Genomic DNA, 56859 nt, shown 5'->3' on the forward strand with positions numbered 1-56859 from the left:
GTGCGAGATGGCCTCCACCGGTACCGGTGCCCTTTGTACGACGGCGGCGTAGTCGACACGAGCGATCCCCTCCCAGCATGACCAACCCCAAGATCATCCCACCCCCGTCAGCCAACGTGACAGCGCCCGTGAGACTGCCCGGGCCGACGTCTTCCGCTACATCGAAGTCGAGTACAACCGCAGTCGGCTCCGTCGACACCCCGACTACGGGTACGTCACCCCGCTCGAAACGAGATCCCTGCTCAGGCAGGACCTCGCCCGGCAGCGTAAGCACCCGCTGTTCAGCTCGCGGGGGGAACTTCAGGCGCGCCGGGCCTCCAGGATGCGCAGGTCGTCACTGACCGGGATGGTGCGCACCACGCGCAGGCCCGCCCGTTCGGCCAGTGTCTGGTAGTCCGACTCCGGCCGGTCCTGGCCGCCCACCAGCACGGTCAACAGCAGACCGCGGAACAGGGCCTCCAGGTCGGACTCCTCGTCCACCACACCCTCGATGACCAGCAGGACAGAATCCGGCCGCATCGCCTCCTTGATCTGCTCCAGGATGCGCACGATCGTGTCATCGTCCCAGTCGTGGAGGGCACGCTTGATGCTGTAGAGGTCCGCCCCGGCCGGCACCCCCTCGAAGAAGTCCCCGGGGACGACCTCGTACCGCCCGGCCAGGTCTGCCTTCGCCAGGCGTGCCTCGGCGAGCGGCACGACCTCGGGTCGTTCGAGGATCGTGCCGTACACCTCGGTGTGCGTGGTGAGGACTGCGGCCAGGAGGCTGCCGAGTCCCCCGGCGACATCGACCACGGTCCGGATCCCCGAGAAGTCGTACGCCCTGGCGACCCCGGCGCTCTCCTCCTGCGACACGGCGTTCATCGCCGCGTTGAACCGCTGTTTGGCGTCCGCGTCGTTCTTGGTCAGTTCCCAGAACGACACCCCGCTGTTGGCGACTTCGAAGGAGGACTCACCGGTCCGCACCGAGTGGAGGAGGTCGCCCCATGCGGCCCAGTGCCAGTTCGCCGCCATGAACCGCGCGTCGGTGGACTCGGCGTTGCCGGGCTCGGTGACGAGCACGGCGGAGAGCGGCGACTGGGAGTAGGTGTGACCGTCCGCTTGCCGCTGGAACACTCCGAAGGTGGACAACGCACGCAATAGACGGCCGAGTGTCTCGGCGTGCGTGCCGGTGAGCTCGGCCAGTTCGGCCACCGTGTGCTCACCCCGGGTCAGCAGGTCGGGTATGCCCAACTCGGAGGCGACATGGATGGCGCGGGCCCGCCACGCTCCCTGGAGCAGCTCCACCATTTCCTTGTTGGCACCCTTGTCCGCTGTGCCGACATGCTCGGTCATCTGTGTCTCCGTAATCGCTCGGCTGGCTGGGTCGGCTGGTGAGTACGGGAGGAGCGTGCCCGAGGGCGGGGCGGTTACCGGGTGCGCCGGGAACCGCCCCGGCCGGGAGGGAGCTACACCTCTGTGGAAACCGGCGGGATGTTGTGGTTGATGCGGAACATGTTGCCCGGGTCCCAGGTGGTCTTCAGGGCGACGAGCCTGGCGTACGCCTCCGGCGTGTACGCCTCGCTCACATAGGCGGCGTCGGTGTGGGCGATGCCCGCCATGAAGTTGAGCATCCGGGTGCCACTGCTCCACCGCTCGAAGATCTCCACGACCCGGTCCTGGTCCGCCAGCACGGCATCGTCCTCACCGATGCCCAGCACTCCGGCGGAATACACTTGGAAGGGCGCCTCGACATGGGCGACCGCGTTGGGCACCTTCGGCGGCCGGGCGAGCGCTCCGCCGAGCTGGCGGATCTCCAGGGCGACCGCGCTCTGCGCGCCGGGCCCGACCTGGGCGAGGACGGCGTCGACCACATCGTGGTCGAGCCGGGTGATCTGGAAGGTGTTGATGTGGTAACGGCCTGGCGTGGGCGGGTCGTTGTGGATGGTGCCGACCTCGGTGTACGGCATGTCGGCGACCGTGTCGAGCAGTGTGGGCGTGAGGTCCCGCAGCGGCTTGACGAGCCGCTCGCCGGCCTCCGGCGACCCGAGGTAGCACAGCCGCAGGTGCAGAGCGAAACGCCCGCGCAGCTCCTCTGGCACACCGTCGACGTCGGGCCAGTTCAGCATGAAGAACGAAGAGCTCATCTCCTCCGGCATCTCCGCGGCCCACTCGCTGTAGAAGTGCAGCACCTCACGGGCCGACTCGGCCGGGAAGAAGAGCCCTCCGCCGTAGAGCCGGGTCACCTCGACCAGACCGACCTCGATCGCGGTCACCACACCGAAGTTGCCCTTGCCGCCACGCAGCGCCCAGAAGAGATCGGAGTTCTCCTCCTGGGTGGCGACACGCAGTTCACCGTCTGCGGTGACGACCTCGATGCGGTGTACGTGGTCCGCGGCGTACCCGTGGCGCCGCGACAGGACGCCGATACCGCCGCCCAGCGTGTAGGAGACGGCGCCGACGAACGGCGCCGATCCGTTGAGCGGCGCGAGACCGTACCGCGCCGCGACCGGGATGACGTCCTGCCACAGCACCCCGGCCTCCAGCCGCGCTACACGCCGCTCGGGGTCCACCTGGCACCCGTCCATCCCGCGGGTGGCGAGGAACAGGGAGTTCCCGTCCGCGGGCAGCGCCACTCCGTGGCCGGTGGCCTGGACCGCGACCGCCAGCCCGTGGTCACGGGCGAAGCGGACCGCTGTCACCACGTCCTCGGCGTTCGCTACGGCAACAACCAGAGCCGGGTGATGCTCGACGGCACGGTCGAAGCCGTCCACGTGCTCGGTGTACCCGGGCTCATCCGGCAGGAAGACGGGACCAGTCACGCTGTCGGCGAGTTTGCGGACCTCTTCGGGGGGCAGGGCCGCCTTGTCCGACCTGCTCCTGTGCTCGCTCACTTGTCGCCCTTCTGTTCCGTGGTGCTGTCGTGTGTTCCTCGCCCTGTCCCCACCTGGTCCGGTGGAGTGGACCGATGATTTCTGCGTCTCGGCGCGAGAGTACTGAAGACGCCGGGACCGACCGGCCGGAATGAGCCAGTGGGCGCGTGCTGGCCCGTGTCCGCGGGACGGACGGTGCCGCTCATGCGAGCTCGCGCTCCTTGAGCAGGTTCAGCAGCGCCGTCACCGACTCCTCGGCGCTCTGCCGGTGCGCCGGGAGGGTGAGGTCGAGTCGGGCGGGCGCCTCGTACGGGTCGTCAGCACCGGTGAGCCCGGTGGAGACGTGAACCTCCAGACAAGTGGTGGCCGACTGCCCGTGCCGCTCGCGGACGGCCGCCGTGGCCCGGGCGTCGGTGGCGATCACCGGTACCAGGGCGAGGACGCCGTTGCGGGCCAGCACCTCGGCGATCAGACCGACGCGCTGGACGTCGGCGATGCGCTGCTCGCGGCTGGGTCCGGGGTCCACGCCGAGCAGGACGCGCACCTCGTCCCCGTCGAGGACGTGCACGCGTCGGCCCGCCGCCTCCAGGCGGCGGGCCAGCCCTCTGGCGATGGTCGTCTTGCCCGCGCCCGGCAGCCCGGTGAGCCATACGGTGGCGCCGGGCCAGCAGGTGCAGAAAGGGCGGTGGGATGTCATCGACCACTCCGAAGGGTCAGTGGTGGGTCCCGGGGCGGTCCGGGAGCGGGGCGACAATGCCGCGTACCGCCGAGGCCAGCCGCTGGTGGCGCAGCACGCCGCGGGGAGCCGCCGCGGACTCCGAGCGCCAGGCCACGAAGCCGTCCGGCCGCACCAGCAGGGCGCCGCCCCGCCCCGTGCCGCAGGACCGGGCGAACGTCGTGGGCCACGCCTCCCGGTCGGCCACGACGGTATGGGCGGTGACCGGGACCGCGAGCTCCCTGGCGACATCCGCCGCCGTGTGCCTCCACCGGTCGTCGGTGGCGAGCAGGGTGAGGTGGGGGCCTTCCGGGGTCGGCCCGCACAGGTCGAGGGTAGAGCTCAACGACGTCCGGGCGCCGTGCACAAGCCGTACCGGCAGGTGCGGCAGCCGGGTGCCGGGGGCGCCTGACAGGTCGAATGTGGCGGGAAAGGCTCCGTCAGGTTTGACCGCGGAACCGGGGACGGCCGACGAGTGGTAGCAGTACCCCGTGATGATGATGCGGGGGTCGCACAGGGTGACGCCACCGAGCCGTTCGGACGGCACGCCGTCGAGCAGGAGGGTCTGCTGGGCGGTGGCGAACCCGACCGGTCGCCGTTCCGTGTCGTACGTGTCGAGGAGCCCGGGGCCGGCCCAGCCGCCCAGGACGGCCGCGATCTTCCAGGCCAGGTTGTGCGCGTCCTGCATCCCCATGTTGGAGCCGTAGCCGCCGGCCGGCGGGTGTAGGTGGGCGGCGTCCCCCACGAGGAAGACGGGCCCCCGGCCGTAGCGTTCGGCGATCCGGTGCCGGGCCTGCCAACGCAGGGTCCCGGACAGTTCGACGGCCACTCCCGGATCCCCGATCGCGGCGCGTACGAGATCCAGGCAGCGGTCCGGGTCGGGAGTGCCGTCGCCGGCGCCGACGGCCTGGCTCTCCACGGCCGCCGCCCAGGCGTGTTCCCCGTTGAGCTGCATCACCGCCCCGGAGAAACCCGGGTTCTCGATCATGCTCATGAAGAACCGGCGGCCCTTTACCAACCGGGTGAGGTCCGCCCGGAAGTGGACGCTGGTCCGGGACGCGACCGTGCCCAGGCCCGCCCTGGCGATGCCGACCCGCTCCGGGATCCAGCCGTGCGCGCCGTCGGCGGCGACCAGGTAGCGGGCGGTGAGGGTGTCCGTCCCCCCGTCCGGGCGGTGGACCTGGGCCAGCACGCCGTCCTCACGTACCGTCAGATCGGTCAGTTCGTGGCCGAACCGGACGTCCGCGCCCGCCCGCACGGCGGCGTCGCGCAGCAGCGGCTCCATCCGGTCCTGTCCGCACCAGTAGGGCGGGCACGGGCCGGGTACCGCGAGCTCCTCCTCCCCGGTCTCCAGGACCTCGGCGCCGTCGAGTTCGGCGAGTGAGCGGACACCGACCACCGAGCGGGGCAGGACGCGGTCGGGCTCGGTGTCGACCCGCGGGTCGTCGCCCGCGACGACCTCGAAACCGACCGCGGCGACCGCATCCTCCAGGCCGGCCTCACGCAGCAGCTCCATGGTCCGCCGGGTGACGTGGGTGGCGCGGGGCAGCGAGGACGTGCCGACCCTGCGGTCCAGGAGCACGACCGCGACACCGGCGCGGGCCAGGAACAGCGCGGCCGCCAGCCCCGTCGGCCCTCCGCCGACGACCAGTACGGACATGCGCGCAGCCTCTCCGCTCAGCCCTTGCTCACCAGTTGGTCGCCGACCACGAGGTGGTCGAGGTTCATGGACGTGAAGGCCGACACCGCCTCTTCCGGGGTCTCCACGATGGGCTGACCCGCCACGTTGAAGGAGGTGTTGAGAATCACCGGGCAACCGGTGATCCGCTCGAACTCGCCCAGCAGGCGGTACACTGCGGGGTTCTGGTATTCCTCCAGCGTCTGGTGCCGGGCCGTGCCGTCCACGTGGGTGGCGGAAGGAATGGCGTCGGGCCGGGTCACCTTGGTGACGATCAGCATGTACGGGGACAGCTGGCCGAGGTCGAAGAACTCGGCGCTGCGCTCGGCCCGGATGACGGGGGCGTACGGCCGGAACCACTCGCGGAACTTGACGTTGTCGTTGAGGTGGTCGCGCACGGAGGCCGGGAACGGGGCGGCGAAGATGCTGCGGTGGCCGAGCGCGCGCGGTCCGAACTCGCTGCGGCCGTCCCACCATCCGACGACCTTGCCGTCCGCCAGCAGCGAGGCGACCTCGCCCGGCAGGTCGTCGGGGGTGCGTGCGGGCAGCCCGGAGTCGACGACGGCCCGCTCGGCGCGGGAGCGCGGGTACTCGGGCCCCAGATAGGCGTCGCGCAGGACCGGCAGCCGGTCCATCGGCACGCCCTGGAGTTCGTGCAGCCCGTAGTAGGCGCAGCCGAGGCTGATGCCGTTGTCGCCGGCTGCGGGTACCACGAAGATCCGCTCGAAGGGCGTCTCCTGAAGGATGCGGCCGTTGGCGACGCTGTTGAGGCCGACTCCCCCGGCGAGGCACAAGTCGGTCAGCCCCGTCCGCTCGTGCAAAGCCTGGGCACAGTGCACCAGGGAGCGCTCCAGCACCTCCTGGGCGGCTCGGGCGATCGCCGCCCTCGTGTCGAAGTCGGCGCCCTTGGCGAGCCGGGAGAGAACGTGACTGGTCTTGCTCGCGGAGATGCTGACGCCGCCTCCGGGCAGCAGGGTGACCAGTTCCGACAGGTCGTCGACGAAGCGCTCGTCGCCGTAGGGGGCGAGCCCCATGGTCTTGCCGTCCTCGCTGACGGGGAAGTGGGTCTTGGGTCCCGTGTAGGCGAGGCCGATGGCGATGCTCGCGGAACGGTAGAAGTGGCCGAGCGAGTTGTCGGTCTCGCCGGGCTGGTAGTAGTCGCTCTCCGACTCGGCGTCCACGAGGTGGGTCCCGCTGACGCGGTCGACCAGCCGGATGCCGTGCTCGTCGGCCACGTACGAACTGATGGTCTCGGCCTCGCGGCTCGCGGATCCCGCCTTGTCGCCGGTGGTGAGGCTGCCGGAGTTGTCGCAGACCAGCACGGCGGCCCGGGACATGCCCGAGGCGCCGAACGCGCTGTAGGCGTGGGCCAGATGGTGGTTGATCACCCGCACCCGGTGGCGGAACGAGTGGTAGAAGGGGCGCGGCACCAGCTCGCAGGCGACCACATGCTCCACGTCGGCCGCGGTGGTGCCCAGCTGTTCCAGGCATGCCCGACGGCTGACGCCGGCCAACAAGTCGGTACCCAGCCCGTATTTGCTGCGCATCAGGCGTTCCTCGTCGACCGCGACGAGACGGTTGCCGTCGGTGGCGCACGACGCCCAGTCGTGCCCCGATCCGCCGAGGCCCAGCACGGTCATATCGTGTCCTTTCCCTTGATGGACATCGATTCCACTGGTGGACATCGATCGAGACGTGCCAGAGCCCGAGCCCGATGGAGGAGAAGCAGCCGTGGGCCCCCGTCCCGCGTGGCCTGTGTGCCCTGCTCACCAGTGGGCGAGGGGGAACGTGAACGGGTGGGGAGAGCGCTCGGAGAACGGCGACGAACGTCGTGAGGGGCTTCTGAGGTGGGGGAGTTCAGGAAACCGGAGCGGTGCGCAACTCTAATCAACCGGTGTCGCACACTGTCAAGAACAGGTGACCCCCGCACTTGCAGTTGTCTGAAATGCCATCACCAGCGGTCGGCAGTCCGCGTCCGCCGGCCGGGGTCCGGCGGCCCGACGACCGGCAAGTAGGCCGAAACGAGGGGCGGCGGAGCGGGGCCGCTCCGCCCGGCGATCGCCGCTCGACTCCCGTTTTCCGCACCACTTTCGGTCATCATCATCCAGGAGTGGACACGGCAAATGCGTGAGCATGTACGGTCGCACCGTGCTATCGGCGTGGCCCCCGCGTCCTGCGGACGCCCCCTGCCGCACTGCCCGAAACGCTACGCACCACCGACATCCCGTACATGGCATGCCTGATCCCTGGACAGCCGGACGAGGGAGTGCTGGGTGACAAAGCAGCAACGGACGATCGTCATCATCACGGAGGGCGCGGCGCCCGCGCTGCTGGACCGCTGGTGTGCCGCGGGCCTCCTGCCGGGATACGCCCGCCTCCGCCGCGAGGGCGCCCACGGGGCGCTGTCGGCGGAGGGCACGCCTTACGAACCTCCGGGCCTGTTGAGTGTCCTCACCGGCCAACGGGCCGCCGACCACGGCTTCTTCTCCTACTGGACCTGTCACGACCCCGAATACGCGCCGCAGGTACTCGGCTCCGGTGACCGCCGCCATCCGCTGCTGTGGCAGCAGGGGTCCTTCTCCGGTCTCCGCTTCGCCTCCGTCGGACTGTTCGGCACGCACCCCGTCGAACCGATGGACGGCGCGCTGATCAGCTATCCGATGCAAGCGACCCTGCACGCCTGCCACCCGCGCGACCTGCAGCGCCGGCTGGCCAAGGACGGCATCCGTCCGGTGCACGACGTCTCGATCTTCTGGACCGGCCAGCCGCGTGAGCAGCTGCTGCCACAGCTGCTCGAGGCGGACCGCCAGCGCGGAAAGGCCGCCCTGGCGCTGCTCCCCGAGTCGAACGTGGTGATCGTGAACCTCACCAGCATCGACCGCACCTCTCACATTTACTGGCAGGAGCTGGAACACGGGCCCGAACAGGAGCAGGAGAGCGCGGTGTTCGCCGCGTACCGCACCTGCGACCAGGTCATCCAGGACGCCCTCGCGCTGGCCGACGACCACACCGACGTGCTGGCCTTCTCCGAGATCGGCTTCGGCCCGCTCCGCAACTACTGCTCCATCAACGACGACCTCGAACGGGCCGGCCTGCTGGCGAAGACCCCGGACGGCGGCATCGACTGGGCGAGCACGACGGCCTTCGAGGCGGTGCAGGGCACGCACGGGATGAACATCAACGTCCGGGACCGCTACAAGAACGGCACGGTCCGCGACCAGGACTACGAGCGGGTGCGCGCCGAGGTCGGCTCGGTGCTCCTGGAGACCCTCAACCCCCGTACGGGGCTGCCCTTCTTCTCCTCCGTGCACACCCGCGAGGAGGTGTACCCGGGCACAGCCACGGCCGGCGCCCCAGATCTGATCATGGAACCGGCCGACTGGCGGTACCTCCCCCTCGGCGATCCACGATGGGCCTCCCACGTGCACCGGACCTGGCAGAGCGGCTGGCACCGCCGGGAGTCGTTCTGGGCCGGGCTCGGTCCGGGCTTCGCACCGGGCCACGCCGACGACGCCGTGGCTTCCCCGATTGACATCCCGGTCACCCTGAGCCGGCTGCACGGACGTCAGGTGCCCGAAAGATGGCAGGGGCGCCCGCTCGGAACGCCCGCCTGACAGCGGCCGACCAGCGCCGTACTCCACTCACTTCCCATCCGTTCACTCCCCTTCCGTTTCCGCACTCTCTCTTCTTGTGGAGGTCTGCCGTGCCCGACGTACGAGCGCCCGACCGACGGCGTGAACAGCGCAGGACCGTGACCGAGCCGGGCGCGGAGACGAACCGGGAGGAGCTGGCCGGCACGGCACGGTTCACCGAGTGGCGTCCCGCGACCTCGGACGCGCTCGCCTGGGAAGGACCCGACGACCGCCACCCGGCCGACCTGCTGCGCGAGGCCCTGGCCGAAGGACCCCTCGGGCACCCCTGGGACCATCGCTTCCCCCGGTACGCCTGGCACCGGACCGGTGACGTGGTCCACGAGTTCCGGCTGACCGGGGAATCGCCCGGCCACTACACCGGCTACACCCTGCACCCGAGCGAATGGCCGGAGGGCATAGCGTGACCACACTTCCAAACCTGTCCCTCAGCTGGAAATGGCAGGAGCCGCCCACCACCGCGCCTGGTGAGCTCGCCGCCACCTGGGCCGACCTGGAGATGTCCATCGGGTCGCTGCCGCCACTGACGACGGTGGAGGACCCGGCGGCCGGCACGGTCAGGCCGTACACGACGGGCTCGCTGTACCCGCTCGCCGAGTGGATCGCCTTCAACTGGTGGTCGTTGCTGGACGATGCCCGGCCGGGCACGCAGATCTCGCAGCTCCGCTTCGCCTATCGCAACGGTGTCGGTGACGCCCGTGGCTCCTGGTGGGTACGGTCGCGGCGACACGTCCTGCGGGCGGCCTGTGACGGGTTCCGCTGGCCGGACGTCCTGTTCGTGCCCGAGGGGTCCCAGACCCGGGTCGTGTGGATGCCGGACGGCGGCCCCGACCCCCGCCGGGGCACCCGCTTCCTCGCCCGGGGGAACGCCGTCGTCGGCGCCGCCTCCCTCGCCGAATCACTGCGGGGCTTCGTCGACGCGGTCGTCGGCCGACTGACCGAACGCGATGTCAGCGGCACCCCACTCCAGGAGGAGTGGGCCGCGATCCGGGCGACCGGCGAGGCGGAGGCCGAGTTCTGCCGCTCCGCCGCCCGCCTCGGGCTCGACCCGTACACGGAGTCCGCACCCTATGCGGAGGCCATCGTGCGGGCCGCCGGGGAACTGCCCGACGTCATGGGTCTCGACTTCTTCAACTCGGTCGCCCCGGAGCGGATCACCGACCAGCTCCAGTGGATCGAACGTGCTCGAGAGGTCGCCGGAACCGCGCCGTCCGGCCGTCCCGTCGACGCGGCGGTCGCGGAACTGCGGGACGCCTGTGCGGACGTCCGGCAGGCCTTCTACGACCCGGACCGGCTGGAGAACCCCTGGCAGCTGGGCTACGAACTCGCCCACCGGGTCCGCGCCTGGGCCGGAGTGGCGGACACCGAGCGGTTCGAGACCGACACCCTGCTCACGTACTACACGGAGCAGACGCCCTACATCGACCGCGGGCTGGTGGCGTACGGCAGCCGGAACGCCGGGCCCGGTCCTGTCCTGGTGTCGAGCCGCCGCTACACCGAGCGCCCCCGCCGCTTCCTCCAGGCCCGCGCCCTGTGCCACTTCATCTTCGACAACGACGACGACTTCCTGATCGTGGCCTCGCACACCCGCCGCCAGCACCTGGCGCGCGGCTTCGCCCTGGAGATCCTGGCCCCCGCCCAGGGCATCGCCACCCTGCTGGGGCAGCCGTCCGGCCTGGTGACCGCCGAGGACGTGGAACAGATCGCCGAGGACTACGGCGCCGGCACCATCGTGGTCGAACACCAGCTGGACAACCGGGTACTGGCCCAGGACTTCCCGTTCGAGCCGGTGACCCCGTCCGTGCGCCGGCCCACCGTCTATCCCCGCCGGGCAGCCGGATGAGCGCCGCACAGAGCGACCTCTTTCCCTACCCGGCCGGTCCCGGCGGCACCGTCCCACCCCGGTACAGCCGGCTGCTCGCCGAGGAACCCGTGTCCCGGGTACGGCTCGCCGACGGCAGCGAGATGTTCCTCGTCACCCGGGACAGCGACGTACGGACCGTGCTGACCGATCCGGCTTTCAGCCGGTACGCGGCGGCGGTCCTGCCCGGCAGCGGCTTCGGCCGGGGGCAGGGCACCGGGATCGTCGATGTCGACCCGCCGCGGCACACCGTCCTGCGGAACCCGGTCGTCTCGGCGTTCTCCCCCGGCCGGGTGGCTCGCTGGCGGCCGCGAATCGAGGCGATCGCCGACGAATTGCTGCTCCAACTCGCCTACGAGCGGGAGCCGGTGGACCTGGTGCGGTCCTACACCGCACCGTTCGCGGGCCGCGTCGTCACCGAGCTTCTGGGCTTCGAGGGCACCCGGTGGCGTGACATCACCGGTGACGTCGAGACGCTGCTGATGTCGGGGGGCGCGGAAGGCCCGGAGACCGATGCCTGCCGGGCACGGCTGCACGACGCCTTCACCACTCTGCTGAAGGAACGCGGCCGGGAGCCGGCCGACGACGTCGTCACCGTGCTGCTCGGTCTCGACGAGCCGGAGGCCGGCGGCGGGTCCCTCACCGACACTCAGCGGATCACGCTGCTCCACGGACTCGTCATCTCCGGCTACATCGGCATACGGGACCTGCTGGCCCGCCATCTGTACGGAGTGCTTACCGCGCCGGAGGCCAGGGACCGGCTGGTGGCGCGCCCCGAGCTGGTTCCGGGCGCCGTGGCGGAGTTGCTGCGGTTCTACCCGTCGAGCAACGACGGCCTGCTGCGCCTGGCCACCCGCGACGTGGAGCTCTCCGGCCGCACCGTACCGGCGGGCAGCCCGGTGCTCCCGCTGGTGTCGGCGGCCTGCCGTGACCCCCGGGTCGTCGACCGGCCCGACGAACTGGTCGTGGACCGGGCAGAGGTGCCCACCCTCGCCTTCGGCGCCGGACCGCACCAGTGCCCGGCGGCCGACCTCGCCCGCGTCCAGCTCTCCACCGGGATCGGCCGGCTGCTCGCCGCCTACCCCTCGGCCGGGCTCGCCGTGGCGGCCGAGGACGTGGTGCACACCTCCGAACTGTTGCCGCTCGGTGTCGCCGAGCTGCTCGTCCGGCTGCGCGCACCGGCATGAACCCCTCGCGCGCCCGCGTCCTCCTGTGGTGCGTGTCCACCGGGGCCACAGCCCGGGTGACGGCGGTCGCGCGGGAACTGCTGCCCGCTCAGGACCGAGAGCGGATGGCCCAGCTGCGGTCGGCCGCGGACCGGGACGCCTTCGCCCTCAGCCACGCCGTGCTCGCCCGGTGCCTGGGCGCCCTCACCGGGGTCGCCCCGACCGCCCTGCGCTTCGCGCTGCAGACCGAGGGCAAACCCGAGCTGGTCGCCCAGGGACCCGGTGACCGGCTGGCGTTCAGCCTGTCGCACACCGCGGGTCTGACCCTGCTGGCCGTGACGCGGGGCAGCCCGGTGGGGACGGATGTGGAGCGGGTGCGGCCGGTCGCCGCCGCGCGGATCGCGCAGCGGTACTTCCCCGCCGATGAGGCAGCGGCGGTGGCGGCCCGCACCGAACGCACCGCCCCGGAGCTGTTCTTCCGGCTGTGGGTACGCAAGGAGGCAGGCGTCAAGGCGTGGGGCGGGCGCCTCGTCCAGGGGCTGGGCACCCGGGCGTGCACGGCGGCGGACGACCGGCCCGGCGCCGTCACCACCCGGGGCCCTGACGGCAGGGCGTGGCGAGTGCGGGACCTGGCCTGCGTGCCTGCGCCCTACCTCGCGGCCGTCGCGGTGCCCCGGGACGAGGGAGAGGGGCCGATCGAGGTCCGCGCCTTGTCCGTCGACCAGTTGCTCGACCGGGGGCCCGCGGCCGGGCACGCCTTCCGGGACGACCCGCAGGCCGACCGGCGAGGGCCGCCCGCTGCCGCACGGTGTGAGCCGGGCCCCCGACGACCATGACCGAGCTGGACAAGGAGGACCCCGAATGGGCGAGCACTTCCCGAGGTACGTGGACGGCCGGCCGGCGCAGGCGTCCGACGGGGCGACCTTCCGGTCGTTCGAACCGGCCACCCGGCGCCATCTGGCCGATGTGCCGCGCTGCGGCGAGGCCGATGTGCGAGAGGCTGTTGCGGCGGCGCGCCGGGCGTTCGACGAAGGCCCCTGGCCCAGGATGGAGCCGCGGGAACGGGCCGCGGTGCTGCGGCGGGTCGCCGACCGGCTGGCCGAGGAGTCCGGGCGGCTGGCCGAGCTGGAAGCCCGCGACAACGGCACCACCCTGCGCAAAGCTCTGGGCTCGGACGTGCCGGGGGCACGCGCGGCGTTCGTCTGGAGTGCCTGGTGGGCCGAGCAGCTGTCCGAGCGGCTGGCCCGGGGGCAGGCCGGGGCCGGTGCGGCGGCGGCACCGCACTATCTGCGCTGGCACCCGCTGGGCGTGGTGGCCGCGATCGTCCCGTGGAACCTGCCGCTGCTGCTCTCCGCCTGGCGCATCGCGCCGGCCATCGCCGCGGGCAACACCTGTGTGATCAAGCCGGCTTCGTTCACCTCGCTCACCGCGATGGAACTGGTCCGGCTGATGCACGAGTGCGGGCTGCCCCCGGGGGTGGTGAACGTCGTCACCGGACCCGGCGGCACGACCGGGGACAGCCTGGTACGGGCTCCGGGCGTGGACCTGGTGGCGTTCACCGGCTCGGACGCGGTCGGCGAGAGCGTCCGTCTCGGCGCCTCGGGGGCCGGGGCGGCGCCCCGGCTGGACCTGGGCGGCAAGTCGCCGAACGTGGTGCTCCACGACGCGGACCTCGACCTGGCGGCCACCGGCGTGGCCTGGAGCATCTTCCTGCACAACGGGCAGGTGTGCATGGCCGGTTCACGCGCCGTGGTGCACACCGACGTGTACGACGAGTTCGTGGAGCGCGTACGGGAGCTGGCCGGGAGGCTGCGCGTCGGCGACCCGCTGAGCCCCGAGACAGATCTCGGCCCGCTGGTCTCGCGCAACCAGGCCCGCACGGCGCAGCATTTCGTCCGGCTCGGCGTGTCGGAGGGGGCGCGGCTCGTGTGCGGGGGCAGGGCACCGGACGCCGGAGAGTTGCCCGAGGGCCTGGACCCGGGTGCCTACTTCCTGCCGACCGTGCTGAGTGGGGTCGCCCCCGACAGCACCGTGGCCCAGGAGGAGATCTTCGGGCCCGTCCTCTCGGTCATCAGAGCCGACGACGACGAGGAGGCCGTCCGCATCGCCAACGGGACGCGGTACGGGCTGAGTGCCGGGGTCTGGTCGGCCGACCCCGGGCACGCGCGGGCGATCGCGGAATCACTGCACGCCGAACGGGTGTGGGTGAACGACTACCGGCTGGTCGACCTGGAACTGCCGCCGGACGGTGCGGTCCCTGACGATGCCGTCTGGGAGCGGCTGACCAACGAACTCGACGGCTACCGCCGCCGTCAGTCCGTCACCGACTCGTCGAACGGGTCCGCGGGGGTCACCGCGACCCCCTACGGACTGCTGGGGTTCTGACCGCGCTGCCCCGCTCCCGCTCCCCCACTCCCTCGCTGCGGAGCCCGCCCATGAAGATCGGCATCGCGTTCCCCAACACCATCCCCGGGGCCCCCGGGAGGCTCCAGTCCGACTGGGCCGTCCGGGCCGAGCAGCGGGGCTTCTCCACCGTCGCCGCGACCCAGCGCCTGCGGTACCCCGGTCACGAACCGCTGTCGGTACTGGCCGCGGCCGCGGCGGTGACCTCGCGGATAGGGCTGGCGACCAACATCCTGGTCGCCCCCCTCACCACCGCGGCGGTGCTCGCCAAGGAGGCGGCGACGGTGTCCTCCCTGTCCGGCGGCCGGCTCCTGCTCGGGCTCGGTCCTGGGGTGCGCTCCGACGACTTCGACGCGGCGGAACGGGAGTTCGGCCCCCGAGGCGCGGTCTTCGACAGCCAGTTGGCGGAGCTGGCGCGGCTGCGGGAGCAGCACGACCCTAAGTGCCTGCCCGCCCCCGTACCGCCGCTGCTCGTCGGCGGACTCAGTGCCGCCGCGGTCCGGCGCAGCGTGCGTTGGGCGGCCGGCTGGACCGCGCCGGGGCTGGCGCCCGAGCGGGTCGCGCCCACGGCCGCCAAGGTGCGCGCGGCGTGGTCGGCCGCGGGCAGGGAGGGTCGGCCCCGCCTGATCGCGCTGTCCCGGTTCTGGCTAGGTGAGGACGTGGCGCAGGAGGCCTCGGGATTCGTACGGGAGTATTTCGGCGTGCTCGGGGACGAGGCGGACGCCTTCGTGGCCACAACACCGCGCACGCCGGAGCAGGTGAGCGAGCAGGTGAAGGCGCTCGCCGACGCGGGCTTCGACGAGGTGATATTCCACCCGACGGCGGCCCGCCTGTCGCAGGTGGACCGGCTGGCCGACATCCTGATTGCCTGACCGCTTCTCCGACTGCTTCTCCGGATGGTTCTCCTCCTTCCGCCGCATAGCCTCCGCTGATAAATTCGCCATATGTATGCGACCGTGACGGGAAGCAAGCTCAAGGCCGTGGAGAACCTTCGGGAATTCGGTTACTGCATTCTCGAATGTCCCCTGCCGAAACACGAGTTCAAGCAGCTCGGTGCTCGCCTTGTGGAGGTGGCGCAACAGGAACGAGAAGACGGATCGGCCTTTCTCTACGACGGTGGAAACCAGCGGGTCTTCAGCCTTCTGAACAAGGGCGAGGAGTTCGAGCGCTGTGTGCAGGAGCCTTCGACACTTGAACTGATGGAGGAGGTGCTGGGCTTCAATTTCCTGCTGTCCAGCACCCACGCGAATATCGCGGGCCCCGGCGGCTCCTCGATGAACGTGCACGCCGACCAGACGTTCGCCCGGCCGCCCTGGCCCCCGTACGCACTCGTGGCCAACAGCATGTGGATGCTGGACGACTTCACGGAGGACAACGGCGCCACCCGGGTGGTGCCGGGCAGTCATCTCCTGGACCGCCAGCCGGACTACGACCGGGGCGAGGGAGACGTGGAGACGGTCCCCGTGTGCGGGCCGGCCGGCAGCGTCATGGTCTTCGACGGCAGGTTGTGGCACCAGACAGGGGCCAACGTCACTGGCCGGCCACGGCACGGAATCCTCAACTACTACTGCCGCGGCTTCGTGCGCCAGCAGCAGAACTTCTTCGCTGGGCTGAAGCCGGAGGTCGCCGAGCGCAGCGGGCCCATGATGCGGCGGCTGCTGGGCTTCGAGAACTACTTCTCGCTCGGGCTTTCGGACGGACTCTCATGAGCACGGCGGCCTTCGACGCGCGTCAGTTCCTCCAGGCCCCCGGGCCGCGCCAGGTGCTGCGGCTGGTGGTGGCGGATCCGGCGGGCGCCATCGGCGGTCTGCTGCTCCGGGAGCTCGGGCCTGAGCTGGCCGTGGCGCGGGCCGGCCCCGGCGACCCGTCCACCGCCGGGGCCGATGAGGCTCCCGGTCTGCCCTGGGCGCTGCTCGCGGTGACGGGCGGGACACGGGACGGCGCGGCCGTCCTGGCCGCCGCCATCCACGCGGCGCGGACCGGGCCTCCACCGGCCCATCTCCTGCTCTGCCCCGGCCCCTTCATCGACGGTGTCACGGGGGACACGGACGCCGCCCCACTGCCCTGCCCGGTCACTGTGCTGCTCACCGAGGATCTTCCCCCGGCCGGCACGGGGAATCCCGGCGGGGCCGTGGCCTCCTGGCTGCGGCTCTCACCGGACGCGTTCACCGTTCGGCTGCTGGAGCCGGATGCCTGGAGTCCCGGCGGGAGCACCGCCGTCACCGCACGTGTCATCAAGGAGGAGCTGCGGGTCTGGCCCGCGTGACCGTGACCGTGACCGGAATCCGGCGACCCGGCACGGCTGCGATGGCCTCGGCGGAAGGCCCCGCACACCGCGCGGGGCGGGTTGGCGTCCGGCGGTTCAGCCGGCGAACGCGCCGTACAGCTCCAGGGGGCTGGAGCGGCGCAGGTCGACGTCGGACGGCAGGTCCAGTCCCAGTTCCTCCTCCAGCACGATGGCCAGCTCGATCATGCGGGCGGAGTCGACGGACAGCTGGATGCCCAGGGGTACGTCAGGGTCGAGTTCCGTGCCTTGTGCTCCGAGTCCCGCGACGATGGCGGACAGGAACTCCGCCAGGCTCAGCAGTTCCTTCGGCGCTTCGCTGATGGCTCGCGCCTCCTCTCGTTCACGGACCGGACGCACCGAGCGCACCGGGGCTCCCGGTGCGCGCAGTGGCAGGTCCTGGTCGTAGGTCAGCCCCAGACGCAGGGCGGTCTCGGCCTTGGTCAGTTCACCGCCGAGGTAACCGGCGTGCGAGGCCTCGGTGATCACCCCGGCATCCAGCAGACCGAGCAGCATGGATTCGGCCCGGGCACCGGTCATCTCGTGCCGGGGCGTCAGATCACTGTCGTAGTGGCGCAGGACGATGCGCCGGGCCCGGCGGTCGAGGCTGATCACCACGAACCCGTCCAGCGCGCCGCTGATACCGGTCCGTCTCCCGCCGGCCCTCAGCCGTCGGAACCCGGGCCCGGCGCCGTCCACCGGGCCCCGCGGGGACGCCAGCTCGGGGAGGACCGGGTCGGGGCGGGCGCGCGGCTGCACTTTCGCCACCAGGTCGCGCAGCACCAGCGGGTCGCACTCGCCCAGTGCGTCCACCAGCTCGACCCGTGACCGCACCTGCTCCACGTCCCCCAGGGAGACCGTGGGCAGCACTGGGAGGTATCCGGCGGCTCCGCGGATCCGCCGGCAGTCGGCGTCCACGCCCTCCCGGAAGAGTGCTATGAGGCTCTGTCCGGCGTGGAAGCGCGGCGATTCCCGGCCGCAGACCACCAGCACCCGGATCGTGGGCCGGCCCGCCAGGGTGCGCACCAGCTCCTCGATGCCGAGGTTGGCCGTCATCAGCGTCCCGGCCAGTGCCACTCCCGGCAGCGCCGAGAGCGGCTCCAGCAGCTCTCTGCTGCTGAGGCTGCACACCGCGATCCGGCAGTCCCCGGCGGTCGGTTGTTCACCAGGTGGCACCGGAGCCCTCCCCGGTGTAGTTGCGGGGCAGACCGCCCGGCAGGACGGGCGGCAGGGTAGAGCTGATCTCCGACACCCTGGCACCCAGCCGGGAGAGGCGCTTACCCACCCGCAACTGCTCCGAGCGCAACCGGTCGAGCCGGTCGCGGAAGTACTCCTCGACCTCCACCACCTGACGTGCCTGTTTGTCGGTGTCGAGGACGTCGTTCATCACGGACTCGAGGTTCGACATGAAGAACGTGTAGTTGAACTGGCCCATTTCCTGGCGCAACTCGTGGACGGTGTTCTTGAACCCGTCCATCACCTCGTCGACGCCCGAGAGCGAGCCGAAGCGGCGTTGCAGCCGCGAGATGAAGGTCTGCAGCACCACGTTGTAGGTCTCGAACTCGAAGACGGCCGACTGGTCAGTGATCACCCCGTGCTGGTGGTAGTCCTGGTTGTTGTAGAGCTGAGCGAAGTGCCAGGCGAGTTTGCCGACCCGTTCGTCCGCGAACTGGTAGCCGTAGGGGTCCAGGTTCTCGCGGTACGTCTCCGCCAGTAGGCCCTCGCCCTCCATGCGGCGCACGATCGACGTACCGGGATAGATCTCCAGCCGCTCGGTCATCCGGCGCAGGTTGTGTCCGGAATTGTCGCGCAGAAACTGCGCGTTGGCGATGAGGGAGTCCACGGTGGCGTACGGGTGGAAGGGGAGGAAGCCCATCGCCAGATAGATGCCGTGCTCGCGGAGCATCCGGATTATTGTGACGTTGTCCTCGACCGTGGCGCGCTTCTCCCACAGCAGAAGCTCCTCGGCCGTGCCGGACTCGATGCCGACGTTCACCTTCTCCAGACCGGAGGCGGTGAGCAGGGTGAGCAGGGCGTGGTCCTCGGGGGTGTCGTGCCAGTTCTCTGCCCGCATGCAGACGTTGTAGTAGATGTCGAGTCCGCGGTCGAGGATGCCCTGGGCTATCGCGCCGGCCCGCTTCTTGCCGACGCGTCCCCCGTCGGGGTCCTCGAAGGTGGAGTCGACGAAGTCGAACGTGCGGAACTGGTGCCGCTCGACGATCTGCGCCACCTCGTCCACGATCTGCTCCGGGCCGCGCCCGCGCCACGCCTTGCCCGCCTGCACCCGGTTGTTCAGGTGGGGCGCCGAGCAGAAGGTGCAGTTGGCGACGCAGCCCCGGCTGGTGCTGACGCGTACGTACTCCAGCTTGTCGCCGTGCTGACTGAGCTGGTCCCTGGCCGGGAAAGGCAGTGCCTCCAGGTCGTGGATCAGGGGGCGTGCCGGGTTCTGCCGCACCCTGCCCTCAGCGTCCCGGTAGCAGACGCCCGGGCACTCGGCGAGCGACTCCTGCAGATACAGCCGCTGGACCAGGTCGAGGATGGTGGGCTCCCCCTCACCGACGGCGACGATGTCCGCGTAGGGGTTGTTGCGCAGGACGTCGAGGCCGGCGAACGTACCGGCCGGGCCGCCACAGGCGATCGGGGTGTCGGGAAAGACCTCGCGCAGCTGCTGGCAGAGACTGATGCAGCTCGTCAGGTTGAGGCTCATCAGGGTGAAGCACAGCAGGTCGGGCTGGTACGCACGCAGATGGTCGACGGCGGCGGCGTGGGAGGCGTCGCCGTGCTCCACCTCGCGGATCTCGGCGGTGAAGCCCGCGGCGCGCAGGACGCTCGTCATGTACGCCACCCCGAGATGCTCCGGCGACATCACGAGGTCGCCGTCGAGCAGGATCAGGAAACTGACCTTGAAGGACGAGGGATCGGTGACTCGGGGATCCAGGGTCAGCTCGAACTCGCCGGGTTTCTTCCGGGCGGTGGCCCGGCCGATGGTGATGTCTTCGATCATCAGCCCTCCTCGGGGTACGGTGCCCGCTCCGGCCTCGCCGGTCCCATGCTCGGAGTCGCGGGGCCTCCCGGGACGCGGCCCGGGGGCCGGCTCGGGCAGAGGCGGGCGCGCGGTGCTCAACTTGGCTGTTCAGCCAGGGACTCGTCGGGCTTCATCCGGCTGTCGACATAGTCGGCGAGAAGGTCGAGGTCATCGATCAGCTTGATCGACAGGTCCTCGTCGGCGATCTCCACGCCGAACTCGCTCTCCACCCAGATGAGGAACTCGATAGTGTTGATGGAATCCAGCCCCAGCGCCTCCACCAGCCCCCGGTCGGGCACTTCGGACGGTGCGACGGACAGTTCGAGGGAGTCCACCAACACCTTGCGCAGCCGAGCCTTCGTTCCCTCGGTCTCCTCCATGATCGTCATCCCTTCATCGGTGTCACGGCGACTCAGAGGTATCCCATTTCACGGAGTCGGCTGATGGTGTAGTCGTCCTCGTCGGCGGTGTCCCCGGCCGGCTCGGCCGTGGGCGCCGCGTCGGTCCGGGCCGTTACCCGGGGGTCGGTGGCGGGGACCGGGAGGTCCTCGGTGAAGATCTCCGTACGGGGGCTTCCGTCGATATCCGAGGGCCAGGCGGCGCCCAGGTCCATGAGCAGGGTGGGCAGGGTGTCGACGAGCGGCACCGTGCCCTGGGCACGGCCGGGGCGGACCCGGGGCGAGCGCTGCGCCCAGATCCCCTGGTGCCGGTGGAGACCCGTCTGCGCGCTGGGCGACCACAGGTCGCCGGTGAGGTCGGTGACCGGCAGGACGGACTCGTCCGCGGGCACCATGAGCAGGTCGGGGGCACGGCCGCGCTGCGGCCCCGGATAGGCCTCCGCGCTCGGCAGCACGGCCTGGAACACCGGGTCGCCCGAGGGTCCCTTGAGGCCGCCGAGCAGGTCGACCACCTCCGCCGTGACCCGGTCCCGGTCCTGCGGGGCGACCTTGCCCCGGGCCTGCCTGGCCCGGAGATTGAGGTTGAGCCCGTAGCTGCCGGGGACCGGCATGTAGACCGCGGTACGGGGGAAGTCGACGCGCCGGCCGCCGTCGGCGAACCAACTCGCCTGCCCGTCGGCGGGTTGGTCGCCCGGCTCGGTGGCGAGCAGGCCCGCTTCCTCCAGCAACTGGTGTACGGCCAGGGCGTGCGTGCCCTGCCCGAGGCCGTGGTCGGAGACGAGCGTCACCACCGTGTCCTCGTCCACCAGGGACAGCAGCTCCCCGACCGCGGTGTCGATGGCCTGGTAGGCCCGGGTGTTGGCCCGGTCCCAGCCGGAGCCGGCGGGCGCCTTCTCGTGGCGGGGGTGCGTCGTGTCCTCGTAGTGCCAGTAGTGGTGTCCGACCCGGTCCGCCTCAGTGAGCACCACCATGACCACATCGGTGGGCCGGGTGCGCATGAGGTGGCGCACGGAACGGACCCGGGCCTCGACATTGCGCTCGGCCTGTTCCAGATAGCCCATGTCGCCGCGGAACATGGTGGCGAGATCGGACTGGAAGTGGGCCTTGGCCGCAGCCAGTTCGCGCAGCAGGGAGTCAGGACGGCAGTGCCGCAGGGTCCGTTCGAGGGGCCAGGAGATCTGGTATCCCGGCAGGTCCGCCGGAGGGTGGGACATCGGGATGTTGATCAGCCCGAGCGTGTACTCCTGGGCTACCAGCCAGTCCCAGGCACTGGAGCGCCCAAGGTCGCCGGCCCGGGTGAGCCGCGCCCCGTAGGCGGGCTCCTGGGTGTCGTAGAACTGGTAGATGCCATGGTTGCCGGGGTGTCCGGCCGTGACGAAGGTGCTCCACCCGGGGGCCGTATGGGCCGGCCAGGTACAGCTCGTTCTGCTGCTGGCGGAGGAGCGCAGCAGCCGGTCGATGTTGGGGAGCAGTCCGCGGGCTGCCAGGGGATCGATGACGTCGAAAGTCCCCCCGTCTATACCGATGACGAGGGCATGCGGCGAAGGTGGCATCAGTCGCCTCCAACTGTGGACAGCACCTGCATCAGATGAGTGGTGGCACGTCGGTCGCCGGTGATCTGGGCGACCGTAACACCCAATCACTTCCGTCCTCCACAGAAAGACCGGGTCGGATCTTTGGAATGACCAAAAACCATGCCGCACCGCGATCGCGGCTCCGTGGACCGAATGCGCGCCCCCACGGTAAGAACTTCCCTGCGCAGGAACCCTTTTCGCCGCCGCACTCCGTTCCACCGGGGTATCAATTCGCGGCCCTCCGGTATGGCCAGAATGATTCGGTACCCCTCCGCCGCCCTTGATCGGTCCGCAAGATCGTCTGCGGCACATGATCTAGGAGCGACTGTTGACTTCCTTCGCATCCGTGGTGGAGCCTCATCTGGCGAGCCATTCGAGGCACCCCCGGCGTCAACCTGTCAATTTCCTCGTTTGGTTCCCTCTCATTTCCGGTAACGCCCCCACGATTCCTCCCTTCGGGAACGGTCGAGGAAATGCGAAGAGCAGCGCTGATTCGCCCTGCTGATGGAAAGGCCGACTCTCGATGTCTCCGCCCGCGCCTTCCGCCCCCTTGACACTGGCCGTAGTGGTCCCTACGCGTGGCGACCACGAGCGGCTGCGCTTCGCTCTCGCCTGCCTCGCCGTCCAGACCGGCGCGCCGCCGCACGAGGTGGTCGTGGTCGATGACAACGACAGCGGCGACGACGCCCGGGCTCTGGCCTCCGTACTGGAGGAGGCACGCCGACTACTGCCGGTGCGCGGTGTGGCCGGGCCCGGACGGGGCCGTGCCGCGGCCCGCAACACCGGTGCGGCGGCGGCCGACGCGCCATGGGTCGTCTTCCTCGACGCCGACGTGGTGGTGGGCCCCGGCTTCCTGCGCGCGTACGCCGACGCCGTGCGGCCCAGCCGCTTCCTCCACGGCAGACTGCGCGAACTCCCCTCCGCGGCACGGCTGCTCGCCCGGCTGCGCGGCGCGCCGCTGTCCGCCGCCCAGGAGGCCGGGGCCGCACTTCACACCGCGCCGGCGGCGGGCGCCGGCCGGGACCCCCTGCGACGCACGATGGCCAACGCGCTGGAGCGTGCCATCGAGTCGATGGCCGCGGGTACGCTGCCGGACGTCGCCCCCTGGCTGGGGCTGGTGGGCGCGAACTCCGCCGTGAGCAAGGACACTTGGCTCCGTACGGGGGGTTTCGACGAGGGCTTCGACCGCGTGTGGGGTTGCGAGGATCTCGAATTCGGGCTCCGGCTGCACGACGCGGGCCTGCGGCGTCATCTCGTGCCGGAGGCCCACGGCATCCACCTCAGCCATGCCCGGCCCGACCGGTGGGAGCAGCACAGCCTGAACATGGACCGCTTCTCGGCTCTGCACCCCCGGGCGTCGGTCCGGGCGCTGGCCGCCCTGCTCGGCCCCAGCGGGACACCCGAGCGCTATGTGGCGGCCGTCGGGGCCGCCGACCCGGTGTCCGGTTCCGCGGGCACACCGTGAACGCGGCGGACGGCTCCGGCACGCACGTCGTGGTCTCCCCGCATCCCGACGACGCGGTCTGGTCCCTCGGGGGCCGGCTGGCCCGCTGGGCCTCGCGGGGCACCCCTGTCACCGTCGTCACCGTCTTCGACGCACCGGCCGCCGCCGGTGCGGAACGCCTTGGGGACGCGGCGGATGCCGGGGATTCCGGCACCGCGGACGGCCTGGACGGCCCGGCCCGCTGGCGCTCGATCGCGGAACCAGCCGTCCGGCGCCGGGAGGACCGGGCCGCGCTCGACGCCCTGGGGGCCGCACACGTCTCACTGGGCTTCACCGACGCCGCCCTGCGCACCTCGGACGGCCGCTACAGATACAGCTCCGCGCCCCGGGTCCGCGGCCACCACCACCCCGACGACGCGGTTCTGTCCGGCGCGATACGCGACGCGCTGCGCCCCTGGTGCCCGCCGGGGGCACGGGTGCACGGACCGCTCGCCGCGGGCCGGCACGTGGACCACGTCCTCGTCAGGGAAGCCGTCGAGCGGCTGGGGCGGCCGGACACGGCCTGGTACGAGGACTTTCCCTACCCCCTGCGCCGCCGCGACCACGACGGCATGACCGCCGACTGCGAGCCGCTCACCGCCGCCGACCTGGACTCCTGGCTGGCCGGTGCCGCGCTGTACGCGAGCCAGGCCCGGGCTCTCTTCGGCGGTACCGACGTACTGCGCGAGACGCTCCTCGCCCGAGTCCGGGCCCACGGCGCCACGGCGGAACTCCCGTACGCCGACCGCTACTGGCTGCGGTCCGCGCGGGTCGCGGCGGACGCCGGCCCAGGAGGACCGCCCCCCCATCGGATGACCGAGACACGTGCGCGCCCCGTCGGACGACCGTGAAAGGAACCCACAGTGCCCCCCTTCACCCCGCTTCCGCTCATCGGCAACGACCTCGTGATCAATGAGGACTCGTGCAACCTGAGTTGCACCTACTGCCTCACGGGACAGAGCAACCTCAAAGAAGGCCACTCGCTACAACTCATCTTCGACCCGCCCAAACGCGACGACTACTCCCCGACGACGGAACTCGGCAAGCGCATCAACACCGTCGCCGACCAGCTCAACGGCCGGTTCAACCTACCGCTGCTCAAGGTGACCGGTGGTGAGATCTTCCTGGTCCGCGGCATCATGGACTTCCTGGAGGAACAGTCCTCGCACTACGAGGTCCTGGTCATACAGACCAACGGCGTACTGGTCACCGAGGAGCATCTGGAAAGGATGCGGTCCTGGGGCAACGTGGTCCTCCAGATCTCGCTGGACAGCCACCTCTACCAGGGCAACAGCTACCGCGTGCAATCGGAGTCTCTGCACACCAAGGTGCTCCGGTCCATCACCCGAGCCCTGGACTCCGGTCTCCCGGTGGAGATCTACGGAGTCCTCAACGACCGCAGCGTGGCCGAACTGTCCGACTTCGCAGGGTGGCTGAACGAGTTCGACCACCCGCCCACGTTCTTTCCGTTCCCGGTGCGCGGCCCGGACTCCGACAACTTCAAGATCCGGCCCGATCAGATCGGCCACATCGAGGAACTGGTCGCGCGGTACGACGAGTTCAGCGGCATCCTGCCGCCGCGGGCCTACTTCGACCGGCTGCTGAGCTTCTACCGAGAGGGCAAGCGGACCTTCCGCTGTCATCTGCCGAGGCTGGTCGTCTCCAGCTTCAGCGACGGCGTCATCACGCCCTGCCCCAACATCTGGTTCTCCGACATGGGCAACATGCTGGGCGACGACGCCGAGAACGTGCTGGACAAGCTCGGAAGCAGTGGGCTCTACCAGGCCCTGCTCGCCCCGAAGCCGCGTCTGAGCGCCTGCCACGGCTGCTTCACACCGTGGGACACGCTGTCGATGTACTTCGAGGACGAGATCACCCTGGACGAACTGTGCGCCGCGCCCACGTACGCCCCGCCGCGCATCCGCGGCATGATCGAGACCGCCAAGGCCGAGTACCTGGCGGGCGCCGATGCCTGAGGCCACCGGGCCCCCCCACACCCTTCTCGGCGCCATCGGCCGGCTCGACCCCGGGCAACTGGTGCTGCCGGGAATGACCCGCAGCGAGCTGATGTCCAGGGCGCACGCCGTCGCCGACGCCGCGAAGGCCCAGGGCGCCGTCGGTGAGGCGGTGGCTCTGCGGATGCCCAACGGACCCGACTGGGTCGTTGCCTTCCTCGGGCTGCTAGAGGCCGGCTCCCTGCCGCTCCCCGTGGCGCCGGATACCCCCGACCCCGAGGTAGGACGGCTGCTGGAACTCGTCGGTGGCGGCCGGATCCTGACGTATCGGCAAGTCTCCGGCGAGGACATCCTGCTCGCCGGGACGCCCGGGCCCCGGCAGGACCTGGAGCCGGGGGTCCTGCTGCCCACCTCCGGCTCGACCGGCGCACCCAGGCTCGTACAGCGCAGCGAGGCGAGCTGGCTGTCCGAGGCCCGCCGCTACCGCGACGGTGTCGGCGTCACCGAGCAGGACATCGTGGTCCTGCCGGTGCCCCTGTCGCACGCGTACGCGCTGGGCTGGCTGTGCGGCGGGCTGCTGGCCGGTGCGGCGCTGCGGCCCGTCCCGCCCACCGCTCTCGGGCAGACCGCGCTGGAGCTGGCGGCCGGCGCCACCGTCATCACCCTGGTGCCCGCCGCGGCCCGGCTGCTGGCCACCCGGCAGAAGCTGCGCGCCCGGCGTGCGGGGCCCGGCGCCCCCGCGCCGGCGCCGGGGCTGCGGATCGCCATGGTCGGGGCGGGCCCTGTCGACGCCTCGCTCGACACGCTGTTCACCGAGGCGTACGGGATCGGCGTCGCCCGCAACTACGGCTCCACCGAGCTGGGCGCGGTCTTCAGCGGCCCGGCCGGGCTGGCCCCGATGTGTGTGGGCGCGCCCCTGCCCGGCGTCGGCCACCGACTGGTGGACCCCACCACACAGGAGCCGACGGCGCAGGGTCCCGGAGCGCTCCAGATCCGTACCGACACGGTGCCCGACTGGCACGACACGGGTGACCTGGCGGTCTCCCACGAGGGGTCGTTGCGCATCCTGGGCCGCGAAGGCACCGCTGTCCGCCGCGGGGGAAGGTGGGTGGCCCCGCTGGAGATCGAGGCGGTGTTCCGTGCCCACAACGCCGTACGGGAGGTGCGGGTTGCCGCCACGCGCCGCGCCCACGAGGGCGAGGACGGAATCGTCGCCGAGGTGGTGGTCGCCACAGGGGGCCCCGACGAGGCGGAGCTGCGCGCCCACGCCGCCCGCCACCTGGCGCCGTACAAGGTCCCCGACATCATCGTGCTGCGTACCGCCCTGCCGAAGACCGCGACCGGGAAGGCGGCCGCGGCGGCCCGTTACCGGCTCACACCCCGCGCGATCGAGGCGACCCGCGCCTACAAGACGTCGGAGCTGCTCTTCGCCCTGCACGACCTCGGCGCGCTCACCGCCCTGGCGGAGGGCACCGCCCTGGCCCCGCTCAGCGCGGACCTCGGCTGCGACCCGCTGGCCCTGGGGATCCTGCTGGACACCGCGGCCTCCCTGGGCCTGCTCTCCACCGCCGCCGAATCCGAACCGGCCGCCCCCCGGGTCCCGTTGGCCGAACTGACCGCCTTCGTACGCCTGGAGGAGCGGTTGTCCCACGATCTGGTGACCCGGCGGGCACTGGCCGCCGTGGCGCGCTCCGGCCTGGCGAACCGGCCGTTCGAGCGCCGTCCCGACGATGCGGGCCACGCGGAGCTGGTCGCGGCGTACCAGGGCGCCATGAGCGGACCCTCGTCCCGGGCCCGCACCGCCCTCGGTCTGCGCCTGCTTCGTCCGCGCCCCGGCGCGCGGCTGGTGGAGGTGACCGCGGGCCCCGGTCGCTACCTGGACCGGCTGCTGGCCGCCGACCCGGCGGCCGGCGGCCACCTGTGGCAGACCGGCCGCCTCAGCGGGCCGGTGGCCGACCGGGTGGACGCCGCCGTCGCCGCGGGCACGGTGACCACGGGGCCCGGTCTGCCGTCCGGGGAGGCCGACCTCTGCGTGGTCGCCAACTCCGTGCACGACGCCTCGTTGGGGGCGCTGCTGTCCGCTCTGCTGGCGACCTTGAGACCGGGTGGCCTGCTGCTGGTGGACGACGTCTTCCTGCCGTCCGGCGGGCCGGGCGCCGAGCTGGCGCTGGACTGGCTCACCCACGGCGGCACCGCGTGGACCACTGTCGAGGCACTCACCGCCGGACTGGCCGAGGCGGGAGCCGACGTCGTCCGCCATCTGCCGTTCGAACCCTCTCCCTGTCATCTCGTCATCGCGAAGGAGGCCGACTGATGGGCGAACTCTCCGCCCGCATCACGGAAAGCATGGGCCAGCGTGGCCGGGTCGTCGTGGTCTCCGGAGCCTCCGGGGACATCGGCAGCGTGTGCGCCCGCCAACTGGCCGAGCTCGGCGCCACGGTTGTGGCGGGCTACCACCAGGGCGAGGAGCGGGTGCACAAGCTCGCCGCCGAGGTCGAGGAGGGTGGCGGCACTCTCGTCCCCGTACGGGCCGACCTGTCGACGCCGGACGGCCCCGGGCTGCTGGCCGGCACCGCCGTCGAGCGGTTCGGCCGCGTCGACGGCCTGGTCGCCGCCGCCGGGTTGCGTACCCGCCGGCTGGCGATGGCCACCGACGCGGCCGCGCTGGACAAGCTCCTCCAGGTGAACATCGCCGGGACCATCAACCTCGCCAAGGCGTGCCTGCGGCCGATGATGCGTGCCAAGTACGGTCGCATCGTGCTCTTCGGCTCCAGGGCGGGCACCAGCGGTCTGCCGGGCCACGCCGCCTACGCGGCCACCAAGGGGGCCCTGCATCCCTGGGCGGCGTCCCTCGCCGGAGAGGTGGGCAAGCACGGCATCACCGTCAACGTCGTGGCACCGGGCGCGATCCGCGCCGAGGTCATGGATTTCTCGCCCGAAGAGCGTGACCTGGTGATGAAGTTCATCGGCGCGGGCCGGCTCGGCGAGCCCGCGGAGGTCGCGTCCGCGGTGTCCTTCCTGCTCTCCCCCGCGGCCTCGTACGTCAGCGGCAACACACTCGTGGTGGACGGCGGTGCGCGCTTTTGAGCCCCGACGCGTCCGGTGCGCCGCCGCTGCGCATCGCGATCCTGGGCGCCGGCTGGGTGTCCCGCACGGTGTGGCGGCCGCTGCTGGACGCGCACCCCGGGTTCGAGGTGGCGGCGGTCGTGGACACCGATCCCGTGGCGGCCCAGAGGATGGCGTCCAACGGCCGGGAGGTCCTCGCCGTGTCCCGGGTGGCCGACCTGGCGGACCTGGAGCTGGACGCCGCGGTGGTGGCGCTGCCCAATCACCTCCATGTGCCCGTCGCCTGCGAGCTGTTGAGCCGAAACGTCCCGGTGTTCATCGAGAAGCCGGTGTGCCGGACGCTCGTTGAGGCACGGACGCTGGCCAGCTCCGCCCTGGACGGTCCGACGGTCCACGCCTGGAGCGCGGCCCGGCACCGGGGTGACGTACGGGCGCTGGCCCGACTGCTGCCCCAGCTCGGCGAGGTGCGTGCGCTCGGCCTGAACTGGACGCGGGCCTCCGGCGTCCCTCAGCGCGACGGCTGGTTCGTCGACCGTGGGCTGGCCGGCGGCGGCTCCCTCCTCGACCTGGGCTGGCACCTGCTGGACGTGGGGCTCGACCTGCTGGGCTGGCCGCACGTGACGCGGGCGCTGGGCAACCTGTCCCTCGACTGGATGGGCCGTGGCGACGCCACCGCCGACTGGAGCGCCCGGGCGTCGGACCACGGCGGCCCTGCCGGTGAGCGGCCCGAACTCGTAGAGGACACCGCGCGGGGGTTCCTGCTCACCGAGACGGGCGTCGCCGTCTCCCTGGAGTCCCGCTGGGCCTCGCACCACGCTCTGGACAGCACCACACTCACCATCGAGGGCACCGAGGGCGTCGCGGTGCTGCGCTGCACCTTCGGTTTCAGCCCGCACCGGGCGGACCGCTCCTCGCTGACCCTGCTGCGCCACGGCGAGGAGACCGCGGTGCCGCTGCCGGAGGAGCCCGTCGGCGTCGAGTACGAACGCCAGGTCGCCGAGCTCGCCCGGCGGCTCGTCCGCGCCCGCGCCACCGGCCCCCGCACCGACGCGGGTTCGCTGGCCGAGATCACCACGCTGGCCTCCTGCGTCGACCGTCTGTACGAGTCGGCCGGGCGGCCCCGCCCTCCCGTTCCCGTCCCCTCCCTGGAAACCGCCCGCCCTCGGCTCCGGAGCCACTAATGGAATTCGCGTACTTCACCCATGTGTGGGGACGGGAGAACATCACCGTCCGCGAGCGCTACGACCAGTTGTGGCAGGAGGTCGAGGCGGCCGACCGGCTGGGCTTCGACTACGCCTTCTCCGTGGAGCACCACTGCACCCCGGAAGAGAGCTGGATGCCGTCACCCGCGGTGTTCTGCACCGGCGCGGCGCTGCGCACCGAGCGCATCCGGGTCGGCCCGATGGGCTGGGTGCCGCCGCTGCGGCACCCGCTGCACGTGGTCGAGGAGGTCGCCACCCTCGACCAACTCCTGGGTGGGCGGCTGGAGGTGGGACTCGCCTCGGGCGTCAGCGACGAGCCGTTCCGTCCCTTCGGTGCGGACTTCGCCAACCGGAAGGTACTGAACCGGGAGTGCGCGGACCTGCTGCGCACCGCCCTGACCGCCGAAGCCCCCTTCGACTTCGACGGTCCTGTCCACCAACTCCGGGACGTATCGCTGTCGTTCAGGGCGGAACAGCGGCCGCATCCGCCGCTGTGGATTCCCACCACGGACCGCTCGACCCTGCGCTACCTCGCACGCACCGGCGGCCACACCTCCTCGACCATGATCGTGCCGCGTGCGGCCATGGGCCTCGTGTACCGCCACTACATCGACTGGTGGCGCCAGGAGGGACAGCGGGGTCTGCCGCGCATCGGGTACTGGAGCCTGGTGCACGTGGCCGCGACGGACGCCGAGGCGGAGGCGCGGGCGGCCCAGCAGGTGACCGACACCTTCGTGCACACCCTGCGCTACGGCTCGGTGCGGAGGTCGGGCACACCAGCGGCCCCCGCGAGCCGGCTGAGCACCCCCGACATCCTGGCCGGCAGCCACGACTTCCGCTTCCTGATGGACCAGAACCTGGTCTTCGTCGGCTCCCCGCGCACCGTCGCCGAACGCATCAAGGAAGCCGCGGCAGAGGGCTGTTTCAACACCCTTCTCGGTGAGTTCAGCTTCGGTGACATCGCGGGCGACGAGGCGATCGGCTCCATGGAGCTGTTCGCCCGCGATGTCGTTCCCCTGCTGGCCGACTTCACCCCGTACCAGCCCGAGCAGACGGACGAACCCCGCGTCGCCGTCTCCTGAACGACAGGAATGCACGTTCCATGACAGCACGAGACAGTGTCCTCATCGGGTTCGCCGACGGCGACGACGCCGACACCCGGACCATCGCCCGACGCCTCACGGACGCCGTGACCGAGCGGGGTGCCCGGGCCGCCGTTCTGAGCGGCGACGCGGTGCCCGACGACGTCCGCGCGGCCGCCCGCCCGCCGGAGGGCCGCCCCGCCCTCGCGGTGGAGGTGACGGGCGGCCCCAGCGCGTACGACCCGCTGGTCGTCGGACCGGCGGAGCCGGACCCGGTGAGCCGGCTGCTGCGGGAGCTGGAGCGGCACGGACTGCCGAACGCCACCCCCACGACGCCCTACAGCGCGGAGGAACATGACGAGGTCGCCCGCCGCCTCGAAGCCCTCGGCTACATCGACTGACGCAAGGGATTCCGCGATGGTGACGCCCGTCGGCAGCGCGACTCGTGACGCGCACGCCCCCGGCCCGGACCAACTCGACGACCTCGTGGGGCAACTGCGCCAGGTGCCGGACCGGCAACGTCGGTTTTCGGTCACCGGGACCGGGGTGCGCCGTCTGTACCGTATTCGCCCCGAGCTGCTCAGCGCCCTGATCACCGCGGGCCTCCCGCACGTCGGCGAGGGGCCCGACCGGCTCTACGACGGGTACGACCTCGGCAACGCGGCCCTGCACCTGGGGCTCGTCTCGGTGCAGAGCCGCTCCATGCGGTCCTGGGCCAGGGCCCTCCAGTCGGCCGGCACACCCGGCCCGCGCCTCCGCGTCGAGATCGTCTCCTCCTGTCCGGTGCCCGGCCATCCGGGGCCGTGCCCGTACGGGGTACTGCTCCGGGACGGCCGGCGGCTCATCCAGGGGCCTGCGGCCGATGCCCACCTGACCGAGCTCGCGGTGTCCCCCGTCGCACAGTGGCCCGCGCTGCCCGACGCGGTGCGCGGACTGCTCCGCGAGGTGGACGGCATCGGGTTCTTCCTGCTTCCCGAAGCGGTGCGCTGGGACGCCGAGTTCATGTGGCGCACGCGCATGGCGGACTGTGGCGGGGCCGCCGCCTGGCTGGTGGCGGAGGGCACGAGGAGAGGCCTGGCTGTCCGGTTCTCCTTCGGACTGCTGGTGGCCAAGCCGTACTCCACCCCGCACTGCTGGGCCGAGTTCCTGGTCGACGGGGTGTGGGTGCCGGTCGATCCGCTGCTGGTGCGGGCGCTGAACCAGTGGGGCGGACTGGACGCACAGGCGTTCCCGCCCGACGGCCGGCCCGGCGCGCTCTTCCACCGGCTGACGGACCGCTTCACCAAGGTCGTCAGTCACGGTGGGATCTGGGCCCAGGTCTCCCTGCCCACCGAGCCGGCCGCCTGACGGACCGTTACCGCCTATTCTCCGGGGGGCCACCGTCCGTTTTCGGACTTCCTGGCAAGGTAGTTGTGCCGCGGCCTTACCCGCCCGGATCACACCCTAGGGTGGTCCGTGCCCCTGGAGCCTCGTGAGCCCCACCGCTCCTTCGACGACGAGAGGATGGGCATGACCCCGCAAGAACTGTGCGACTGCGCGATGGAGTTGCCCGGTGCCCTGGACGACGAAGCCTTCGGACCCGGCGCCACGGTGTTCAAGGTCGAAGGCAAAGTGTTCGCCATCCTCCAAGACGCCACGGACGACCAGTCGGCCCAGGTCACCCTCAAGTGCGACCCGAATCTGGCACTGCACCTGCGGGACCAGTACCCGGCGGTGGGCCCCGGATACCACGTCAACAAGCGTCACTGGAACACGGTCGTCCTCGACTCCACCGTTCCCTCACCGGCCGTGCGGGAGATGGTGGAGCACTCCTGGGACCGTGTGGTCTCGGGAATGACCAAGGCCGACCGCGAGCGGCTGAGACTCCAGCGCGGCTGAGGCACCACGGCCCGTGCCGCCCGGTGTGCGCGCACCCGTACACCCCGCACCCACCAAGCACCCACCAAGAGAGAGAGCACCACTCATGGCAGTTCCCCGGCTGACCCTGTTCGCGATCGTGGCGGAAGACATGAGTAAGTCCCTGGCGTTCTACCGCCGTCTCGGACTCGACATCCCCGCCGACGCCGACTCCGCCCCGCACGTCGAGACGGTGCTGCCCGGCGGCATCAAGCTCGCCTGGGACAGCGTCGAGACCGTCCGCAGCTACGAGCCCGACTGGACTGCCCCGACCGGCAGCCACCGCTTCGCCGTCGCCTTCGAGTACCCCGACCCGCAGGCCGTCGACGCCGCGTACGCAGAGCTGGTGGACGCTGGCTACGTCGGGCACATCAAGCCGTGGGACGCGGTCTGGGGCCAGCGCTACGCGATCGTCCTCGACCCCGACGGCACCGCGGTGGACCTCTACGCCGTGCTTCCCTCCTAGCTAGGGCGACTCGCGGGAGGAGCGGGCCGTTGTCGTACCTCGGGATCGACATAGGCGGGACGAAGACGGCCCTGCTCCTGAAGCGGCCCGGCGCCGCCCGTCCGGCGTACGCCCGGTTCGACTGGCTCCCGGGGGCCGACGTCGGCGCGGACCTGACGGCCCTCGCCGCAGCGGTCTCCCGCATCGTGGAACCTGGCGGCCTCTCCGCCGTACGGGCCGCGGGCGTCGCACTGCCCGCCACCGTCCGGGGCGGACGCGTGGCCGCCTGGCCCTCCCGCCCCTCCTGGACCGGGCTGCGCCTCGACGCCCTCGTGGAGCGGGTCCTCCCGGGTGTCCTGGTCGCCCATGAGGACGACGGCAGTCTCGCCGCCCTCGCCGAGGCCGCCAGGACCGGGGTGAACGACCTCGCGTATCTGGGCCTGGGCATCGGCGGCGGCCTGGTCCTCGGCGGTCGGCTGCACAGCGGACCGCGCGGCGGGGCCGTCGAGATCGGCCACATGGTGGTCGACCCCGGCGGCCCCGTGTGCGTGTGCGGCCGCACCGGCTGCCTCCAGGCAGTCGCGTCGGGAACAGCGACCCTGGCGCGGGCCGCGGCAGCCCTGGGCGGACCGGTCACTCCGGACTCCTTCCGCATCGGCCTGGCGGAGAACCGCGCGTGGGCGAGGGAACCGCTGCGAAGGACCGCCGCGGCACTGTCGGTCGCGGTGATAAACCTGGGCGAGCTGGTGCAGTGCGCCGAGGTCCGGATCGGCGGCGGCTTCGGCCACGGAGTGCCGGGCCTGGTGGCGGCGGTGCGCGAGGGGACCCGTCGGCTGGCCCGGCCGGGCACCACTCCTCCCGCCGTGCGGAGGGCCGCCGTCGGAGCGCGCGCCTCGCTGCACGGCGCGCTCCTGCCGGCGCGCGGAACCGACACCGCGGGCTGACCGGACGCTACGTCCGACCGACGCTCCGCCTGCCCGGGAGGGCGCGGGGCCGCGCGGCCGGCCCCGCGCCCTCCCGGTGTGATCAGTGGGGCAGCCGTCCTCCGCCGGGCAGACCCAGCATTTCGCGCAGCGCGGGAGCGACGTCGTACAGCGAAAGATCGCCGGCGGGACCCGGGGCGAGGCCCGGATGGCTGAGCATGAAGATCCCGGTGTCCGCGTGGTTGGCGTGGTCGGGCCCGGTATCGTTCTCGGTGGTGTAGAGGCCCTGCTCCATGCCGAGGGTGGCCAGCGCGCGCCAGCGCAGGTTGCCGACGTAGACCAGCAGGTCGGGGGCGATCCCGTTGACCTCCGGGTAGAGCTCGTCCGGGCGCAGCGCCCGGGTGCCCATCGGCTGCCCGGTGTCGTCGTCCATCCGCTCCAGGGCCCCGGCGATCCTGTCGAGGGTGCTCTCGTACTCCTTGGCCGGCACGATGCCCTGGGGTTCGCGACCCTCCACGTTGAGGAAGACGCGGCCGTAATAGCCGCCCTCCGCCCAGGCCGTGGTCCGTTTCCAGTCGACCTCGGCCTTGGCCATCGGGGTGGGTCCTGCGGGTTCCTTCGCGAGGACGAGAAGACCCTCCTGGCGCAGCCACTCGTTGATGAACAGCCCGCCGACCATGGGCTGGGCACCGTGGTCGGAGACGACCATGACCGAGGTGTCCTCGGGAAGGCACCCCAGGAACTCCCCGATGTGCCGGTCCAGCGACCGGTAGTAGTCCCGGAAGAGGTTCTCGTACGGGTTGCCGGACTCGTAGCGCGGATGGTCGGGATCGCAGTACTTCCAGAAGCCGTGGTGGAGCCGGTCGGGACCCATGTCGACGAACGAGAAGAAGTCCCAGTCCTGGCTGGTGGCCAGGTGCCGGGCCACCTGGAAACGCTGCTCGCTCATGTCGAAGATCTGCTGGGAGACCCGCTCCAGTTCGGGCGAGCGGAAGTTCTCCACGTCGAGCGTGTACCCCCCGGTCACCTTCTCCAGCTCGTCGCGGAGTCCGGGCGGGGAGGTGTACTGCGCGCGGGTGGACGGGGCCAGGAAGCAGGAGACCATCGCACCGCGGATCGGCGTGGTCGGATAGGTGCCCGGCACGCCGAGCACCACGCTGTCGCGGCCGGCGGCTGACATCTCGTCCCAGATCCGCGGTGCCTTGATGCTGTGCGAGGTGGCGAAGGCCATCGGTCCGTAGTCGTGGGCCGCGCGGTCGCGGAAGCCGTACACCCCCAGTTCGCCCGGGGTACGGCCGGACATCATGCACGACCAGGCGGGCATCGTGATGGGCGGGTCGACGCTGCGCATCGGACCCCACAACGAGCGCTGCCGCAACGCGCTGAGGACGGGCATGTCTGCGGCGAACCGGTCGAAGAGCAGTTGAGGGGTGGCCGAGTCCAGTCCGATCACGGCTACCCTCCCGGGGTGTGGCATCTAGTTCTCCCTCTGTCCGTCGGGCTGTCGTATGGGGCCGGGCGGTCAGGAGGCGGTCACGAGCCGAGTGAGCGCATGGCCGGCCAGCCGGTAGCCGAGTGCGCCCATCCCCATGACCACGCCCGCCGCGAGCGGTGCCGTGACGGACGTATGGCGGAAATCCTCGCGTGCCCAGACATTGGAGAGGTGCACCTCGATCCAGGGCGGGGCGAAGTCGGCCAGCGCATCCCTCAGTCCCCAGCCGGCGATCATCAAGGCACCGGGGTTGACGATCGCGCCCACCGATTCGCTGTGCTCCTGCAGCAACTCGATCAGTTCGCCTTCGCCGTTGCGCTGCTCGGACACCACCTTCCACCCCCGGGCTGCGACCTCCCCGGCCACCATGTCCTCGATCTCGGCCAGGGTGGTGGTGCCGTAGATCTCCGGCTGCCGGGTGCCGAGCGTTCCGAGGTTCGGTCCGTTGAGCAACAGCACATGGCTCATTCCCGCCCCTCCTTCCCCACCCCGAGGACGACCGACCCGTCCAGCCCCAGCGGCCGGACGCCGATCGAGGCCAGCACGGTCGGGGCCACGTCCACCATCTCCATGGGGGTCTGCCGGCCGGCGCCGCCGCAGGAGGGGGGCGCCGGGGCGCCGCGCCGGTAGAAGACGGCGTTGTCGCGGGTGTGGGTGCCGGTCAGCATGTCGTCGGCCCGCACGACCCCGGTGCCGCCCCAGGCGCCGCGCAACTGCACCCCCTCGGCCGGCAGCACCAGCAGATCGGCCGCGTGCTGGAGCAGCGGCCCCTGGTACAGCTCGTCGGCGCGGAGAACCTGCGAGACCAGCAGCGGCCCGTCCACGTCAGTACCTGCCCGGGTCCCGTCGGAGCGCAGCCGCAAAAGTTCGTCGGTGATTTCCCCGGACACGTCCTCCGCCTCGGCGTCGGTGAGCCCCCCGCCGGTGAACCGGCTCTTGCGGTGCAGATAGATGCGGGCGGGATCGAGGGCGAAGGCGGTGCTGCGCGAGTCGAGGCCGGTGAGTTTCTCCGTGGTGTCGAGGCCGGCCAGATGGCCCGCCTGCCGCAGCCAGGCGTTGACATAGAACTGCCGGTCGGCGGGGCCGAACCCGTGGTCGCTGACCATGAACAGTTCGTCGTCCGGGCGGCACAGGGCCACGAGCCTGCCGACACAGTCGTCAACCAGTCGGTAGAAGTCCCGCACGGCCGTGTGCAACGGATCGCCGGGGTCGACCACGGACCGCCACAGGAAGTGGTGCACCCGGTCGGTCTCGGTGAAGACCGCCACGCCCAACTCCCAGGGCTCGTGAATCAGGAGATGTTCCACGGCGTCGGTGCGGGCGCGCAGGGCCCGCACCGCGCGGGCGAGGAAGCCCTGCGGGTCGGCCACCACATCGCCCACCTCGACGTCGAGTTCGTAACCGAAGCGGCGCAGTTGGGGCAGGAGCCGGCCCGGGGTGACCGCGCGCTCGAGGCTGGGGGCCACGAACCCGGAGACCAGGACACTGTCCATGGCGACGGCAGGGTACGTGCCCGGCACGTTGACGCACACCGTCCGCCGGCCCGCGGCCGCGGCCAGCGCCCAGAGAGCGGGCTCGCGCAGGTGCAGCAGGTTGGGGAACTGAACGCGGTAGCCCTCGCCGGGGAGCAGGTCGGTGAAGCCGAAGATCCCGTGGCGTGCCGGATTGGTGCCGGTGAGAAAGGTGGCCCAGGAGGTGGAGCTGATCTCCGGTACGGGAGCCCGCAGTTCTCCGCAGGTGCCCTCGGCCAGCAGGCCGGCGACATGGGGGAGCACCCCCTCAGCGGCGAGTTGGGTGAGCAGCGTGCGGGGCATTCCGTCGAGCCCGATGACCAGGGCGCGCTCTGCCATGTGTGCCGTCTCCTCTCGTCAGGCGATGGGGGTGTCGACAGGGGCGGTGCGCTGGATGACTTAGTCGGCGAGGAGGTCGAGGTCATCGATCAGCTTCATCGACAGGTCCTCGTCGGCGATCTCCACGCCGAACTCGCTCTCCACCCAGATGAGGAACTCGATAGTGTTGATGGATTCCAGCCCCAGCGCCTCCACCAGCCCCCGTCGGGCACCTCGGACGGTGCCACGGACAGCTCGAGGGAGTCCACCAACACCTTGCGCAGCCGAGCCTTGATCCCATCCACGGTGCAACGTCCTTTCACGGGACAGGCGAACCGGAAGGGCGACGGAATGTCTGGGGACGGTGCCGCCCGGGACGGGCCACCGGCCACGGCGGGGACCCCGGACTGTCCGGAAGACCGCCGAGAAGGCGAGGAAAGCCGTTGAGTACTTGACACATGGCAGGAACCGAACATCCTCCTGTCCCCAACGCCACATCACAGTAGGCGATATGAGGCAGCCTCAGGCATACGCTTCTGGCCAATTCCCCGCAGGACGGGCCTAGGGGCGAAGTCGAGTCCACCGGCGTCTCCACCGCTATTTCCAGCACGGTGTCCCACGTCTGGCGGCGGCGGGAATTCGTCGGTACCGTGCGTGCCCTCAGTACGCACTCGGCGGCGCGGTGTTGACGCGCTTCGCGGGAGCTTGCTAAATCTGGACCCCAAACGCGCCGAACGGCAACCCCCGTCTCCGTTCTCCCCACAGGACCGCGCGTACCAGCCCGGCCTGCCGGGGCTCCTCGTCGACGACCATGCCCCGCCGATCCACGGCAGACGGCGTCACCGCGAGCACACCGTGTCTCCGATCGGACCGAGCGATCGTCCCCAGCGCCACTTCCGTACGGCCGCCCCCCTCCCGCCAACGACCGAGAGGAACGACCATGTCATCCAGCCAGGCCCAGCAGGTTCTGACGTTCCCCGTGTGGCCACAGCACGGACCCGAGGAGCGTGCGGGCCTGCTGCGCGCGCTGGACCAGGAAGGCTGGTGGCGCAACGGGGGAAGCGAAGTGGACTCCTTCGAGAGGGAGTTCGCCGCTCTGCACGGGGCACCTCGGGCCATCGCGACCACCAATGGCACCCACGCCCTGGAACTGGCCCTTTCGGTGATGGGAGTGGGTCCGGGCGACGAGGTCATCGTTCCCGCCTTCACCTTCATCTCCTGTTCGCTCGCCGTGCAGCGGGCAGGTGCCGTACCGGTGCCCGCCGACGTGTACCCGGACACCTACTGCCTCGACGTCGACGCGGCGGCACGCGCGGTCACCCCGCGCACCAAGGCCGTCATGCCGGTGCACATGGCCGGGCAGTTCGCCGACATGGACGCGCTGGCGGAGCTGAGTTCCGCCACCGGCGTGCCGGTCCTGCAGGACGCGGCGCACGCGCACGCGGCACGGTGGCGCGGCCGGCGGGTCGGTGAGTTCGGCTCGATCGCGTCCTTCAGTTTCCAGAACGGCAAGCTGATGACGGCGGGCGAGGGCGGTGCCCTGCTGCTGCCGGACGAGGAGACCTACCAGGCGGCGTACCTGCGGCACGGATGCGGCCGGCCGCCGGGCGACCGACTCTACGAGCACCGCACCCAGGGATCCAACTACCGGATGAACGAGTTCTCGGCCGCGGTGCTGCGGGCTCAGCTGTCCCGCCTGGAGGGACAAATCGCCGTGCGCGAGGAGCGGTCGCGCCACCTCATGGCGGCCCTGGCACGCATCCCCGGCGTGGTCCCGCAGGGCCGGGACGACCGCGGCGACGTCAAATCGCACTACATGGCCATGGTCCGGCTGCCCGGTGTGACCGCGGAGCGCCGCCTGGCGCTGGTGGACGCGCTGCTGGCCCAGGGGATCCCGGCGTTCGTCGCGTTTCCCCCGGTCTACCGCACCCGTGGTTTCTGGGAAGGCCCCGCCTCCGGCGGCGTCGACGACATCGCCAAGCGCTGCCCCGTGGCCGAGGAGATCGGCAACGACTGCCTGTGGCTGCACCACCGGGTCCTGCTGGCCGACACTCCGGTCCTGGACCGGCTCGCCGAGGTGTTCGCCTCGGCCGTCGCCGCCGGCTGAGCCGCGACGGGGCCCTCGCGGGTCCACCTCACCTCACCTCAACCCGGGCACACGCAGTCGGCTCCAGTAAGGAAACGTGAGCACATGACGGCGCATCATGAGTACCGCACGGTGGTCTTCGATCTGGACGGCGTGCTCATCGACAGCTTCCAGGTGATGCGCCAGGCGTTCGCCCTCGCCTACCACGAAGTCGTGGGCCCCGGCGAGCCGCCGTTCGACGAGTACCGCACCCACCAGGGACGCTATCTCCCGGACATCATGCGCCTCATGGGTCTTCCTCTCGCGATGGAGGGGCCCTTCGTGGAGGCGAGCCAGCGGCTGATCCGCGAGGTGAAGGTGTATCCGGACGTTCCGCTGCTGCTGAAGCGGCTGCGCGAGTCGGGTGTCCGTACGGCCATCGCCACCGGCAAGTCCGGGGAGCGGGCGCGCGGGGTGCTCGATGTAGTGGGGTTGCTGCCGCTGTTGGACGCCGTCGTCGGGAGCGACGAGGTACCCCGCCCGAAGCCCGCCCCCGACATCGTGCTGGAGGGGCTGCGCCGAATCGGCGGCTCACCAGGAAGCGCCGTGATGGTGGGGGACGCGGTCATCGACCTCCAGGCCGGCCGGTCCGCGGGAACGGCCACGGCGGCGGCCCTCTGGGGCGAGACCTCCGCCGGCCCCCTCCGCGACGAACAGCCCGACCACGTCCTGGAGGAGCCGGCGGATCTGCTCTCCGTCGTTCTGGACGAGGCCTCCCGGTGAGCACCCCGGCGGCGGGACCCCGCCGGAGTGTCGTGGCGCCGCAGGGCGCCCGTCTCGAACTGGCCGGTCTCAGCGGCGACGAGGCGTGGCGGACGGTCGTCGAGACCGCCGAGCTGGCGCGTGCTTCCGGGTTCGACACCCTGTGGCTGGAGGACCGAACGGACACCCTGCCACGTCGCGAACTCCAGCCGGTGATCGAAGGGTGGACCGCTCTCGCCGCCCTCGCGGCGACCGTTCCCAACATCGGGCTGGGCCTGCTGAGCGCGGTGCCGCCGCACCGCAACGCCGTCGTCATCGCCAAACAGGCGGCGTGCGCCGACATCGTGTCCGGTGGCCGGCTCGTCCTCGGTCTGCCCACCGCCGACCACCTCTCCGAACACGTCGCGGCGGGGAGCACACCGCTGGGCGCCGATACCGCGTCGGCTCTCGGCGAGACGGTAGAGGCGCTGCGGACCCTCTGGTCCGGCGTCCGCACCGACCTCGACGGTGACGTGGTGACGCTGGCCGGAGCGCACGCGGTACCCGCTCCCGCCCAGTCCCGGCTGCCCCTGGTCGTACGGGCGGACGCGGCGCACCCGGATGCCGCCGCCCTGCTGCCGGAGGCCGCCGTACGCGAGTGCTCATCCGTGCAGTGGCAGGGCGAGCCGACAGAAGTGGCCCGCGCCGCAAGGGACTTCGGCCGACGCCGGGAGGCACTGCAGCTGGACCCCGCAGGCGTGCGGCACGCCCTGGTCGCGGAGTGCCGTGTCTTCGACGACCGGCTCGGCCGGGACCGCTGGCTGGCGACCCCGCATGTGGTGGTGTTCTGGAGCCACCACCCCGACCTGCTGGCCCGGCGCAATCTGTACGGGACCGTGGACCAACTCGTCGAGCGGGCGGGGCAGTACACCGCCTGCGGCGTGGAGGAGCTTGTCCTATGGTTCCGCGACTATCCCTCGACCGAGAGCATGCGCCGGTTCGCCGACGAGATAGCGCCCCGGGTGCCCACCGCACAGACCGCGGGGGTGTGAGCGATGACGATCCGCACCGGCCCCGCCACCACCGCCTTCCTCTCGGACAGCTGGCTGGCCACGACCGCGGGGCGGCTGCCCGCCCCCGATCCGCTGCCGCGCAGCACGGTCGCGTTCCGGCTGACCCTCACCGACCCGCCGTCCGGCATCACCGCCGCGACGGACGTCCTCGTCGGTCTGGAGGGCGGACGGCTGGGAATGACGCGGGCGGGCGGGGAGGCGCCCGGACTGCTGATCACCCTGCCGTACGCCGCGGCGTACGACCTTCTGCTCGGCCCCGCACGGGCCAGGGTGGAGGTCCTGGAACGCGGTGACGTGACGGTCGTCGGCAACTTCAGTCTGCTGTTCTTCGTCGACGCCGCGCTGGAACGCGACCGCGAGGGCCACGTCGCGGCCCTGCGCGACGGCACCGCCGTACCGCCAGGAGCGGTCCGCGCACCGGACGCGCGGGCCGGTCGGGACGGGGGGCGCGGCACCGCGGCGGCAGCGCCGCCTGCGGACACCGAGGCGGTCGCCCGGGCGGCGGAAGCCCTCCCACGGACGGTGCGCGAGCTGCGCCGCGAGGTGGGCGGCTCCACGCCCGGTGCGCAGTTCTACGTGTCCCTGGGCGGCAAGACCCTGGCCGACGCAGGCCTGGGCATGGCCCGCCCCGGGGTCGCCATGACCGCCGACTCCGCGCCCCTGTGGTACTGCTGCGCCAAACCGCTGCTCTCCGTGGCACTCGGCCGGCTGTGGGAACGGGGGGACTTCGATCCATATCTCCCGGTGGCCCACTACCTGCCCGAATTCGGGACCGGCGGCAAAGCGGCGATCACCTCGATGGAACTCCTCACGCACACCGCTCCGGTGCCCACCGGCGAGGACCCCCTGCACGGTGTGGTGGGGGCACCGGACGAGGTGCGGCTGCGCCGGGCGTTCGGCGCGGTGGTGGAACCGCGCCCGCCGGGCGCTCCGGCCGGCATCAACTACAGCCAGTGGTGGGCATGGTTCGTGCTGGCCCAGCTCCTGCCCGTGCTCGACGGGCGGGACTACGCCGACTACGCCGAGGAGGAGATCCTGCGCCCGTGCAGGATGGACCGCACCCGGGTGTACCTCACGCCGGACGACTACGACGCGTACGGAGACCGGCTCCCGCTCATCCACGTGAGCAACCTGGGCGACACTCCCCAGCCCGGCTACTTCTGGTCGACACGCGGCGCCACCACCCGCTGCATCCCCGGGGTAAACACCCGGGGACCCCTCAGCAACCTGGGCCGCCTCCTGGAGATGCTGCTCGCCGGGGGAGCGGCTCCCGGCGGACGCGTCCTGTCCCCAACGACCGTGGCGGCGCTGACTGGCCGTCACCGCACCGGACTGCGCGACCGGTACGGGAACGCCGACTGGGGATTCGGTGTGCGCCTGGAATGCCGCTCGCTGGGACCGGAGTTCACCAGCTTTTCCCGTCATACCTCGCCGCGGGCGTTCGGCCACGACGGGCTCTGGACCGCCACCGCCTTCGCCGACCCGCAGACGCACCTCACCGTGGCCGTCCACCTGAACGGAAAGGTGGAGCACGAGCGGCACCGCGAGCGCATCTTCCGCATCACCGACGCCGTCCACCAGGATCTGGGACTCGTCTGATCCGCACCCTCCGCTGCCCCGCCCAGCACCGGGCGCCGGTGGATCCCTTACGAGAAAGGCGCCCGATGGCACAGCAGCCCGCTCCTCCCTCCCTCCCCGTATCCGACGAGGTCGGCCGGCTCTACGACCGCTACACCGACCTCGGCAGTGTCACGCTGGGAGAGAATCTGCACTTCGGCTACTGGGACAGCCCGGACAGCACCACTCCCCTGAACGAGGCGACCGACCGGCTGACCGATCTGATGACGGACCGTCTGCGGATCGGCCCGGACTCCCGCGTCCTCGACCTCGGCTGCGGCACCGGCGCCCCCGGCAGCCGCATCGCCCAGCGCACTGGCGCCGACGTGACCGGCATCTCGGTGAGCCACAAGCAGGTGCAGCTGGCCAACGCGCTGGCCGCCTCGCTGAACCTGCGGGACCAGGTCCGCTTCGAGCGCGCCGACGCGATGGACCTGCCGTACGCCGACGGTTCCTTCGACGCCGTCATCGCGCTGGAATCCATCATCCACATGCCGGACCGGGCGCAGGTGCTGAGCCATGTCGCCCGGGTTCTGCGGCCGGGCGGCCGGCTGGTGCTCACCGACTTCTTCGAGCGCGCGCCGATCCCCGACTCGGGCCGGTCGGCCGTCGAACGGTATCTGCGCGAGTTCATGATGACGATGATCCAGGCGGAGGACTACCCGCCGCTGCTGCGCCAGGCCGGTCTGTGGTTCGAGGAGCTGACGGACATCAGCGAACCCACGCTGCGCCGCACCTTCATCGAGCTGTCCGCCCGCATCACCGGGTCGGCCCCGGAACTGGCCGCCGATTACGGCGGCGAGCTGGTCGACCAGTTCAACCCGGGCGACCTCGTCGGCGTCACGGAGTTCGGTCACCTGCTCGTCGTCGCGGTGCGCCCGGATGCCTGAGGCGCGGGAGCCCGGCGGCGAAAGCGGCGTCGGCGACTTCTACGACCGGATCAACGACGTGACGGCCGACGCCATGGGCGGCTTCCTGCACGGCGGTTACTGGGAGGGCGCCGACGACCCCAGCACCGTGGAGGAGGCTGGCATCCGGCTGACCGACTTCGTGTCCGACCGGCTCCGGCTCACCCCCGGAGACCGGGTCCTAGACGTGGGCTCCGGCAACGGCAAGGCGACGGCGCACATCGCACGGCGGCACGGGGCGAGCGTCACCGGCATCACACTCAGTCCTCACCAGGTCCGGCAGGCCACGGACCTGGCCGGAGCGTCGGGCCTCGCCGGCTCCGTGGAATTCCAGGTCCACGACATGCTCGCGCTGTCCTTCCCGGACGCGTCGTTCGACGCGGCGTACGCCATCGAGACGGTCTGCCACGCCCAGGACCGTACCGACGTCTTCGCGGGGCTGGCCCGGGTGCTGCGCCCGGGCGGGCTGCTGACGGTGACCGACTTCGTACTCCTGCGCCCCCTGGAGAGCGACGACCACCGGGCCCTCGTCGACGCCGCGATCAAGAACTACCAGCAGGGGCCCATGCTCACCCGGAGCGAGTACGAGGCGTGCGTGCGCACGGCAGGTCTCGAAGTGGTCGAGTTCCTCGACATCGGCGAGTTCGTCCGGCCGTCGTACCGAGTCGTCGGCAGCAACCTCGCCCGGTCCTGGGAGGCCCTGAAGGAACTCGTGACCGAGAGCGAGTTCCACTACATGGTGGAGGACCTCGGTCGCTTCGGGGACATCACGGAGCTCGGCTACGCCGTGGTGACCGCCCGCAGGCCCGGCCCACGGACAGCGGAAGGAAGGAACTGATCCCGATGACCCGCGCCCACACGAAACTCGCCCCTCCTGGCCGGTGGTCGGTGGCGTCCGCGCCCGGCCGGCTGCCGCTCCTGGGACACCTGCTGCCGATGCGTCGGCGCCCGCTGGAGTTCCTGACCTCGCTCCAGTACGAGGCCGATCTGGTCCGGCTGGAGATGAAGGGGCAGCCGATGTACATGGTCTGCCATCCCGAGCTGATCGACCAGATACTGAAGGAGCCCCGGACCTTCGACCGGGGCGGCCCGTTCTACGAGAAGACCCAGCTGCTCATGGGCAACAGCCTGGGCAACTGCCCCTACGCCGACCACCGGCGCCAACGCCGCCTGGTACAACCCTCGTTCCGGCGCGAGCGCATCGCCTCGTACCCGGAAGTGATGCGCGAGGAGGTGGAGACGGAGACGGCCACCTGGCGTCCGGGCGAGACGATCGACGCCAACGCGCGCATGCACGCGATCACCGCCCGGATTGGCGCGCGCGTACTGCTGTCCACCGACATCGGCAGGGACCACGTCGAACAGATCGTGCGCTGCCTGCCCATCGTCCTCAAGGGGATCTACCGGCGGATGGTCGCGCCGATCGATCTGCTCCACAAACTGCCGGGCCCGGAGCGCCGCGGTTTCGAGAGCGCCCTGGAGGAACTGCGAGTCCTCATCGACACGGTCATCGGCGACTACCGCGACGCCGGGGTGGACCACGGCGACCTCCTGTCCGGACTGCTGGCTGCCCGGTACGAGGACGGTGACCGGCTGGCCGACCAGGAGATCCACGACCAGGTGATGAACTTCCTCACCGCCGCCACCGAGACCACGGCGACGGCCCTGGCCTGGGCCCTCCAACTCCTGGGCCGACACCCGGAGTACGAACGCCGACTCCAGGAGGAGGCGGACGCCTTCATGGCGCTTGACGGACCGGAGGTCCGCGGCCCCGCGGACCTGCCCTACACCGGGCAGGTGGTCACCGAGGTGCTGCGTATGTATCCGCCGGGCTGGTTCGTCACCCGGGTCGTCTCGTCCGACACGGAGCTCGGCGGGGAGCCGCTGCCCGCGGGGACGGTCGTCTTCTACAGTTCGTACGCCCTGCAGCGCAATCGCGGTCTGTTCCCCGACCCGGAGCGCTTTGACCCGGACCGGTGGGCACCGGACCGGTCGGGGGATGTGCCGCGGGGCGCGATGATCCCGTTCGGCTCCGGCAGCCGCAAGTGCATCGGTGACGACTACGCCATGGCGGAGACGAGCCTCGCCCTGGTGACGATCGCCTCACGGTGGCGGTTGCGGCCCACCTCCGACACTCCCGTCCACCCGACGCCGCGTGCCCTGGTGGGCATGGGCCCGCTGCCCATGGTGACGGAACCGCGCGGCTGAACGGCCGGTGCGGCGCCCCGGGGTCCCGAGGGCGCCGCGCACCGCCCGCGCGTGCGGACCGGTACCCGCGGCGACCGACGGGAGGGTGCGGCACTACGAGACGTCGAGGACCCGTTCGGGCACGACCCGGACGAACACGAGGTCGTCGTCCGCCGGAACCTGGTCGCCCAGGAACTCCGCGTGCGACAGACCGGTGTACTTGCGCGAGAGCGCGTCCATCAGTCCCACGTGCTGTTCCGGCGGTTCGAGGTGGGCGGCCCCCCGGAAGGACACGTACGTATACGGGGCCTCGGACGGGTGCAGCAGTACGCCGACCCGGCGGGACCGCGCGAGATCGCGTGCCTTCCGGCTGTCCCGCTCGATGCCGAAGAGCACGTGCGACCCGTCGTGCGTGACCCACACGACGGTCTGGTGCGGCGTCCCGTCCGCCCCGACCGTGGCCACGACGGCGAAAACCGGCGCGTCCAGCAGCGCCCTGACACGTTCCGACAGCGGCACGCCGGTCATCGGGCCTCCCGGCCGTGCGTCGGCCGCCGGCGCAGGGACGGGTCCGACAGGACGCGCGGCACGTAGTGGCTGTCCGCCCGGTTGAGATCGGTGCCGGGCGGCACGATGGTGTCCAGCCGGTCCAGGACGCCGTCGTCGAGCACCACATCGGCACCGGCCAGCAGATCGGTCAGCTGCCCGGGTGTGCGGGGGCCGATGATGACGGCGGTGACGGCGGGATGGGTACGGACGAAGGCGAGCGCAAGGTGGGTAAGGGAGATGCCGGTGTCCGCCGCAACCTTCTTGAGGGCCGCCACGGCGCGTACCTTGGCGGCGTTCTCCGGCACGGAGAGGTCGAACCTGCGCGCCTCCAGGACGGCGCGGCCGACCCCCGGCCGGATGTCCTTGCCGGACAACCAGCCCGCCCCCAGCGGTCCCCAGGCGAGCACGCCCATGCCGTGCCGCTGCGCGGCCGGCAGGACGTGGGTCTCCACGCCGCGGGCGAGGAGGGAGTACTGCGGCTGTTCACTGCGGAAGCGGACGTGGCCACGGCGCTCGGCGGTCCACTGCGCCTCGACGATCTGGTCGGCCGGGAAGTTCGACGTACCGATCGCCAGGACCTTTCCCGACCGTACGAGATCGGACAGCGCGGAGAGCGTCTCGTCGATGTCGGTGTCCGGGTCGATTCGGTGCACCTGGTAGAGGTCGAGGTGGTCGGTGCCGAGCCGGCGCAGCGAGCCCTCGACCGCGCGCACGATCCAACGACGGGAGTTTCCCTGGTGATTGGCGTCGGAGCCCATCGGGCTGTGGAACTTGGAGCACAGGACCAGGTCGTCCCTGCGCCCCCGGATGGCCCTGCCGACGATGCGTTCGGACTCTCCCTCGCCGTAGATGTCGGCCGTGTCGACCAGATTGATGCCCGCGTCCAGGGCGAGCCGGACGACGCGGGCGGTCTCCGCCTCGTCCGTGTTGCCCCAGGATCCGAACATCATGGTGCCGAGGGCGAGTTCGGTCACGGACATGCCGGTCCCGCCCAGGATCCTTCGCCTCATACGACGTACGCCTCTCCGTCAGCGAACAGATGAGCCATGGCCGTACCACTGTGGCCTCTTCCCTCACGGTCGCACCAGAGCGCGTCCACGTTGTTTGCCCGTACGCGGCCTATAGCATGTGCCGCCCCGGCCGACTCGCCACTCAGCGGGCGGACATGCCCCGAGGCGCCGACCGCAGACTCCCACCACGCGAGGTCCCGATGTCTCATTCGCCCACGATCATCGACCGCGCGGAGCGGTTCAGCTGGCTCTCCGCCCGCCTGCTGGAACAGCACCGCTTCTCTTACCACTTCCTCGGGGGTGACGCGGACGCCGTGGAGACGGCGCTCGCGCCCTACGCCCGGCCCGACGGGGGCTACGGCTACGCCCTGGAGGCGGACGTGCGCGGGCCCGCCTCGCAACCGCTGCACGCCGCGACGGCGCTGCTCGTCCTGGACGAGATCGGGCGCTGCGACCCGGCGCACACGGCCCGGCTCCTCGGCCACCTCCCCACCCTGACCTCGCCGGACGGCGGCGTCCCCTCGATCCACCCGGGGGGCGCCGGTTACCCTTCGGCCGCCGTGCTCCCGCTGCGGACCGACCCGCCGGGGTCGCTGCTGTCGACCGGCGTGATCGCCGGGACGCTCCACCGCAACAACATCACGCACCCCTGGCTGGACGACGCCACCGAGTTCTGCTGGGCGGCCATCGACTCCCTGGAAAGCTCGCATCCGTACGAAGTGGAGGCGGCAGTCACCTTCCTCGACGGTGTCACGGACCGCGAGCGCGCCGCCAAATCGGCCGAGCGCCTCGAGTCGCTGGTCCGCGACCAGCGACTCGTGGTGACCGAACCGGCCCGCTCCGCGGAGTTCCCCGTGCACCCCTCGTACGCTCCGGGTGAGTACCACTACGTGTACGACGTCGCGCGGACACCCGGCTCACTGGCCCGTGGCTGGTTCTCCGACCGGGAGGTCGCCGACGCGCTGGACCATCTGACCGCCACGCAGCAGGACGACGGCGGCTGGCCCGTGCTGTGGCGGGTCTGGGCTCCCGGCACGCTCGCCGAGTGGCGCCCCATCGTCACGTTGAACGCCGTGCGCGTGCTCCGGGCGTACGGCAGGATCTGACGCGCGGCCGGCGACGCGTACGGCGCCCGGCCTTCAGTCGCTCTCCCGTCCCATCTCCGCGAGGGTGGACTCCACCACGCTCTCGGGCACGTCCTCGACCCGTTCCACACCGGACCGGCCGTCGAGCATGAAGGTGAGGCCGGTCGTCGCCTTCTTGTCCTGGCGCATGAACGCGATCAGGTCGGCCGTCCGCACGTTCGCGGGCAGCCGCTCGCGCAGTCCGTAGGAGCGTACGGTCTTCAGGTGCTCGGTCACGCGGGACTGGTCGACGCGCCCCAGAGCACCTGCCAGCCTGCCGGCGAACACGGTGCCGATCGCGACACCTTCGCCGTGCCGCAGCGCGAAGTCCGTGGCGCGTTCCAGCGCATGGCCCAGAGTGTGGCCGTAGTTCAGAATGTGGCGCAGTCCGGCGTCCCGCTCGTCCGCGGCCACGACGGACGCCTTGAGGGCAACGCTCGCAGCTATCTGCTCGTGGACTGGCAGCCCCCGCAGGTCACCAGCGCCGATGAAATGGCAGCGGGCGATCTCGCCGTACCCGTTGGCCCACTCCTCCGGCGGGAGGGTGCTCAGCAGGTCGGTGTCGCAGAGGACCGCCCGCGGCTGCCAATAGGCTCCGACCAGGTTCTTGCCCTCGGGCAGGTTCACCGCCGTCTTGCCGCCGACTGCCGCGTCGACCTGCGCGAGGAGCGTGGTCGGCAGGTGTACGACTGCGACTCCCCGGTGGTAGAGGGACGCCGCCAGCCCCACGACGTCCGTCGTGGTGCCTCCGCCACAGGAGATGACAAGGTCGGCGCGGGTCAGGCCGTACGCGGCGAACTCCCGGCACAGGTCGTGCACGGTGGCCAGCGTCTTGTGGTGCTCCCCGTCCCGCGCCCGGATCACCCGGTGCGGCACCCCCGGGTCCGGTACGGTCCCCGCAGGCCGCGCCGACACCACCACCGCCCGCGCGGCACCGGTGCCCGCCACGGTCCCGGGGAGCAGCGAGCGCGCCCCGGGACCGATGTGGACGGGATAGGAACGGTCACCCAGCTGTACGTCGATGCGCCGCGCAGTCGTCATGCCCACAGTCTGCGGATCAGGCGTGGCACGGAACAGATCGCCGCGAGCCAACCGGTCGGCCTTCTTCCGTCCGCGTCAGGCTGATGATTCGCGCTGCTGCTTCGGCAACAGCGCCGCCATGACAGTGCTCAGCATGATGGTCAGTCCGGCCACCAGGAAGGCACGCCCGAACCCGGACGCGAGTGCCTCTGTCCCCTCGCCCGCGTCGGCCGCACGGCTGGTGGAGATCGACGCCAGCAGGGAAAGGCCGATGGCTCCGCCGATGGTGCGCGAGGTGTTGACGAGTCCAGCCGCCAGGCCGGCCTGGGACAGGTCCACTCCTGCGGTCGCCGACACCGCCAGCAGCGTCATCATCAGGCCCGCGCCGCAGGAGAGGAGGATGCCGGGCCCCAGCAGGGTGCTCAGGAACGTACCGTCGGCACCCATGAAGCTCTGCCAGACGAAGCCGACCGACGTGAGCAGTCCGGCCAGCATGAGCAGGGTCCGGCCGTCGATCCACTGGAGCAGCCGGGGTGCGAACTGCGAGGCGAGGATGATGGAAACGGTGTGCGGGAGGAGGGCCAGTCCGGTCTCGACGGCGGAGTAGCCGAGAACGTTCTGCATGTAGAGGGAGAGGAAATACCACATCGCGTAGAAGCCGGTTCCGCTCACCAGCGTGATGGCGTTGGCCACCGATACGGATCGGATACGGAACAGGCCGAGTGGCACGAGGGGCTCGCTCGTACGCCGTTCCACCGCGACGAAGGCGACGAGTCCGGCGCAGCCGATCACCAGCGGCACCAAGGTCTCCACAGCCGCCCAGCCCTGTACCTCGATCCGCGAGATGCCGTAAGCCAGGCTGCCCACGCCCACCGTGACCAGCAGCGCGCCCAGCAGGTCGATCCGGTGCACCTTCGGGCGGTGGTTCTCCGCCAGCCACACCGTCGCCGCGATCAGCACGATGACGCCCAGCGGCACATTGACCAGGAGCACCCAGCGCCACGAGAGGTAGTCGGTGAGCAGACCGCCCACGAGTCCGCCGAGTGCCCCGCCGCCCGTCCCCACAGCCGTCCACGCGGCGACAGCACGGACCCGCTTCCGTCCCTCGGGGAACGTCGTGGTGAGTATCGTGAGCGTGGCGGGCGACAAGATCGCCGCCCCGATTCCCTGCAGTGCCCGCGCCACGATCAGCATCCACGGTGCGTTCGCGAGGCCGCCCAGCAGGCTCGCGAACGTGAACACCCCCAGGCCGAGGACGAAGACTTTCTTGTGGCCGAACAGGTCGGAGGCCCGGCCGCCGAGCATGAGAAGCCCCGCGAAGGTGATGACGTAGGCGTTCACCACCCACTGCAGGCCGCCCTCACCGATGCCGAGTCCGGCACGGATGGACGGCAGGGCGACGTTGATGACGGAGATGTCGAGGACCACGACGAACTGCCCTACGCATGCCGCCAGGACGGCCACCCACAGGGGTCCCCGTGAGCCTCGCGCCGTCTCGACGCGGTCAGCTCCTGAAGTTAAGTGTTCCATGGGTAACATCGTCCTCATTTCGTCCCGGGCGATCGACAGTCCACTGAGGGCCCGGCCTATCCCAAAGGACCTAGGTACGCGTGCGAGCCCTCGGCCGGTCCGGTGGCTGCGGCGCGCGGGCGGGACCAACCGGCTCACCGAGTGTGTCGAGGGGGGCGTGGTCAGAAATACCCGTCGCGCTTGCGGTCCTCCATGGCGGACTCGGAGAGTCTGTCGTCGGCCCGGGTGGCTCCCCGCTCGGACACCCGGGACACGGCGATCTCCGCGATGACCTTCTCGATGGTATCGGCCACGGACTCGACCGCCCCAGTGCATGACATGTCACCGACGGTTCGGTAGCGCACCCGGCGCTTTCCCACGGTTTCACCGTCGCCGGGTCCGCCCCACTCGCCCGGCGCAAGCCACATGCCGTTCCTGGCAAACACCTCGCGGTCATGTGCGTAGTAGATCGAGGGCAGTTCGATCCTCTCCCGGCGGATGTACTGCCAAACGTCCAATTCGGTCCAGTTGGACAGAGGGAACACCCGGACGTGCTCGCCGGGCGAGTGACGGCCGTTGTACAGCTGCCACAGCTCGGGACGCTGGCGTCGCGGATCCCAGCCACCGAACTCCTCGCGCAACGAGAAGATCCGCTCCTTGGCCCGCGCCTTCTCCTCGTCGCGGCGCGCACCGCCGAGTACCGCGTCGAAACGGTTCTTCTCGATGGCGTCCAGCAATGGCACCGTCTGCAGCGGGTTGCGTGTTCCGTCCGGCCGCTCCTGCAACTCCCCGCGGTCGATGAACTCCTGCACCAGGGCGACATGCAATCGCAGCCCGTGGCGTGCGACGGTCCGGTCCCGGTAGTCCAGCACTTCCGGGAAGTTGTGCCCGGTGTCGACGTGCAGCAGCGCGAAGGGCACCGGCGCCGGCGTGAACGCCTTCAACGCCAGATGCAGCATCACGATCGAGTCCTTGCCGCCGGAGAACAGGGTCACCGGCCGTTCGAACTCCCCCGCCACCTCACGAAGGATGTGCACCGCCTCCGACTCCAGCTGTTCCAGATGCGACAAGGCCCGCCGGGGGACGCGCTCTCCTTCTCTCACCACAGCCTCGCCCCCGGCTGCGGCGCCCCTCCGGCCGACGAGCAGGGAGGGATTCTCGCGTCCGTGTTCCGTACTCAACAGCGTCCTCCACGAGGTCGGAGCGGTTTCGGGGTGATCCCGGCCGGGGGACGTGCCGGTCGAAGCGCGAGGTTACGGCGTTGTGCGGTGGCGATGGGAAGAGTCGCGCTGCAGTTCGAGGAAGGGGCCTGAGCAGCTCAACCGGCATCTGGCACCGGACCCGGCAGCCACGGGTCGCCGTAGTACGGGAGAACCCAGCCCACGGTCATGGACGCGCCGCTCCTGGTACCACGCCCGGGCAGCACGGGAGGACGTCGACAACGAGCCGGAGACCCGTGTTGGAGCAGGTAAATTGTGTCAACCACCCGACTCAGGCGTCAAGGTGCCCCCAGCAACCACTCCGATCTGGCCGAAAGGCCCTCCTCGGGCCGCGCCTTCGGGTGCCTCCGGTCCATCTGGAAAGACCTCCGCCCCGCTGTTAGCTTGATGCCTCGCCCGCTTACGACCTAAGGGCTGTCCCGCAATCCCTGGCAGGCGCACGACGACAGCTACGGCACCTCGCCGCGTTGTCGGAACGCCCGAATACGTCCAGTATGCGAACGTCCCTCCGCCTTGCGATGCACCGCATCTGACGCCGTGCGCTGATCCACCAGGGATTACGGGACAGCCCTTAGGGAGCAATGGAGCGTGGATCAGCGAGCGGCGTCATGCGGCTTCGCATTCAAAGCGGAGGAGGGAGGCGACGCGGAGCGTCGTCGACCGACGACAACGCCGGAGGCGGAGTCGCAGGACGGCGGACATCGCAATGGAGCCGAAGGACACCCCTCTGCTCACGGCGGCGTCCGCGCTCCACCTCCCAATCCTCCACGGCCACCATATGCTCGACCACCAACTGGGCCTCTACCAGGCGTTCTTCGACCTCCGGGACATCGGAGTGGCCTCGTAGCAGCCGCTCCCTGCCGGGCGCGCACAGCGGTGCCACGGCGATGCCGGGCCCGTTGTCCCTCACCGAATACCAGGCAGCGAATGGACACGTCCGAGCCGACGGGCCGCATCAGGCAGGCCCAAGTGCCCCGCCGTGCCGCTGCTGATCATCGAGAGCATGGTGGACGAGGACTCCGACCAGGAGGCGCTGTTCCGTGGGCTGCTGCTGACGGTGCTGGTCGGCGGCCAGGACCAGCCGGAGTCGGAATTACCAGACCCTGGCCGAGCGGGCCGGCCTGCGGGTGCGGCGCAGCATCCCGGTCGGCGGCGACCTGCGCATCCTGGCTTCCGTCCCGGTCTGAGGAACGCGCACCGGAGTACTCCCAGGGCTCAGCGTTGGGCTGTTTCCCGTACCCTCCGCCGGGAGTCCGGGCGCCGGCGCCGCGAGGAGGCCCCGGACGAGGCCGGCGAGCAGGCTCCGTACTCCGAGGCCGATGTGGACGGAGTAGGAGCGCGCTCCCGGCGCAACGTCGATGCGCTGTACCGCAGCGGAGTGCCGCGTACGCGTCATGAGCCCTGTCATAGCGATCCCCGTTCACCCCGCGCGAGAGCGCCTTCCGCCCCCGTCGGCCTCAGAGGATGCCGCTCTTGCCCGCGGTCCAGTGGATCTGAGTCCGCACCGCGTAGCGGGGCCAGCCCCGCTCACCGCACAGGTGGCGTACCACGGCCCGGCAGGTCGTCGCCTCGCCCGCGACGTAGGCGACGCCGGGCTCGGGCGGCAGTTCCAACCGCCGTACGGACTCCAGCAGCAGCCGCGAGCCCACGGCGGAAGCGCGGCCACGGTGCACCCAGGGAAGACTCCGCGGACCGTGGGGAGCGGAGAATTCGCCGTCCGGCCCGGTCGTCTCCAACACCCCGCAGGCCGCCACCCCGGCCGGCAGCGCGGCCAGCATGGTCAGCAGTGGTACCGCGCCGGTCTCCTCGCCGATGAAGACGTGGTAGCGCGCCCTGGGCTCCAGCGTGATCCGGTTGCGCGGCACACCCACACGGGTCCGGGCCCCTGTCACGACGGAACTCGCCCACCAACTGCCCGGCCCGCCCGGCCGGTGCAGTGCGATACGCAGAGTCAGCGTGGCACGCGACGGGCTGCGGGCCCACACAGAATACGTCCGCAGCCTCGGTACGCCCTCCACGTCCTGCACCTCCACCGGCAGGTGTGCGCCCGGTTTGCCGCGCAGGACCGCGAGCGCGGGACCCGTGAGGGTCAGCTCCCGCATACTTGGCGTGACGTCACTCACCTCAGCCACTTTCACATCCAGCATTCGGGTGTCATGAAACCGCCGACCCTGCCCCGTGCCGCGCCGGGGCATGTCATAGAAACTCACCCGCCCAGCCCTCCTTGATTCCCTCGACCGGTCAGACACCCGCCGCCGTTCAGTATGCCCGTGCGCTGGGGCCCCATTGATCCCTTGGCCGCCCACGGTTATGGTTCCCGGGATTCGGGGCGCACCGGGACCTGGCCGGGGACGACGGACGGTTCGGTATGACCACGGAACACCAGCTCATCACCGGCAGTACCCGATTGTTCGGGGTGATCGGAGATCCGGTCGAGCAGGTGCAGGCGCCCTCGATGATGAACCCGCTGTTCACCCGGCTCGGCATCGACGCGGTCCTGCGGCCCGTTCCCGGTCATGGGCGCAACCGCTGCAGACGCCGGGTCGGAGCATCGACGACTTCGGGGCTGCGCAGCCGTGCGATCGTCCCGCGCGGCCAGCGCACCGCTCACTTCTTCTTCAGGGACGCGTCGAGGGGCGCGGGGGCCGACCGCCCCCCGCGCCCCGAGCTTTCAACACCATCTACCGGCTGACTGCGCCGGCCTTCTTGTTCCGCGTATCCGCCTGGGAGGGCGGAGGTGCGGGGCGGTCCGTGGTCAGGGGGTGGCTGCCGAGACTGCGTAGACCAGCGGGCGGGCCGGATCGCTCTCGTCGACGGTGATGTCGACGGTGGGCAGCGGGTCCTTCTCGGCGACCGTGGTGCCGGCCCAGTCGTCGCCCGTATTGAGGTCCCAGCCCGCGATCCCGGCGTCGCGCTCGCTGATGGAGACATGGCCGGCCTTGAGGGCGGAGCGGCTGATTCCCAGGTCGTTCAGGAACCAGTCGAGGTCCGCGGGGACCGTGCGGAACTGGACGTACAGCCTGCTGGTCTTCCAGTTGTTCGTCTCGTAGTACGCGACGTCGGTGGCCGCGTTCGGGACCGGGATGTCGTAGATGCGGCGCTGCACCCGGGACGGGAAGCCCTCGGTGAGGCCGGTCGCGGAGGCCGCCTTCGCCTTGTCGCGTCCGCTGTCGCGGCTCTGCTCGGCGGAGATCAGCAGATAGCCCGCGGGGACTCCGATGAGCAGCACGATGGTGATCGCCGTCAGCCAGCGCCGGGTGATGACGTGACGGCGGCTCTCGGGGCGCTTGCCGCCGTCCTCGGGGGGCGGGGACTGACGGGGCACGGAGGGGGGCATTACGGGGATCCCTGGGTGGTGGTGCGGATGGCCTGCGCGTAGCGCTCATAGCGTTCGTAGCGCTCCACGCGGCGCCGGCTGGTCCGGCGGAACCGGCGGGCGACGAGGCGGGCGAGGTCGGCGGCGCCGACCATGCCGGCCTCGGGGCCGAGCTGGGCCTTGGCGATACGGGCCTCGGGGCGGTAGCCGCGGCCCGTGAGGTGGCGGCGGAAGGCGTCGCGGGCCGGGCCGATCAGCAGGTCGTCGGCGGCGCTGACGCCGCCACCGATGACGAAGCAGGAGGGGTCGAGGGCGGCGGCGAGGTTGGCGATGCCGACGCCGAGCCACTGGCCGATGTCCTGGAGGAGTTCGACGCACATGGCGTCGCCATCGCGGGCCAGCTCGGTGATGAGCGGCCCGGTGATCTCGTTGACGTTGCCGCCGACGCGCTCGATGAGGCCGTGCGCGACCGGGGAGTCCGCTGCGGCGAGCTCACGGGCCTCGCGGACCAGGGCGTTGCCCGAGCTGTACTGCTCCCAGCAGCCGCGGTTTCCGCACGGGCAGCGGTGTCCGCCGGGCACCACCTGCATATGGCCGAACTCGCCGGCGACGCCGTATTTGCCGCGCTTGACCTGGCCGTCCTCCAGGATCGCGCCGCCGATGCCGGTACCCAGCGTGATCATCACAAGGTGGTCCTCGCCGCGGCCAGCGCCGAAGCGCCATTCGGCCCAGGCTGCGGTGTTGGCGTCGTTGTCGACCAGGACGGGCACGGCCAGGCGCGCCGTGATCGCGTCGCGCAGCGGCTCATTGCGCCAGGCGAGGTGCGGGGCGAAGAGCACCTTCGAGCGGTCGGCGTCGACCCAGCCGGCCGCGCCGATGCCCACCGCGTGCACATCGTGGCGGTCGGAGAGGTCGAGGACCAGCTCGACGATGGTGTCCTCGACGACCTTGGGGCTCTTGGACTTGTCCGGCGTCTCGGTGCGGATCTTCTCCAGGATGACGCCGTCGGCATCGACGACACCGGCCATCACCTTCGTGCCGCCGATGTCGATTCCGACGGTGGGCACCCGGGGCGCGGTGAGGTGGGAGCGCCGCTCACGGGTCCCGACCGTGCGCAGGACGGTGGCGCGGGCGGAACCGCGGTGCGTGATGTCCCGGTAGGTGCTCATCGGGCGGCCGCCGTCCTGCCGACGGGGGCGGGGGTGGGGGCGTGTACTCGCACGGCTCGGTTCGTCCCTGGGTGGTCTCGGTGGCCGGCCGTCGCCGGCGGCGAACGGCGCCCGCCGGGGCCGATTCTGTCACCCCATTGTGCGCGGCGACCCAGTACGAGGGGGTGAGGCGCCCCACCTCCTGCCCCCTCCGGCCGGTTTCGCCGCCCCGGCAGCGGGCTCAGTCGTCCTTGGCGGGGGTGTCCTTGGGGACGGAGTCCCTCGGGTGCCCGCCGAGGTGTGTCGGGGCGGGGGCGCGCTCCAGTTCGTGGCTGAGTTCCTCCAGCTCGCTGCCGCCCGCCATCTGGCGGGTGAGCTCGTCCAGGGTGATCTCGT

The 56859-nt window shown here is 71.2% G+C and carries 53 protein-coding genes (1 of these 53 only partly in view); 31 read left to right on the forward strand and 22 right to left on the reverse strand.

Annotated elements, in window-relative coordinates; translation table 11 throughout:
• Nucleotides 1-300: 300 nt before the first annotated feature.
• From QMK30_RS12855 to QMK30_RS12875, 5 genes are all read right to left on the reverse strand, one after another.
• On the reverse strand, nucleotides 301-1332 hold the full coding sequence (locus QMK30_RS12855) for a methyltransferase (protein ID WP_283517769.1): 1032 nt from the start codon (nucleotides 1330-1332) through the stop codon (nucleotides 301-303).
• Nucleotides 1333-1445: 113 nt separating this feature from the next.
• On the reverse strand, nucleotides 1446-2870 hold the full coding sequence (locus QMK30_RS12860; protein ID WP_283517770.1) for an FAD-binding oxidoreductase: 1425 nt from the start codon (nucleotides 2868-2870) through the stop codon (nucleotides 1446-1448).
• A 181-nt stretch (nucleotides 2871-3051) separates the two neighbouring features.
• A complete protein-coding gene (locus QMK30_RS12865) occupies nucleotides 3052-3546 on the reverse strand; it encodes an adenylyl-sulfate kinase (RefSeq protein ID WP_283517771.1) in 495 nt (164 codons plus the stop codon).
• 16 nt (nucleotides 3547-3562) lie between these two features.
• Entirely contained in the window at nucleotides 3563-5224 is a 1662-nt protein-coding gene (locus QMK30_RS12870) for an FAD-dependent oxidoreductase (RefSeq protein ID WP_283517773.1), read from the reverse strand.
• Between the two features lie 17 nt (nucleotides 5225-5241).
• Nucleotides 5242-6882, reverse strand: coding sequence for a carbamoyltransferase family protein (locus QMK30_RS12875; RefSeq protein WP_283517774.1), 1641 nt, complete (start codon nucleotides 6880-6882; stop codon nucleotides 5242-5244).
• A 633-nt stretch (nucleotides 6883-7515) separates the two neighbouring features.
• Here QMK30_RS12875 and QMK30_RS12880 point away from each other — a divergent pair.
• The 9 genes from QMK30_RS12880 to QMK30_RS12920 all read left to right on the forward strand — a co-directional run bounded on the left by QMK30_RS12880 (nucleotide 7516) and on the right by QMK30_RS12920 (nucleotide 16588).
• A complete protein-coding gene (locus tag QMK30_RS12880) occupies nucleotides 7516-8856 on the forward strand; it encodes an alkaline phosphatase family protein (RefSeq protein ID WP_283517775.1) in 1341 nt (446 codons plus the stop codon).
• Nucleotides 8857-8945: 89 nt separating this feature from the next.
• Nucleotides 8946-9299, forward strand: a complete 354-nt coding sequence (locus QMK30_RS12885; protein ID WP_283517777.1) for a hypothetical protein — start codon at nucleotides 8946-8948, stop codon at nucleotides 9297-9299.
• A complete protein-coding gene (locus tag QMK30_RS12890; RefSeq protein ID WP_283517778.1) occupies nucleotides 9296-10735 on the forward strand; it encodes a M78 family metallopeptidase domain-containing protein in 1440 nt (479 codons plus the stop codon). The genes QMK30_RS12885 and QMK30_RS12890 overlap by 4 nt, the downstream gene beginning before the upstream one ends.
• The gene (locus QMK30_RS12895) at nucleotides 10732-11940 is read left to right on the forward strand and encodes a cytochrome P450 (protein WP_283517780.1); all 1209 of its coding nucleotides are present in this window, start codon (nucleotides 10732-10734) and stop codon (nucleotides 11938-11940) included. The genes QMK30_RS12890 and QMK30_RS12895 overlap by 4 nt, the downstream gene beginning before the upstream one ends.
• A complete protein-coding gene (locus tag QMK30_RS12900; RefSeq protein ID WP_283517781.1) occupies nucleotides 11937-12755 on the forward strand; it encodes a 4'-phosphopantetheinyl transferase family protein in 819 nt (272 codons plus the stop codon). The genes QMK30_RS12895 and QMK30_RS12900 overlap by 4 nt, the downstream gene beginning before the upstream one ends.
• 25 nt (nucleotides 12756-12780) lie before the next feature.
• Nucleotides 12781-14304, forward strand: a complete 1524-nt coding sequence (locus tag QMK30_RS12905) for an aldehyde dehydrogenase family protein (protein ID WP_283517782.1) — start codon at nucleotides 12781-12783, stop codon at nucleotides 14302-14304.
• A 50-nt stretch (nucleotides 14305-14354) separates the two neighbouring features.
• On the forward strand, nucleotides 14355-15194 hold the full coding sequence (locus QMK30_RS12910) for an LLM class flavin-dependent oxidoreductase (RefSeq protein WP_283517784.1): 840 nt from the start codon (nucleotides 14355-14357) through the stop codon (nucleotides 15192-15194).
• 84 nt (nucleotides 15195-15278) lie between these two features.
• Nucleotides 15279-16031 (forward strand): phytanoyl-CoA dioxygenase family protein, encoded by a 753-nt coding sequence (locus QMK30_RS12915; RefSeq protein ID WP_283517785.1) that lies wholly within the window; start codon nucleotides 15279-15281, stop codon nucleotides 16029-16031.
• Nucleotides 16028-16588, forward strand: coding sequence for a hypothetical protein (locus QMK30_RS12920; RefSeq protein WP_283517787.1), 561 nt, complete (start codon nucleotides 16028-16030; stop codon nucleotides 16586-16588). The genes QMK30_RS12915 and QMK30_RS12920 overlap by 4 nt, the downstream gene beginning before the upstream one ends.
• A gap of 96 nt (nucleotides 16589-16684) precedes the next feature.
• On the opposite strand, the gene QMK30_RS12925 is transcribed toward QMK30_RS12920, so the two are convergent.
• The 4 genes from QMK30_RS12925 to QMK30_RS12940 form a co-directional block, all read right to left on the reverse strand.
• Nucleotides 16685-17782, reverse strand: coding sequence for a DUF4346 domain-containing protein (locus QMK30_RS12925; RefSeq protein WP_283517789.1), 1098 nt, complete (start codon nucleotides 17780-17782; stop codon nucleotides 16685-16687).
• Nucleotides 17769-19610, reverse strand: a complete 1842-nt coding sequence (locus tag QMK30_RS12930; protein ID WP_283517790.1) for a B12-binding domain-containing radical SAM protein — start codon at nucleotides 19608-19610, stop codon at nucleotides 17769-17771. The genes QMK30_RS12925 and QMK30_RS12930 overlap by 14 nt, the downstream gene beginning before the upstream one ends.
• Nucleotides 19611-19726: 116 nt before the next feature.
• On the reverse strand, nucleotides 19727-20020 hold the full coding sequence (locus QMK30_RS12935) for a phosphopantetheine-binding protein (protein ID WP_283517791.1): 294 nt from the start codon (nucleotides 20018-20020) through the stop codon (nucleotides 19727-19729).
• 23 nt (nucleotides 20021-20043) lie between these two features.
• Complete coding sequence (locus tag QMK30_RS12940) at nucleotides 20044-21582, reverse strand: alkaline phosphatase family protein (protein ID WP_283517792.1); 1539 nt, start codon at nucleotides 21580-21582, stop codon at nucleotides 20044-20046.
• Between the two features lie 586 nt (nucleotides 21583-22168).
• Between QMK30_RS12940 and QMK30_RS12945 the strand changes: the two genes are divergently transcribed.
• From QMK30_RS12945 to QMK30_RS13000, 12 genes are all read left to right on the forward strand, one after another.
• Entirely contained in the window at nucleotides 22169-23068 is a 900-nt protein-coding gene (locus QMK30_RS12945; protein WP_283517793.1) for a glycosyltransferase family 2 protein, read from the forward strand.
• Entirely contained in the window at nucleotides 23065-23937 is an 873-nt protein-coding gene (locus QMK30_RS12950; protein WP_283517794.1) for a PIG-L deacetylase family protein, read from the forward strand. Before QMK30_RS12945 ends, QMK30_RS12950 begins: the two co-directional genes overlap by 4 nt.
• 12 nt (nucleotides 23938-23949) lie before the next feature.
• Nucleotides 23950-25062 (forward strand): radical SAM protein, encoded by a 1113-nt coding sequence (locus QMK30_RS12955; RefSeq protein ID WP_283517795.1) that lies wholly within the window; start codon nucleotides 23950-23952, stop codon nucleotides 25060-25062.
• Nucleotides 25055-27355 (forward strand): class I adenylate-forming enzyme family protein, encoded by a 2301-nt coding sequence (locus tag QMK30_RS12960; RefSeq protein WP_283517796.1) that lies wholly within the window; start codon nucleotides 25055-25057, stop codon nucleotides 27353-27355. Before QMK30_RS12955 ends, QMK30_RS12960 begins: the two co-directional genes overlap by 8 nt.
• Nucleotides 27355-28128 carry an SDR family NAD(P)-dependent oxidoreductase gene (locus tag QMK30_RS12965; RefSeq protein WP_283517797.1) on the forward strand — a complete coding sequence of 258 codons (774 nt, stop codon included), beginning with the start codon at nucleotides 27355-27357 and terminating at the stop codon, nucleotides 28126-28128. The genes QMK30_RS12960 and QMK30_RS12965 overlap by 1 nt, the downstream gene beginning before the upstream one ends.
• Nucleotides 28125-29288: a Gfo/Idh/MocA family protein gene (locus tag QMK30_RS12970; protein ID WP_283517798.1), complete on the forward strand. Its 1164-nt coding sequence runs from the start codon at nucleotides 28125-28127 to the stop codon at nucleotides 29286-29288. The genes QMK30_RS12965 and QMK30_RS12970 overlap by 4 nt, the downstream gene beginning before the upstream one ends.
• Entirely contained in the window at nucleotides 29288-30391 is a 1104-nt protein-coding gene (locus QMK30_RS12975; RefSeq protein ID WP_283517799.1) for an LLM class flavin-dependent oxidoreductase, read from the forward strand. Before QMK30_RS12970 ends, QMK30_RS12975 begins: the two co-directional genes overlap by 1 nt.
• 20 nt (nucleotides 30392-30411) lie before the next feature.
• Nucleotides 30412-30792: a hypothetical protein gene (locus tag QMK30_RS12980; RefSeq protein WP_283517800.1), complete on the forward strand. Its 381-nt coding sequence runs from the start codon at nucleotides 30412-30414 to the stop codon at nucleotides 30790-30792.
• Between the two features lie 16 nt (nucleotides 30793-30808).
• The gene (locus QMK30_RS12985; RefSeq protein ID WP_283517801.1) at nucleotides 30809-31738 is read left to right on the forward strand and encodes a transglutaminase-like domain-containing protein; all 930 of its coding nucleotides are present in this window, start codon (nucleotides 30809-30811) and stop codon (nucleotides 31736-31738) included.
• A 108-nt stretch (nucleotides 31739-31846) separates the two neighbouring features.
• Entirely contained in the window at nucleotides 31847-32269 is a 423-nt protein-coding gene (locus QMK30_RS12990) for an MmcQ/YjbR family DNA-binding protein (RefSeq protein WP_502963130.1), read from the forward strand.
• A gap of 85 nt (nucleotides 32270-32354) precedes the next feature.
• Nucleotides 32355-32753 carry a VOC family protein gene (locus QMK30_RS12995; protein ID WP_283517802.1) on the forward strand — a complete coding sequence of 133 codons (399 nt, stop codon included), beginning with the start codon at nucleotides 32355-32357 and terminating at the stop codon, nucleotides 32751-32753.
• Nucleotides 32754-32782: 29 nt separating this feature from the next.
• Nucleotides 32783-33676: an ROK family protein gene (locus QMK30_RS13000; RefSeq protein WP_283517803.1), complete on the forward strand. Its 894-nt coding sequence runs from the start codon at nucleotides 32783-32785 to the stop codon at nucleotides 33674-33676.
• A gap of 82 nt (nucleotides 33677-33758) precedes the next feature.
• On the opposite strand, the gene QMK30_RS13005 is transcribed toward QMK30_RS13000, so the two are convergent.
• From QMK30_RS13005 to QMK30_RS13020, 4 genes are all read right to left on the reverse strand, one after another.
• Nucleotides 33759-35108 carry an alkaline phosphatase family protein gene (locus tag QMK30_RS13005; RefSeq protein WP_283517804.1) on the reverse strand — a complete coding sequence of 450 codons (1350 nt, stop codon included), beginning with the start codon at nucleotides 35106-35108 and terminating at the stop codon, nucleotides 33759-33761.
• A gap of 69 nt (nucleotides 35109-35177) precedes the next feature.
• On the reverse strand, nucleotides 35178-35615 hold the full coding sequence (locus QMK30_RS13010; protein WP_283517805.1) for a type II 3-dehydroquinate dehydratase: 438 nt from the start codon (nucleotides 35613-35615) through the stop codon (nucleotides 35178-35180).
• Nucleotides 35612-36997 (reverse strand): alkaline phosphatase family protein, encoded by a 1386-nt coding sequence (locus tag QMK30_RS13015; RefSeq protein ID WP_283517806.1) that lies wholly within the window; start codon nucleotides 36995-36997, stop codon nucleotides 35612-35614. Before QMK30_RS13015 ends, QMK30_RS13010 begins: the two co-directional genes overlap by 4 nt.
• Before the next feature lie 60 nt (nucleotides 36998-37057).
• The gene (locus tag QMK30_RS13020; RefSeq protein ID WP_283517807.1) at nucleotides 37058-37192 is read right to left on the reverse strand and encodes a phosphopantetheine-binding protein; all 135 of its coding nucleotides are present in this window, start codon (nucleotides 37190-37192) and stop codon (nucleotides 37058-37060) included.
• A 724-nt stretch (nucleotides 37193-37916) separates the two neighbouring features.
• Here QMK30_RS13020 and QMK30_RS13025 point away from each other — a divergent pair.
• The 7 genes from QMK30_RS13025 (at nucleotide 37917) to QMK30_RS13055 (ending at nucleotide 45588) form a co-directional block, all read left to right on the forward strand.
• A complete protein-coding gene (locus tag QMK30_RS13025; protein ID WP_283517808.1) occupies nucleotides 37917-39083 on the forward strand; it encodes an aminotransferase class I/II-fold pyridoxal phosphate-dependent enzyme in 1167 nt (388 codons plus the stop codon).
• Nucleotides 39084-39167: 84 nt separating this feature from the next.
• Nucleotides 39168-39824 carry an HAD-IA family hydrolase gene (locus QMK30_RS13030; RefSeq protein ID WP_283517809.1) on the forward strand — a complete coding sequence of 219 codons (657 nt, stop codon included), beginning with the start codon at nucleotides 39168-39170 and terminating at the stop codon, nucleotides 39822-39824.
• Nucleotides 39821-40834, forward strand: a complete 1014-nt coding sequence (locus tag QMK30_RS13035; RefSeq protein WP_283517810.1) for an LLM class flavin-dependent oxidoreductase — start codon at nucleotides 39821-39823, stop codon at nucleotides 40832-40834. The genes QMK30_RS13030 and QMK30_RS13035 overlap by 4 nt, the downstream gene beginning before the upstream one ends.
• 3 nt (nucleotides 40835-40837) lie before the next feature.
• A complete protein-coding gene (locus QMK30_RS13040; RefSeq protein WP_283517811.1) occupies nucleotides 40838-42454 on the forward strand; it encodes a serine hydrolase domain-containing protein in 1617 nt (538 codons plus the stop codon).
• Nucleotides 42455-42519: 65 nt separating this feature from the next.
• Entirely contained in the window at nucleotides 42520-43362 is an 843-nt protein-coding gene (locus tag QMK30_RS13045) for an SAM-dependent methyltransferase (protein ID WP_283517812.1), read from the forward strand.
• Nucleotides 43355-44218, forward strand: coding sequence for a methyltransferase domain-containing protein (locus tag QMK30_RS13050; protein WP_283517813.1), 864 nt, complete (start codon nucleotides 43355-43357; stop codon nucleotides 44216-44218). Before QMK30_RS13045 ends, QMK30_RS13050 begins: the two co-directional genes overlap by 8 nt.
• Nucleotides 44219-44223: 5 nt before the next feature.
• Nucleotides 44224-45588 (forward strand): cytochrome P450, encoded by a 1365-nt coding sequence (locus tag QMK30_RS13055; RefSeq protein ID WP_283517814.1) that lies wholly within the window; start codon nucleotides 44224-44226, stop codon nucleotides 45586-45588.
• Nucleotides 45589-45681: 93 nt separating this feature from the next.
• Here the strand turns inward: QMK30_RS13055 and QMK30_RS13060 are convergent, their stop codons facing one another.
• Together QMK30_RS13060 and QMK30_RS13065 are read right to left on the reverse strand one after the other, a co-directional pair.
• Nucleotides 45682-46095, reverse strand: coding sequence for a PPOX class F420-dependent oxidoreductase (locus QMK30_RS13060; protein WP_283517815.1), 414 nt, complete (start codon nucleotides 46093-46095; stop codon nucleotides 45682-45684).
• A complete protein-coding gene (locus tag QMK30_RS13065; RefSeq protein ID WP_283517816.1) occupies nucleotides 46092-47126 on the reverse strand; it encodes an aldo/keto reductase in 1035 nt (344 codons plus the stop codon). Before QMK30_RS13065 ends, QMK30_RS13060 begins: the two co-directional genes overlap by 4 nt.
• Nucleotides 47127-47326: 200 nt before the next feature.
• Between QMK30_RS13065 and QMK30_RS13070 the strand changes: the two genes are divergently transcribed.
• Nucleotides 47327-48232 carry a hypothetical protein gene (locus QMK30_RS13070; RefSeq protein WP_283517817.1) on the forward strand — a complete coding sequence of 302 codons (906 nt, stop codon included), beginning with the start codon at nucleotides 47327-47329 and terminating at the stop codon, nucleotides 48230-48232.
• 33 nt (nucleotides 48233-48265) lie between these two features.
• Here QMK30_RS13070 and QMK30_RS13075 read toward each other — a convergent pair whose 3' ends face one another.
• The 3 genes from QMK30_RS13075 to cysD form a co-directional block, all read right to left on the reverse strand.
• Nucleotides 48266-49291, reverse strand: coding sequence for a 3-dehydroquinate synthase family protein (locus tag QMK30_RS13075; RefSeq protein ID WP_283517818.1), 1026 nt, complete (start codon nucleotides 49289-49291; stop codon nucleotides 48266-48268).
• Nucleotides 49292-49366: 75 nt separating this feature from the next.
• Complete coding sequence (locus tag QMK30_RS13080) at nucleotides 49367-50734, reverse strand: MFS transporter (RefSeq protein WP_283517819.1); 1368 nt, start codon at nucleotides 50732-50734, stop codon at nucleotides 49367-49369.
• A 227-nt stretch (nucleotides 50735-50961) separates the two neighbouring features.
• Nucleotides 50962-51885 carry a sulfate adenylyltransferase subunit CysD gene (gene cysD / locus QMK30_RS13085; RefSeq protein WP_283518008.1) on the reverse strand — a complete coding sequence of 308 codons (924 nt, stop codon included), beginning with the start codon at nucleotides 51883-51885 and terminating at the stop codon, nucleotides 50962-50964.
• Nucleotides 51886-52705: 820 nt separating this feature from the next.
• On the opposite strand from cysD, the gene QMK30_RS13090 reads away from it, so the two are divergent.
• A complete protein-coding gene (locus tag QMK30_RS13090) occupies nucleotides 52706-52846 on the forward strand; it encodes a hypothetical protein (RefSeq protein ID WP_283517820.1) in 141 nt (46 codons plus the stop codon).
• Nucleotides 52847-53456: 610 nt separating this feature from the next.
• Here QMK30_RS13090 and QMK30_RS13095 read toward each other — a convergent pair.
• A complete protein-coding gene (locus QMK30_RS13095) occupies nucleotides 53457-54122 on the reverse strand; it encodes a siderophore-interacting protein (RefSeq protein WP_283517821.1) in 666 nt (221 codons plus the stop codon).
• Between the two features lie 245 nt (nucleotides 54123-54367).
• Here QMK30_RS13095 and QMK30_RS13100 point away from each other — a divergent pair, with 245 nt between their 5' ends.
• A complete protein-coding gene (locus QMK30_RS13100; RefSeq protein WP_283517822.1) occupies nucleotides 54368-54691 on the forward strand; it encodes a hypothetical protein in 324 nt (107 codons plus the stop codon).
• A 63-nt stretch (nucleotides 54692-54754) separates the two neighbouring features.
• On the opposite strand, the gene QMK30_RS13105 is transcribed toward QMK30_RS13100, so the two are convergent.
• The 3 genes from QMK30_RS13105 to QMK30_RS13115 all read right to left on the reverse strand — a co-directional run.
• Entirely contained in the window at nucleotides 54755-55336 is a 582-nt protein-coding gene (locus QMK30_RS13105) for a hypothetical protein (RefSeq protein ID WP_283517823.1), read from the reverse strand.
• On the reverse strand, nucleotides 55336-56484 hold the full coding sequence (locus QMK30_RS13110; RefSeq protein ID WP_283517824.1) for an ROK family glucokinase: 1149 nt from the start codon (nucleotides 56482-56484) through the stop codon (nucleotides 55336-55338). The genes QMK30_RS13105 and QMK30_RS13110 overlap by 1 nt, the downstream gene beginning before the upstream one ends.
• 220 nt (nucleotides 56485-56704) lie before the next feature.
• Nucleotides 56705-56859, reverse strand: the end of a protein-coding gene (locus QMK30_RS13115) for an ATP-binding cassette domain-containing protein (protein ID WP_283517825.1). Its footprint extends 721 nt past the window's final position; 155 of the gene's 876 nt are visible here — the last part of the coding sequence; its start codon lies off the right edge, out of view; the stop codon is at nucleotides 56705-56707.

The sequence above is a fragment of the Streptomyces sp. H27-C3 genome (assembly GCF_030063415.1).
Lineage (GTDB): Bacteria > Actinomycetota > Actinomycetes > Streptomycetales > Streptomycetaceae > Streptomyces.

Bases quoted from the DNA above. Each gene is read 5' to 3' on its own strand.
- QMK30_RS13040 (WP_283517811.1), top strand. From the start codon at position 40,838: ATGACGATCCGCACCGGCCCCGCCACCACCGCCTTCCTCTCGGACAGC.
- QMK30_RS13110 (WP_283517824.1), bottom strand. From the start codon at position 56,484: ATGAGCACCTACCGGGACATCACGCACCGCGGTTCCGCCCGCGCCACC.
- QMK30_RS13090 (WP_283517820.1), top strand. From the start codon at position 52,706: ATGGAGCCGAAGGACACCCCTCTGCTCACGGCGGCGTCCGCGCTCCAC.
- QMK30_RS12985 (WP_283517801.1), top strand. From the start codon at position 30,809: ATGGTGACGCCCGTCGGCAGCGCGACTCGTGACGCGCACGCCCCCGGC.
- QMK30_RS12940 (WP_283517792.1), bottom strand. From the start codon at position 21,582: ATGCCACCTTCGCCGCATGCCCTCGTCATCGGTATAGACGGGGGGACT.
- QMK30_RS13055 (WP_283517814.1), top strand. From the start codon at position 44,224: ATGACCCGCGCCCACACGAAACTCGCCCCTCCTGGCCGGTGGTCGGTG.
- QMK30_RS12930 (WP_283517790.1), bottom strand. From the start codon at position 19,610: ATGATCGAAGACATCACCATCGGCCGGGCCACCGCCCGGAAGAAACCC.
- QMK30_RS12995 (WP_283517802.1), top strand. From the start codon at position 32,355: ATGGCAGTTCCCCGGCTGACCCTGTTCGCGATCGTGGCGGAAGACATG.
- QMK30_RS13015 (WP_283517806.1), bottom strand. From the start codon at position 36,997: ATGGCAGAGCGCGCCCTGGTCATCGGGCTCGACGGAATGCCCCGCACG.
- QMK30_RS13050 (WP_283517813.1), top strand. From the start codon at position 43,355: ATGCCTGAGGCGCGGGAGCCCGGCGGCGAAAGCGGCGTCGGCGACTTC.
- QMK30_RS12975 (WP_283517799.1), top strand. From the start codon at position 29,288: ATGGAATTCGCGTACTTCACCCATGTGTGGGGACGGGAGAACATCACC.
- QMK30_RS13070 (WP_283517817.1), top strand. From the start codon at position 47,327: ATGTCTCATTCGCCCACGATCATCGACCGCGCGGAGCGGTTCAGCTGG.
- QMK30_RS12870 (WP_283517773.1), bottom strand. From the start codon at position 5,224: ATGTCCGTACTGGTCGTCGGCGGAGGGCCGACGGGGCTGGCGGCCGCG.
- QMK30_RS12980 (WP_283517800.1), top strand. From the start codon at position 30,412: ATGACAGCACGAGACAGTGTCCTCATCGGGTTCGCCGACGGCGACGAC.
- QMK30_RS12965 (WP_283517797.1), top strand. From the start codon at position 27,355: ATGGGCGAACTCTCCGCCCGCATCACGGAAAGCATGGGCCAGCGTGGC.
- QMK30_RS12905 (WP_283517782.1), top strand. From the start codon at position 12,781: ATGGGCGAGCACTTCCCGAGGTACGTGGACGGCCGGCCGGCGCAGGCG.
- QMK30_RS12855 (WP_283517769.1), bottom strand. From the start codon at position 1,332: ATGACCGAGCATGTCGGCACAGCGGACAAGGGTGCCAACAAGGAAATG.
- QMK30_RS12875 (WP_283517774.1), bottom strand. From the start codon at position 6,882: ATGACCGTGCTGGGCCTCGGCGGATCGGGGCACGACTGGGCGTCGTGC.
- QMK30_RS13100 (WP_283517822.1), top strand. From the start codon at position 54,368: ATGACCACGGAACACCAGCTCATCACCGGCAGTACCCGATTGTTCGGG.
- QMK30_RS13010 (WP_283517805.1), bottom strand. From the start codon at position 35,615: ATGAGCCATGTGCTGTTGCTCAACGGACCGAACCTCGGAACGCTCGGC.
- QMK30_RS12900 (WP_283517781.1), top strand. From the start codon at position 11,937: ATGAACCCCTCGCGCGCCCGCGTCCTCCTGTGGTGCGTGTCCACCGGG.
- QMK30_RS12910 (WP_283517784.1), top strand. From the start codon at position 14,355: ATGAAGATCGGCATCGCGTTCCCCAACACCATCCCCGGGGCCCCCGGG.
- QMK30_RS13045 (WP_283517812.1), top strand. From the start codon at position 42,520: ATGGCACAGCAGCCCGCTCCTCCCTCCCTCCCCGTATCCGACGAGGTC.
- QMK30_RS13025 (WP_283517808.1), top strand. From the start codon at position 37,917: ATGTCATCCAGCCAGGCCCAGCAGGTTCTGACGTTCCCCGTGTGGCCA.
- QMK30_RS13060 (WP_283517815.1), bottom strand. From the start codon at position 46,095: ATGACCGGCGTGCCGCTGTCGGAACGTGTCAGGGCGCTGCTGGACGCG.
- QMK30_RS12960 (WP_283517796.1), top strand. From the start codon at position 25,055: ATGCCTGAGGCCACCGGGCCCCCCCACACCCTTCTCGGCGCCATCGGC.
- QMK30_RS13075 (WP_283517818.1), bottom strand. From the start codon at position 49,291: ATGACGACTGCGCGGCGCATCGACGTACAGCTGGGTGACCGTTCCTAT.
- QMK30_RS13030 (WP_283517809.1), top strand. From the start codon at position 39,168: ATGACGGCGCATCATGAGTACCGCACGGTGGTCTTCGATCTGGACGGC.
- QMK30_RS13105 (WP_283517823.1), bottom strand. From the start codon at position 55,336: ATGCCCCCCTCCGTGCCCCGTCAGTCCCCGCCCCCCGAGGACGGCGGC.
- QMK30_RS12920 (WP_283517787.1), top strand. From the start codon at position 16,028: ATGAGCACGGCGGCCTTCGACGCGCGTCAGTTCCTCCAGGCCCCCGGG.
- QMK30_RS12935 (WP_283517791.1), bottom strand. From the start codon at position 20,020: ATGACGATCATGGAGGAGACCGAGGGAACGAAGGCTCGGCTGCGCAAG.
- QMK30_RS13065 (WP_283517816.1), bottom strand. From the start codon at position 47,126: ATGAGGCGAAGGATCCTGGGCGGGACCGGCATGTCCGTGACCGAACTC.
- QMK30_RS12895 (WP_283517780.1), top strand. From the start codon at position 10,732: ATGAGCGCCGCACAGAGCGACCTCTTTCCCTACCCGGCCGGTCCCGGC.
- QMK30_RS12865 (WP_283517771.1), bottom strand. From the start codon at position 3,546: ATGACATCCCACCGCCCTTTCTGCACCTGCTGGCCCGGCGCCACCGTA.